Raw genomic sequence first — 57671 nt, forward strand, 5'->3', positions numbered from 1 at the left:
GCTCACGCCGGTGGCGCCGGAGCGGCCGAGGTCCACGATGACGTCGTAGCCCTGCGGTTCGAGGCCGTGCAGCAGGTCGACGAGCGGCTCCCAGGTGTAGGCGAGGCCCGGGGCCTGGGTAGGGTCGGTCAGCCCGGGCAGCAGCAGCCGCTCGGCGGTGCCCTCGGGCGAGAGGTCGATCAGCTGCTCCCAGATGGTCTCGGCGAGCAGTCCGCGCCGGTCCGCGACGGCCAGGTTGCGCAGCCCGTACACCGCGTCGACCCGGCCCTCCAGGGCGCCCGCGAGCACCGCGCCGCCGTCCGGGTCGGCCTCCACCAGCAGGACCCGCCGTCCGGACTCCAGCGGCCAGGCCAGCAGCAGGGCCAGGGCCGCCGTGGTCGCGCCGGGCGCGCCCGGGCCGCCGGCCACCGCGATCACCGCCATCAGGCGCCACCCGCCCCGGTCGGGGGCACGGGGGCCGTGGCAGCGCCGGGGGTGGTCCCGGTCGCCGGGGCCGTCGGCACGGTACTGCCGCCGGTGCCCGCACCGGCGGTCCCGGTCGCGCCGCCGGCCGCGGCGGCGCGCGGGGCCAGCAGGACCTGGATCCGGCCGCCGGCCACCCACTGCGCCAGCCGGGGGCCGTCCGCCGCGCCGACGGCCACGTCGATCACCTGGCTGCCGTCGGTGTCCACCCGGCCGACCGTGATGACCGTCGCGGGCATCGAGTCGGCCTTGGTGTTGTCCGGGGTGTAGACCACGACGATCTGCAGCCCCGGCTGGAGCCGGCTGGCGGGCAGCTGGCTGCGCTTGGCCGAGACGCCGACCACGATCTGGCCGGGCTGCACCGCCAGGGTCTGCGCGACGTCGCCCCTGGTGAGCATCGCGCCGCGCTTGAGGTCGGTGGCGGCCCGCATGCCGACAGCCTTGTCCCGTTCGGTGGCGGACAGCGGCCGCAGCGCCGGATCCCCGGCGATCCGGGCCACCACCAGGTCGTCGTCGGTGATCACCTGCCCCCACGGGATGTCCCGGGCCAGCGCCAGCACGGCGACCCGCTGGCCGGTGCTGTTGTAGAGCACCGCACCGCCCAGGCCGCCGGCGGCGATCAGCGCGACGGCCATCGCCAGCACCGCCGGGCGCCGTCGCCGGGCCCGCAGCGTCCGGCCGGGGACGTGCGGGGCGGCGCGCCCCTTGCCCTTGCCCGCGCCGCCGCCCGGGGCCTCGCCCGGCCCCTGCCCCTGGTCCGGGACCGCCACGGACACCGCGGCCCCTGCGGGTGTGCCGGATCCCGGCGTCGCGAATGTACGGTTCTCCACCGGGTTCCGCCCTTCCCTCGTGCTCGTTCCGGATCGTCAGTACTGGGTTCTCGGTGCTCGGGTCATCGCTGCTCAGGCTGCCGGTGCCGGGCTTCGGCACATGGGCTTCGGCGCCGTGGTCGCGTGCGGCCGGGCCGCCGGCGCCCCGCAGCCGGGCCGCGGGGCATCGGACGTCCGCCGCCGCCAGGTCAGTTGAGGACCTGCACCTCGGCGACCTTGAGCGTGAAGTTCGAGGACTGCGGCATCTTGACGTCGAAGGTCTTCGCGTTCGGCCCCGTGACCACGACCTCACCCACCCAGTTCGCCGTCACCGTGCCGTTGAAGACGCCGCTCTTCCTGGTGCCCGAGCCCACGGCGAACTCGTAGCCGCAGTCCGGCGACTTGGCGGCGCCGTACTTGGGGTCGTACGGCGTCCCGGCCTTGTCGCAGGTCACGGAGACGCCGCTGTCGAAGACCCAGGTCACGCCCCTCAGCACCGGTGTGACGGTGACGGAGGCCCCCGGGACGGACAGCGTCTTGGGCGCGGGCGCCGCCACGCCGTCCAGCCAGAGCCAGACCGGCGCCTTCACCACCGCCGTGCCCTTGGGCGCGACGCCCGCCGTCGGCTTCGGGAAGCGCATCTCGTGGGCGAAGCCGAAGCCGACGTCCACCAGGTTCAGCGCCGGCGGCCCGGCCGGCGAGGTGGCCTCGAACACGATCTCGGCGCCGTCCTGGCCGCCGCCCGTCTGCGGGCAGACCTTCGAGTAGAGCGCGCCCTCGGACGGCTTGTGGCCCTGCCACTCCGGGTCGCCCTCGGGGGGCGGGTTGTCCAGCGGGCGGAAGTAGCACCCGACGCCGCTGTTGAACCAGCCGCGCTCCGGGTCGTGGCAGGGCCACTGCTGGTCGTGGTAGCTGCACAGCAGCGGCCCGTCGCCCGTACTTCCGCCACCGCCACCGCCGGGCTGCGACGGTCCGGGCTTCGGTTTCGTGCCCCCGGAGTTGACCCCGGAGCAGATCACGTCCGGGTAGCACTGTTCGGCACCTCCGCCCGGCGGTTCGTCCGCCGCCGCCGACACCGCCGAGGCCAACAGCAACCCGGCGGACAACGGCGCGAGGATCGCGAATCGCCGGGCCGGTTTACGCGTGTTCAGCATGCCCGGTCCACCTCCCGCTTGAAGTCGTAGATCAGCCAACGTGCTTGGAACCAGCGCAGGGACGCGGTCGCGACGTAGCGGTTCAGTCGGTCGCCCGGATCCTTTGCCACCTGGGTGACGGCGTCGACGCGGTGCCATCCCGATACGTCGACGCAGTCCTCGATCACGGCGGTCTGCGGATCGGCTTTCAGGTCAATGGCCTTGACCACCGCCGAATTGCGCGGCGTTCCGGTCATCACCAGTTTGGCGTCGCGAAGTTGGCGGAGACTGACCAGGGTGTCGGTAAGGGCCCGCCCGGAAGAGTACGTCTCCAGAGCGAATCCGTCCGAATCCGACCGCCCGAATGCCTCGGCCTGGGCCTGCCACCAGTCCTGATACGTCTTCAGGGCGAGTCGCCCCATGGCACCTTCCGGCCCGTCCGTCGGCGCGATCGAGGTGTTTACCGAACCACCCGAAGGAGGTACCGGATCCACTCCCGCGACACTGGGCGCAGCCGTTCCGAGCCGATCGACGGAACCGTCGGCACCGCCGCTCGCACAGGCGCCGAGGAGCAACACCAGAACCACCCCACCGACCCCAACCGCCCCAGGGCGCAACACATTTCCGCGCTGCCGCATCGCCCCACCTCGTCGCGACCGACCGATTCATGATCCGTGGCCGCCGGAAGAATTCCGTCGTCCCGCAGGTGTTTCCGCTGGGGATCGATTCTTCGCCAACCCACCCCATCACGGCAACACCTCAGGCCACCTGACCTTACGCGGAAGGCGGTTCCGTCGGGGCACTTTCCCGCCACAGAACGGCCAACAGTTCTTCGGAAAGCGACAATCCGGCCAATGCGCCCCGAACCGCGGCCCGATTGCGCATCAACAGGCGCCCGCCCTGCGGCGGAACGAGCAGGCGCGCGCCCGGCGCACCCGAACTACCCGGCGCTTCGCCCCCGTCGAGCAGCGCGGCGACGGACGGCTGGAGGTCCAGCGGGGCGACGGCGGCCGGGGCACCCGGGACGCCCTGCCGCAGCACGGTGGTCAGGGCGTGGCTGAACGAGCCCTCACCACCCGGCAGTACGGCGTCCCGGCCGCGTCTGCCCGGGGTGTACCGGCCGACCCGGCCCCACAGCGGGACGCGCGGGTAGGCCAGCAGTTCGCCCGCGCCGTCCTCGCCGCCGCCGCGCTCCAGCGCCGCCCAGGTGTCCCGGTCGGCCACCGCGTCGACCAGCAGCAGGGCCTCCTCGTGGTCGCCGTGCACCATCGCGCTGACCACCCAGTCCCAGGCCAGGCCGCGCCGGTAGGCGTTGTCGGCGGTGCTGCCGCCGGTCACCAGGGCGAGCCGGCGCCCGCGCGGATCGACCGCCAACTGGCCGACCAGACAGACCACCAGCCACCGGCCCGGGTGCTGGGCGGCCTCCCGGACGGCGGTGAGCATCGCGTTGGCGTCCGCGTCCGGCGCCACTTCGGTGACCCGGCAGCCGGCCGCGCCGACGTCGAAGCACATCCCGGGCAGCACCCGCGCGAGCAGCCGGGCTCCGTCCGGCGCCAGCGCCGAGCCCCCGAAGCCCCGATCGGGCCCGCCGTTCGCCCCGATCACCACCAGGTCGACCCCGCCCGCCATCCGCACGCCCCCTCCCATGCCGGCCCCGGCGCACCCGGGGCCGCCCGCCGCGCCCGCCGCTGCCGTGGTGAGCAGGGGCGCGTACCGTACCGCCGCCGGGCAGGCTACCGCTCCGGGCGGCCACCTACGGGGCTCCCGGCCCGTCCGCTCAGGGACCATGGGCCCTATCGGCACGCGCGCCGACCGGAGGACGATCGGACGCATGGAGCGTGAGGACCGTGTGGAGACCCTGAGCGAGGCCGAGTGCCTGCGGCTGCTCAGCACCGTGCCCGTCGGGCGCGTGGTGTACACCGAGCACGCGCTGCCGGCCGTGCTACCGGTCTCCTTCGAGGTCCTGGACGGGCGGTTGGTGCTCGCCGTGCGCCGGGGAAGTGCCACCGCGCGCGGGCTTGACGGCACGGTGGTGGCCTTCCAGGCGGACCTGCTGGACCCGGTCACCCGGACGGGCTGGAGCGTGCTGGTCCACGGCCGGGCGGACGTGGTGCGCGAGCCCGAGCAGGTGCGGCGGGTGCTGCGGTCCGGCCTGCGGCCGTGGGTGGGGGACCCGGAGCCGCTGTTCGTCGCGCTGGTGCCGGAACTGGTCAGCGGCCGGCGGCTGTTCCCGACCGGGCAGGACGCGCTGGGGCGCGGGGCGCTGCGGTCCTGAAACACCCGCAGGCCGCCGCGCCCCCGGGTTCCCGCGTTCCTGTGTCCCCGGGTTCCCGCGTTCCGCACCGCTGACAGATACCGGCGGGTACGCATACGCTTCCGGCGTCCTGACCCCTCCCCCAGGAGCGCACCGTGACGAGCTTCGCCTCCCTCGCCGATCTGACCGCCGCCGTCGGCACCGAACTGGGCACCAGCGAGTGGCACACCATCGGACAGCGGCAGATCGACCTGTTCGCCGAGGCGACCGGCGACCACCAGTGGATCCACGTGGACCCGGAGCGGGCCAAGGAGAGCCAGTTCGGCTCGACCATCGCGCACGGCTACCTGACCCAGTCGATGATCCCGGTGCTGGCGAAGGAGTGCTACGGCGTCGAGGGCGTGCGCATGGCGCTGAACTACGGCTCGGAGAAGGTGCGCTTCCCGGCGCCGGTGCCGGTGGGCACCGCGATCCGGGCCACCGCCGAACTGCTCTCGGCCACCGAGGTGCCGGGCGGGGTCCAGGCGGTGGTGCGGTTCACGATCACCAGCGCGGAGAGCGCCAAGCCGCACTGCGTCGCGGAGACGATCACCCGCTTCTACGCGTAGCGGTACCGGACGGTTCTCCGCGTAGCGGCACCGGGCGGTGGCCCTGGGCGCGCGGCCGGGGCGGGGTACGCCGATTGGCCCGCGCGGGGCCGCTCACCAGGTCCGGACGGCCCATGACGAGTAATCTCCGACGAGATGGTTGTCGTATCGCAGCGGCCTCACCAGCCGCCCGGATACGCGCCCCGGCACGCCCGGTAGCCGTGACCGTCCTTGGAGGAGCCTTGCCCCGCCCCGCCCCCTGGTTCTCCCGCCTCGCCGGTCTGTCCTCGCAGTTCACCACCCCGCCGACCAGCAGCCCGACCACCAGCCCGGCCCTCGGCCCGACGGCGAACCGCACCGGGTCGGACCTGGCCCGACTGCCCCGCGCGGCCTGGCACCGGGTCCGGGCCGAGGCCTTCGGGGCCGAGCCCCGGGGCGAACGGCTGGCCCGGATCCACCGCTCCCCGCAGTTCGCCGACGGCGCCTTCCGCAACCCGCTGCCCACCCGCCGCCTGGTCTACGAGCGCAGCCCGCTGGAGATCACCCGCGCCCAGCTGACCGGGGACAAGACCCGCCGGGCGCCGACCGCCGCCGTACCCGTGCACCGGCTGCTCCCGGTCGACCTCGCCCTGCCGCCGGGTTCCGGACTGCGGCTCACCTGGCTCGGCCACGCCACCGTGCTCGCCGAGATCGGCGGGCGGCGGGTCCTGATCGACCCGGTGTGGGGCGAGCGCTGCTCCCCGTTCGCCTGGACGGGGCCCAAACGGCTGCACCCGATGCCGCTGCCGCTGTCCGAACTCGGGCCGGTGGACGTGGTGGTGATCTCCCACGACCACTACGACCACCTCGACATGGCCACCATCCGCGAGCTGATCGGAACGGACGCGGTGTTCGCCGTCCCGCTCGGCGTCGGCGCGCACCTGGAGCGCTGGGGAGTACCGGCCCGGCGGATCGCCGAACTCGACTGGTGGGAGTCGGTCGAGGTCGCCGGGCTCACCCTCACCGCCACCCCGGCCCGGCACTACTGCAGCCGCGGCCCGCGCACCAGCGCGCTGTTCCTCTGGGCGTCCTGGGTGGTGGCCGGCGGCGGGCACCGGATCTTCCACAGCGGGGACACCGGCTACTTCCCGGGCTTCGCCGAGATCGGCCGCCGGCTCGGGCCGTTCGACGCGACGCTGATGCAGGTCGGCGCGTACAGCGACTTCTGGCCCGAGGTGCACATGACGCCCGAGGAGGGCGTCCGGGCGCACCTGGACCTCGGCGGCGATCTGCTGCTGCCGATCCACTGGTGCACCTTCAACCTGGCGACGCACCCCTGGGAGGAGCCCGCCGAACGGGTGGTCACGGCTGCCCAGGCGCTCGGCGCCCGGCTGGCGGTGCCCCGGCCCGGCAAGCCCTTCGAACCGGTCGACCCGCCCGCGCTGCGGCTGTGGTGGCGCGCGGTCGCGGCCACGCCTCGCGGCATCGAGCCGCTGGTCCGGGACCGCAGCGCGGTGCCGGACCGGGAACGGGCGACAGATTTCAGCGAGCAGATCTCAAGATCTGCTCGCTGAAATCCGTCATCTGCTCGCTGTTACCTGCCCGCCGTCACTTGTCCGCCCCCGGCCGCCGGCGGCGGATCAGCGCCCAGGCCCGCTGCTGCACCAGCAGGGTCAGCACCCCGGCCAGCACGATCCCCAGCAGGTTCAGCAGCAACTGCACGCTGGAGCCCGAGAACTGGCGGAATTCCCCGTACCCGAGCGCGACGGTGGCGTTGGCGGCGGCGGGCACCGTGGTCACCGAGATCGCCACTCCGACCATCATCCCGGCCTTCGAGGAGGTCAGCGAGAGCACGCCCGCGATGCCCGCCAGGAAGGCGACCACGAAGGACGTCGCGTCGGGCTGCCAGATGAACGAGGTGTTCGGCCGCGCGGCGGCGAACTGGGCCTCGCTGAACAGCCCGAGCCCGTCCATCAGCAGAGAGAACCCGACGGTCAGCGCCATCGCCACCGCGAAGCCGGTGACCAGCGCGTTCAGCGACCGCAGCGCCGGGCGCAGCCGCCGCTGGACCAGCGCCACGCACAGCCCGGCCAGCGGCCCGAACTCCGGCCCGACCGCCATCGCCCCGACGACCAGGATCGCGCTGTCCAGCACCGCGCCGCACGCGGCCAGCATGGTCGCCACGGTGAGGAAGGCCAGGAACACCCAGGTGAGGGTGGACTCCTCGTGCGTGATCTCGGAGACCGACTCCCAGACCAGCGCGTCGGCCCCCTCCCCCGGGGCCAGCCGCTCGGCCTCGTCGGCGGCCGCCGAGAGGGTCAGCTCGATGCCGGAGACGTCGATCGCCCCGCGCTCGGGCAGGCCGGTCCCGCGCAGCACCCCCAGGATCTCGTCCGCCGACTCGCGGGCGACGTCGCAGAGCACCACGTCCCCGGCAGGCCGTACGGCCGCACCCGGCAGCACCACGACGTGCGTCACCCCGACCGCGGCGTCCAGGCTGCTGAGCACGGGCTCCCGCAGGTCGGGCGGGACGATCAGGCGCAGGTGCAACACGAGCACTCCGGTGGGACGGGGCGGGCGAAAGTCCCGCCCACCCTAGGCCGTGACCCGACGCCGCCAGCGATCCGCCGTCACCCGGTGGTGCTCCTCGCCCTGCTGGCGGCCGCGGTGTCACCCCGCCAGGACGTCCCGCAGGGCGCGGGCCTCCTTGACCAGGCGGCTCGATCCGCCCTGCTCCGCCGTCGCCGTCACCTCGGCCACCGGCCCCCGGGCGCGGGTGCGCCGGGCGCAGTCCGCCGCGAGGGCGAGCAGGTCGCCGAGGCCCCGGGCGGGCGTGCCCTCGCCGCCCAGCAGGGCCGGCAGCGCGGGCTCGAGCACCGACCAGACCGTGCCGTAGGCGCCCGTCCCGGCGGCCAGGGCGAGCGCCGCCGCGAGCCGGTTGAGCTTCACCGCGCCGCAGTCGACCAGCGCGCCGAGTTCGCGGCCGAGCTGCGCGCCGTCCAGGTCGCCGCGGGCGGCGAGCACCAGCAGGGCGTCGACGGCCGCCGTCCGGTCCTCGGTGTGCCGGGCGCCCAGGCCGTAGGCCAGCGCCAGGTGCAGGGCGAGCCCGGCCGGGCCGCCGGCCTCGGCGAGAGCGGGCAGCAGCCGGCCCGTGTCGCGCTCGTCCCGGTCGGCGCCCGCGGCGAAGTGGTCGAGCCACCGGGCCGCCAGTTCCTCCCGGTGCCAGGGGAGCATCGCGGCCCAGTGCGCCGTGGGCCGCCACGTCCAGCCGCCCACCTTGCGGGCCCGGGCCACGCTCGGCTCGGTGCCCTCCAGCAGCGCCCTGAACTCGGGGGCGAGCCGCTCGCCGTCCGGGCCCTTCGGGCCGGCCCCGATGCCGGGCTGGGCGACGGCCACCCGCCGGACGTCCTCCCACCAGCGGTCCGCGTACTGGTGGCCGTGCTTCGAGCCCCGGCCGGGGGCGAACAGCACCCGCTCGGACGGCTGGTCGGGCAGGCCGCCGGTGCGCAGCCACTGGGCGGCCCACCGCCCGGACGGCGAGGTGAGCGCCTCGGCGGCGCGCAGCACCCCGGCGTCGGCGCGGGGGCCGACCCGCAGCAGGGCCGCGCACAGGTCGGCCCGGCCGGGGGTGATGCCCGCCGCCTGGTACCCGGCGAGGCGTTCGACCAGCGTGCCGGGGTCGAGCGCCCCGGTGGTGTCGGTCGGGATGGCCAGCAGGTAGGGCGGCCGGTCGGCGGTCACCTGCCAGGCGGCCTCCTCCAGCCGGGCGGCGAGGGCGGTGCCCTGCGCGGTGTCGTTCTGGCCGCGCAGCGGGGAGTGCTTCTTCTTGCCGCCGAGGAAGTCCCAGATCCGGTGCGGCGGTGCCTCGCCGGCCACCGCGGCCGCGACGTAGAGGACGTCCCGGGGCGAGCAGTCGTGCCAGCGGCCGACGCCGCTCCACGGGTGGACCCGCCGGACCGGCTCCAGCGCCTCGGCGAGCGCCGCCCGGTTCTGGTGGGCCTGGCGGACCAGGCCGTCCAGCACGCGCTCGAAGACCGCCGGCTCCGGCTCGTCGGCGGCGAGCAGGGCGGACAGCTCCTGCGCGAGTTCGGCCGCCGAGGCGATCGGCGGGCCGATCGGGAGGGGCTGGGGGGCGGGCGGGAGGAGTTCGTTCCACCCGGTGTCCGGGTCGTCGTCGCCGTCGCCACCGACCGGTGCGCCGAACAGTTCGCCGGCGCGCCGGTGGTGGGCGGGGTTCAGCGCCTCGGCGGCGAGCCGCAGTTCGGGCAGGACGGCCTCCCCGGCCGCGCGCAGGTGGCGGGCCACCACGTTCAGCGCCCGCTCCTGGACGGCCTGGTCCGGGTGCCCGAACGCCTCGGCGGCCGCGAGCACCACCGGCCCGGACCGCCCGGGTGCGCGCCGGGCCGCGCGCTCCAGCCAGCCGAGTTGGGCGCGGACGAGCTTCTTCTCGGCCCGGAACAGCACCACCGCGGAGGACTCGACCAGTACCTCGGGTTCGATCAGCCCGGCCTCGTCCAGCCCGGCGAGCACGTCCTGGGCGTGCCCGGCGACCACCGACAGCCCGTCCAGCAGCGGCACCACGTCCCGGACCCGGGCGGCGTACTCCTGCGGTGTCAGGGCGAAGGCCCGCAGCACGTCGAGGAAGAACCGCTGGTCGGCCTGCTTGCCGCCGCGCAGCAGCCGGGCCAGGCAGCGGTCGATCAGGTCGGCCCGGTCGAGGTCGCCGGCGGCGGCGAGTTCGGCGATCGCCTCCGTAAAGGCGTCCCCGGGGCGGGGGCTGAACCGCAAGGACACCGCGCCACCGATGTCGGCGAGTTCGAACACCCGGGGCAGCAGCAGCGGGGTGAACGCGTCGGCCCGCAGCAGCTCGACCAGGGTGGGCCGTGCGCCGCTGCCCCGGCGCTGGCGTTCCATCCACTCGCGGACGAAGGGCTCGCTCTGCGGCACCGCGCAGCCGGTGCGGCGCACCACGGCCTCGATCACCGGGTACAGCGCCCAGCCCCAGCTCGGCGCCGGCCGGGCGGCGAGCCGGGTGGCCACCTCGATCTGCCACTCCACCGGCTGCGCCGCGACGAGTTGGCCCACCGCCGGGTGGCGGGCCCAGCCGAGCGAGGTGAAGTCGCGGGCGCCGAGCCAGGTGGCGGCCCCGGCCGGGCCGGGGTGGCAGCCGGCGCCGGCCAGCAGCAGGGCGCCCCTGGTGGCGAGCGCCTCCTTCGACCACTCGTCACGCAGTTCCTTGCGCAGCGCCTTCAATGCGAGCAGGCAGTCCCGGCGCTGCGCCTGGTCCAGCGCGGCGACCAGCGCCGGTATCTGCGGCATCCGTCCGCCCCGGACGGCGGCGAGCAGGTCCTCGACCGCCGCCTCGCCCCGCACCGCCTCCGGCATCGGCGCCACCGCCGTCGCGCCCCGCACCGCCTCCGACCCCCCTGCCGCCGCGCTCATGCCTGGACCCCCTTATCCGTCGTCGGAACCGCCGGGACCGCCGGGACCGCCGGAACCTGTTCCCCGGCCGCCCGTTGGGCCGCCTCCCGCACCATCGCGACCGCCAGCGCGTGCTTGCACGGACCGCGCCCGCCACGGTACTTGGCCCACCAGAGGCAGGTGCAGCCGAGGCGCCCCGCCTCGTCCGTACGCACCCGCTGGATGTGGTCGTCCACCATGACGACGGCCGTCGTGCCGCCCGGCTCCAGCCGCACCGCGCCCGCCGCGACCAAGGCCTGGGCGGCACGCAGCCGCGGGTTGGCGGCCTCGGCCCGCCCGGCGTCGTACGGGAGCTGGCGGTGGAAGTAGGCGGCCTCGGCGGTGTCGTAGCCGATCTGCCCGGCGGTGCCGAGCCGGGTGAGCGCGGCGCGGACCCGCTCGTGGCTGAGCCCGGACTGCTCGGCGAGGTCGGCGACCTCGATCCGCGGCTCCCAGGCGAGCAGTACCGCGACGAGGTCGGCGTCCTGCTCGGCGGTGCCGGTGGCGAGCGCGCCGAGCACTCCGCCCTCGCCGGAGAAGCCCCGGGAGGCGTCGGGCGAGAGGGTCAGGGTGAGCCGCATGCCGGGCAGGACCACTTCCCACGCCGAGGCGGCCGGGCCGGTGGCGGCGACCGGGCCGTACACCCGCAGGGCGAGCGCGTGCCGCAGCACCCGCTGGAGCGCCACCAGCCGGTCGGGCCCGGGCAGGCAGACGGCGCCGGGCACCGGCCGGGTGGTGGGCCGCAGCGTCCGCCCGGCCGGGACGACCCAGGCGGTGCTGGAGCGGCCGCCGCGCGGCAGCGAGCGCAGGAAGCGGACCGCCTCGGCGGCGGGCAGTTCGGCGCGCAGGTCGAAGCCGGCGGCGACGACCTGGGTCTCGGCGAAGCCGCGCAGCCAGCGCTGCGGCAGCGGCACCTTCTTCTCGACCAGCGGCCCGTCGAAGCTGGTGACCTCCAGCGCGTCCGGCCCGACCGCGAGGTGCAGCGGGTCGCTCGGGCCGATCCTGGTCAGGGCCTCCCGCAGCGGGTTGTTGACGTCCACGTTGGTGGTGCCGTGGCCGATCTCGTCGCCGTCGAGGCCGGCCTGGAGCACGTCGAGCCGGGCGTAGACGCCGCAGCAGCCGGAGAACGACTCGAAGCGCAGCCGGTCCCCGTTGGCGGTGACCACCGGGTCGAGCGAGGCGCGCAGCTGCGGCTGGTAGTACCGCGCGGCGGCGACGTCCGCGACGGCGAGCAGCGCGGCGGCGGCCGGCGCCGGGTCGGCCAGGAAGCCCGCGAAGAAGCGCGGGTTGGCCGTTTCCCCGAGCGGGGTGGCGCCGCCGGAGGTGGCCAGGTCGAGGCGCCGGCCGTCGGCGCCGTCGAGGACGGCGGACGGGCGCAGATAGGCGTACGCGTGTGCGGATTGCGTCATGTCGAACACGCTAGGTGAGGGCACTGACAATCCGTCGGGCCGCGACCGCACTGGAACAGGTTCTACCGGATGCCGGAGCCCCCGAGCGTTACCCAGGTCACATCGCGGCGCGGCGGAATTCTGCCACTATGGGCCCGTGACCGACCTGACCGAACAGGAAATCCGGGCCGACCGCCCGGCCGGCTCGTTCGCCGGACTGCTGGAGCTGGAACGACTGGACGAGAACACGTTCCGGGGCCGCTGCCACGCCGGGGCGCCGATGCGCGCCTTCGGCGGACAGGTCGCCGCGCAGGCGCTCACCGCCGCCGGCCGCACCTGCGGGGGCCCGCGCGCGGTGCACTCGCTGCACGGCTACTTCCTGCTGCCCGGCGACCCGTCCCAGCCGATCCGCTACGAGGTCGAACGGGTCCGCGAGGGCGTCTCCTACACCACCCGCCGGGTGACGGCGGTGCAGAACCAGAACGCGATCTTCACCCTCTCCGCCTCCTTCAAGCGCCCCGAGACCGCGACCGACCGCCACCGCACGATGCCGCCGCTGCCCGGGCCGGAGACCCTGCCGGACGCCTTCTCGCTCTGGGACCCGGCCCTGCGCGCGGCGATCACCGGCACCGGCGGCTTCCGCGACCTCGAACTGCGCTTCGTCCCGCCGGACGCGCCGGGCGTGCCGGCGTCCGTGCCGGGGATGCCGCAGCAGTTCGTCTGGCTGCGCATCGCATCCCCGCTGCCCGAGGGCGACCCGCTCCTGCACGTCTGCGCGCTCACCTACCTCTCCGACCTCACGCTGGCCTCCACCGCCGGGCTGCACGAGCAGCCGAACTTCTTCCAGCGCACCGAGCCGCCCCGGCTGCTGATCGCCTCGCTCGACCACGCGATGTGGTTCCACCGCCCGTTCCGGGCCGACGAGTGGCTGCTGTTCGCCCAGCGCAGCCCGTCCTCCTCGGACGGCCGGGGGCTGTCGCTCGGCGAGTTCTACGACCGGGACGGGCGGCTGGTCGCCTCCGCCGTGCAGGAGTCGCTGATCCGCCGGCTGCGCTGACCCGGCGCGGGACGGGACGGCGCGGGGCGACGCGGGACGGGACGGCGCGGGGCGACGCGGGACGGGGCGGAACGGGCCGGGGCGGAACGGGCCGGGGCGGAACGGGCCGGCGGCCCGGACCCCGGCGACGGTGACCGCACGGCGAACGCAAGGGGGCCGGTCGGCGTCATACTCCTGAGCGGCCCCGGCCCGTATCATGGTGCGGGTGACCAAGGTTGACCTGTCACCACGGCCGGTGGAGGCGATGTCTCCGCGCCAGCTCGAACGCCGCGGAAGCCTGATCGCGGCCGCGCTCGCCCTGGTGAACGAGATCGGCGTCGAACGGCTGCAGATGAAACAGGTCTGCGAGCGGTCCGGAGTCGCCCTGGGGACGGCGTACCGCTACTTCTCCTCCAAGGACCACCTCCTGGCCGCGGCGATCGCCGAGTGGCACCGCCTGCTGCTGGCCGACCTGGTGGCGGAGCTGCGCGGCCCGCGCGCCGGGCGGGGGGCCACCGACCGGGCGGTCCGCTTCGTCCGCGGCGGGATGCGGGCCTACCAGCGCCAGCCCGAGCTGGCCCGGCTGCGGGTGGCCGTCGCCGCCTCCACCGATCCGTTCGCCAGCGAGACCTTGCAGGGCATGGCCCGGGCCGACAGCACCGCCCTCCAGGCGGTGACGACCGAGGTGCCGGCCGCCGCCAGCGACCTGGTGCGGCACATCGTCGCCCACGCCTGGCAGGGCGAGCTGACCGCCTGGGTGACCGGGCGCACCACCCTCGGCGACGCCCGGCGGCGGCTGGAGGACGTGGTGCGGCTGGTGCTGAACCCGTACGAGACGCCGTACCCGGCGCCGTACGAGGTCCCGTCCGGCGCCCACCGGCCCTGACCCGTCCGACGCGACAGCCGGCTCAACTCCCCGGTGCCGGACGGCTTCCGCCCGTGGTTCCGGCTCGCCGCGCGCGCCCCGGCCCATGAGCACCCGGCCTGACAGGACGTAAGTCCCCACCCTCCGCCTCCCCGGCGCGCCCTCCCGCCCCTCGCGGCACGAACTGGACATAGTGCGACATGCAGCTTTAATCCGCCGATGTCGCCGAAGCCCACGTCCGCCCCGAGGCAGGAGAGTCCACCCGATGAGCAGCCAGCCGCCGCAGCCCGACCAACGCGCGGAGGAACCCGACGAACCCGCCGCGACCCTGCCCGCCGACCGGGCGGTGTTCGGGATCAGCGCCGCCCTGGTGCTGGCCGTGGTCGCCTGGGGAGTCTTCGCCGAGGACTCGCTCGGCCGGACCTCCAGCAGCGCGCTCGGCTGGGTCCTGCACAACTTCGGCTGGCTGTTCGTGGTGGCCGCCGACGTCTTCCTCGTCCTCACCGTGCTGCTCGCCTTCAGCCGCTTCGGCCGCATCCGGCTCGGCCGCGACGACGACGAACCCGAGTTCTCCACCCTCGCCTGGGTCGCCATGATGTTCAGCGCCGGCATGGGCATCGGCCTGATGTTCTACGGCGTCGGCGAGCCGCTCCAGCTGTTCGCCACCCCGCAGCCCGGCTCCGGCCTGGAACCGCAGAGCGCGGCCGCCGCCCAGCAGGCCCTGGAGTTCTCGCTGTTCCACTGGACGCTGCACCCGTGGGCGATCTACGCCGTCGGCGGCCTCGCCCTCGCCTACACCACCTTCCGCAAGGGCCGCGGCAACCGCATCTCCGCCGCCTTCGTCCCGCTCATCGGCCAGCGCGGCGCCGACGGCTGGGCCGGGCGCGCGATCGACCTGCTGGCCGTCTTCGCCACCGTCTTCGGCTCCGCCACCAGCCTCGGCCTCGGCGCGCTCCAGGTCGCCGACGGCCTCGGCTACATCACCTCCGTGCGCAACACCCAGAACGCCCAGCTGATCATCATCGGCTCGCTGACCGCCGCCTTCGTGCTCTCCGCCTTCTCCGGCGTCCACAAGGGCGTCAAGTGGCTCTCCACCGCGAACGTCGTCCTGGCCTCGCTGATCATGCTCTTCGTCTTCGTGTTCGGCCCGACGGTGTTCACGCTGGACGCGATCCCCTCCACCGTCGGCGGCTACCTCTCCGACCTGCTCGGCATGTCCACCCAGACCGGGGCCTTCACCGACGAGAGCTGGCTCGGCTCCTGGACGATCTTCTACTGGGCCTGGTGGCTCTCCTGGGCCCCCTTCGTCGGCACCTTCATCGCCCGCATCTCCCGCGGCCGCACCATCCGGCAGTTCCTGCTCGGCGTCCTGCTGGTGCCCAGCGGGGCCACCGTGATCTGGTTCTGCGTGATGGGCGGCACCGCGATCCGGCTGGTCACCACAGGCACGGCCGACCTGGTCGCGACCATCCCGAAGGGCGCGGAGGCCTCGCTGTTCGAGATGCTGCGCTCGCTGCCGCTCGGCTCCGCCACCAGCGTCGTCGCCGTGCTGCTGGTGATGACCTTCTTCATCACCAGCGCCGACTCCGCCTCCCTCGTCCTCGGCTCGCTCTCCAGCCGCGGCTCGCTGCACCCGCGCACCTGGCTCGTGGTCGTCTGGGGCGTGCTGATGGGCGGGGTCGCCGCCGCCCTGCTACTGGCCGGCGGGCTCACCGCGCTGCAGAACGCGACGATCCTGGTCGCGCTGCCGTTCGTGGTCGTGATGCTGCTGCTCTGCGTGTCCCTGGTGAAGGAGCTCCGCGAGGACCCGGCCGCCGGCCCGTCCCGCCTGCACCCCGTGCACGGCCTGCGCGACGCCGTCCGGGTCGCCGTCGGCGAGGCCCTCGCCGAACGCACACCACGCCGCTGACCAGCGCGTACGCCTCACCCGCGCGGGTGGGGCGTACGCGGCCAACCGACGCCCAACCCCCGCCCGGACTTCACCCGCGCGTACCGACCGTTCACACCACCCTGGAACCCTCCCTGTCATGAACGCCAGCCCTCAGGCGCCCTACCAGGAACCGCGCTTCCCGCTCCCCCGGCGCCACCGCCGACTCCTCGCCGCCACCGCCGTCCTCGCCTCCATCGCCCTCGGCACCTTCGGCGTCGGCGCCACCGTCGAGACCGTCCAGCACGGCACCCTCGCCGCCACCACGGCCACCGCGAGAAAGTGACCCGCGAGAAAGCGAGCGGAGAGAAAGAGACCGACTGACCGTCCGATCCACCCCTTCAGCACCGCCGTCCGCCCCCGGACGCGGTGCTTCCGCCTTTCCGGCGACGGCGGAGCGGCGAGGCGCGACAGCGAGGCGCGACAGCGGAGCTGGGCGGCGAACCGGCCTCAGGCGCGCCGCTGCTCCCGGGCCCCGGCCGGCGCGGGGCGGGAGTGGCGGCCGGTGCCGGGGACGGGGTGGAAGTCCGGGGCGGGGGCGTAGCGGGCGGCGGGCGGGCGCAGGAGCCAGCCCGGGGGGCGGCTGCCGCGGGGGGTGGGGGTGATCAGGCCGAGGTTGTGGAGCAGGTCGAGGGCGTCGCGGCGCAGCGCGGTCCGGTCGGCGAGGTAGTCGCGGCGCCAGCGGGCCGGGAGGCCGTACTCGTCGGCGATGTCGCCGAGGAGGCCGTCTATCAGCGCGTCGGGGATCGGGACGTCGCCGCCGGTGGTGCTCTCTCCGGGCAGCGGGCGGACTTCCTCCACCAGGCGTTCGAGCAGCAGCAGGGCGGCCTGCGGCAGGTGGCCGGCGCCGGGGAAGACGAGGTCGGTGAGCTCGTCGGCCGGGTCGAGCAGGGCGACGCCCTCGGTCCGCAGCTCGGTCTCCAGGCCGAGGAAGTCGGCGAGCGCGGCCGGGCCGCTCAGCCGGTGCTCGTGCAGCCAGGCGCTCCGGTCCTCGGGGAGGTCGGCGTCGAGGACGGCGGGGGTCTCGGCGAGCAGACGGCGCACGGCGGTGGCGGGTTCGGCGTCGGCGGCGCGGCGGATCAGGTCGGCGGCGTCGGCGGCGAGGGCGGGCGGGCCGGCCGGGACGGCGCGGGCGAGTTCGCGGTCGACGGTCAGTACGGCGGCCCGGACGGCAGGGTCGGCCGGCAGGTCGCCGAGGACCTGCCAGTCGGCGAGCGCCGCGAGGGCCATCGCGCGGTCGGCCGGGCCGGCGGCGAGGCCCGGCGCCGCGGCGCGCATGGCGTCGAGCAGCCGCCCGTACGGCAGTTGCTCGGGGGCGTCGACCAACAGGGCGAGGGCGAGAGCGAGTTGGGCGTAACCGGCGGGGGTGAACGGGGCGCCGGTCGCGGGGTGTTCGAGGCGGCGGGCGGCGCCGGGGCCGAGGCCGGCCTTGCAGAGCCGGGCGTGCCAGGGGCCGACGACGAGCCGGTAGCCGAGCAGGGCGTCGAAGCGTTCGACGAGCCAGTCGCGGTGACGGCGGATCAGCGGGAAGCCGTCGGCGTGCGGGCCGGAGGCGGTGACCAGCGGGTGGGCGAGCAGCAGCCGGGCGGCGATCCGGCGTTCGGCGGCGGGCAGGTCGACGGCGGGAAGGGCCGGGGCGCAAACGTCCGCGACGGGCAGGGCCGGGGCCGGTATCGGAAGGTCCTGGCCGGAACGATCCTGCGCGCCCGGCACCGGGCGGGTGCGCTCGGGCTTGCGGTGCCTGCCGGGCCTGCCCGGCTTGGCACCTGACCGGACGACGGGCAGCGCGGAGGCGTCCCGCCGGGCGCGGCGCAGACCGCCGACGGGGCGGGGCCCCCGGGAGCGCAGGGCGGCGGTGGCGTGCGCGGTGGGGCCGTGCCACCAGCTGACGTCGGCGTCGGGCGCCGCTACGGCGGGGGCGCCGAGATGGCGGGCCGGGTAGAGGCCGAAGGAGGCGGCGCACAGGTCGTCGGCGGTGCCGGGGGTGGCGGCGGCGAACCAGTGGGCGAGCCGGAGCAGGCCCGGGTCGGGCGAGAGCGCGGAGGCGGCGCCCGGCTCCGGCGCGGGCCTGGTCGGCGCGGCGTCAGCACGGGGGCCGGACACGGCTTCGGGCGCCGGCCCGGCCGCGGGTTCGCGTACGGCGAGGAGGGCGTCGGTGGTCCTCCGCCCCGTCCCGCCCGTGCGCCCGTCCGGCCTGCCGGTGGCCACCCGGGTGGCGCCGACCGCGTACTCCTGCTGCTCCATGTCGGGGACCAGACTAGACGGTGGCCGGGTCACCCGGCGGCAGCAACCGGCCGTGCGCCGAAGTGACCGGCCGCCCTCCGCTACGCCACCCGCCGGCCCGCACCCGCCGCCGCGCTGTCACCCGCCCCGCACCACCCGGGTTACGCGCCGGTAACCCGCTCTTCCGCCGCACCGGCGGGTCGCCTAGGGTTCGTCCCACTCCCCCCCACCGCCCGACCCCGGAGGTCAGCAGCCGCATGAGCATCCGTACGACCACCCGTGCCGTCCTCGGCGGCCGCCTGCGCTCGGCCGCCGGCCTGCTCGGCGGCTTCGCGGCCGCCTCGGCGACGCACCTGGGCGCGATCGCCTCCGGCGCGTCCGTGCTGCAGAACGCCACCAAGCCGGCCCTGATGCCGCTGCTGGCCGCGCACAGCGTCGCCGCGGCCGCCACCGCCGGGCGGCGGGCGCCGAAGCCGCTGGCCCCGGCACTGCTGCTGAGCGCGGGCGGGGACGTGCTGCTCCAGCTGAAGAACGACACCGCGTTCCTGGCCGGGATGGGCTCGTTCGCGGCGGCGCACGTCTGCTACGTGACGATGTTCGTCCGGCGCGGGGCGCTGACCGACCGTCGGCGGGCCCTGGTGGTGGCGGCCGCGTACGCGACCGCCTGGGTGGCCATGGTCGGGCAGCTCTGGCCGGACCTCGGGGACCTGCGGATCCCGGTGGCCGGCTACAGCCTGCTGCTCGCCTCCACGGCCGTCACCTCGGCCGGGCTGGGCTGGCGGACCGGGCTGGGCGGGGCGCTGTTCCTGCTGTCCGACACACTGATCGCCACCCAGCTGGCGAAGTGGCGGGAGCTGCCGGGGCACCAGTTCTGGATCATGGCGACGTACGTCCTGGCCCAGTACCTGCTGGCCAGCGGCACCCTCCGGCACGAGCACGAGCACGGGCACGGGCACCGTGAGCTCGAACTCGGGCACGAGAACAAGCACGGGCAGGAAACCGGGCACGGGCCTCAGCAGCAGCGGAAGCCCGCGCCGCAGGCCGGCTGACACGCCTGTGCGCCGTCGGCCCGGTCAGGGTCCGACGGCGCGCGGGGAAAACAAAACGGCGGCGGTGCCCATCAGGCACCGCGCCGCCGCAGCAGCCAGAAGCCTCCGACGCCGCCCGCCACCAGGGCCAGGCCCCCGGCCAGCTCCGCCGGATCGGCCGCGACCGAACCGCCGAGGCCGGTGTTCACGGCGCCGTGCGGGGCGACCTGCTGGCCGCCGGCGCCGGACTGGCCGAGCGAGCCCGCCCACTCGCCGGCCGCCTTGCCCCAGTCGCCGAGGCCTTTCTCGGGACCCTTCTCGGGACCCTTCTCGGCGCCTTTCTCAGGCCCTTTCTCGGAGCCCTTGTCGGAGCCCTTGTCGGAGCCCCTGTCGGAGCCGGCGACCGGGACGCCGGCGACCGCGACCTTGGTGGAGAACGCCCCGCCGTCCGGGCAGGTGCCGTCGATCCTGTTGTCCCCGGAGTGCTGGCCGGCCAGCCGGGCCGAGCCGCTGTGCTTGCCGTCGGAGCCCAGGGTGAGAGTGGCCGGACCGCCCTCGAACGCGGCGGAGTGGGCGGTGATGGTCTTGGCGTCGGGCTTGTCCGACTTCTCACAGGAGACCGTGAGCTTCACGGTCTGGCCCGGTGCGGCCTGGGGCGGGCTGACCGAGGCCGAGCCGTCCCTGGCGGATGCGAGGGGGGCCGTCAGGCCGGTCAGCACCGTCGCGCCGATCAGGGCGGCGGCGGCCGTACGCATGGGGCGCATGCCGGAACCTCCGGGATTCTCGGGCGCAGCCGGGGGGACTCCGATGTCCACGTGGTCGAACAACTGCACCCGGTTATGCCCGACAGTAGGCAGCCCGCCCGGCCCCGGCCACCGGTCGGGACCGTTCGGGTTACCACCCCTCACCCAGGGTGATTCACAGGTCGAGGTCCACCACGACCGGCGCGTGGTCCGAGGTGCCCTTGCCCTTGCGGGCCTCGCGGTCCACGTAGCTGTCGGTGACGGCGTCCACGAACGGCTTGTTGGCGTAGGTGAGGTCGATCCGCATGCCCCGGTTCTTGGGGAAGGCCAGCTGGCGGTAGTCCCAGTAGGTGTAGGGGCGGTCGTACTTGAGCGGGCGCGGCACCACGTCGTGCAGGCCCACCTCGCCGAGGGCCTCCAGCGCGGCCCGCTCGGCGGGGGTGACGTGGGTGAGGCCCTCGAAGGCGGCGACGTCGTAGACGTCCTCGTCGGCGGGAGCGATGTTGAAGTCCCCGAGGACGGCGAACGGGCGGGGCCCGGCGGCGTCCTCGGTGGCGGCCGTGCGCAGCGCCTGGAGCCACTCCAGCTTGTAGCGGTAGTGGGCGTGGTCGACCTCGCGGCCGTTGGGCACGTAGACCGACCAGACCCGGACCGGGCCGCAGGTGGCGGCGACGGCGCGCGGCTCGACGTCGGGCAGCAGGGCGCCGTCGGCGAGATAGCCGGGCTGGCCGGGCAGGTCGCGCACGACGTCGTCCAGGCCGATCCGGGAGACGATCGCGACGCCGTTCCACCGGCCGGTGCCGTGGGCCGCGGTCTCGTACCCGAGGGCGCGCACCTCCTCGTACGGGAAGGCGTCGGCCGCGCACTTGAGCTCCTGGAGGCAGAGCACGTCGGGCTTGGCGCTCTCCAGCCACTCCAGGAGCTTGGGCAGCCGCGCGGTGACGGAGTTGATGTTCCAGGTGGCGATGCGGACGGTCACGGCGGGCGGCCTTCCCGGTGGTTCGGTACGGACGGGTGCTTCGGTCAAGACGAGGGGTGGGCACCCCCCGAGGGGACGCCCACCCCGAACATACCGCCCGGCACCGACAGTACGGCCCGGCCGGCCTGCGGCCCGGTCAGCCCGTGGGCCGGACCACCGCCGCGGAGCCGCCCCCGCGCCGGACCGGTTCGGCCGCGGCCACCCACCGCCCGTCCGGCAGCCGTTCGACGCCGGTGGCGGCGCCGATCTCGGCGACGGACGTGAAGCTGTGCCCGAGCGCCTCCAGGGCGGCCCGTTCGGGCAGCGCCAGGAAGCCGGGCTCGGCCTGGGTGGCGACGGTGTTGCGCTGGCTGGCGCGCGGTGCGGCGATGGCCTGTTCCAGGCTCAGGCCCCGGTCGAGCCGCCCGAGCAGCACCTGGAGGGTGGTGGTGATGATGGTCGCGCCGCCGGGGCTGCCGGTGGCCAGCAGCGGTTCGCCGTCGCGCAGCACGATGGTCGGGGAGATCGAGGAGCGCGGCCGCTTGCCCGGGCCGGGCAGGTTGGGGTCGGGGACGCCCGGGGTGAGCGGGGTGAAGTCGAAGTCGGTGAGCTCGTTGTTGAGCAGGAAGCCGCGGCCGGGGACGGTGATGCCGCTGCCGCCGGTCTGCTCGATGGTGAGGGTGTAGGAGACGACGTTGCCCCAGCGGTCGGCCACGCTGAGGTGGGTGGTGTTGGGGCCCTCGTAGGGCTCGGCGACGGCGGGGCCGGCCTCGGCGCAGTCGGCGGGGTGGCGCGGGTCGCCTGGGGCGAGCGGGCTGGTGAGGGCGCGGTCGGGGCTGATCAGGCAGGCCCGGGAGGCGGCGTAGCGCGCGGAGAGCAGTTCCCTGGTGGGGACGTCGCCGAAGGCCGGGTCGCCGACCCAGCGGTTGCGGTCGGCGAAGGCGATCCGGGAGGCGTCCAGGAAGTGGTGGTAGTACTGCGTGTCGCTGTACGCGCCGAGGTCGCCGTCCTCCAGGATGCCGAGCGCCTCGCCGACGGTGGTGCCGCCGGAGCTGGAGGGGGCGATGGAGTAGACGTCGTAGTCGCGGTACGGGACGTGGGTGGGCGCCTGGCGGCGGACCTGGTAGGCGGCGAGGTCGGCGGTGTCGATCTTGCCGGGACGGGCCTTGCGGCCGGAGGCCGGGTCGACCGGCGGGTGCTGGACGGTGTTGGCCACGTCCTTGCCGAGGTCGCCCTGGTAGAAGGCCTTGACGCCGTCCTCGGCGAGCAGCCGGTAGGTGGCGGCGAGGTCGGGGTTGCGCAGGACGGTGCCGACCTCGGGGGGCTTGCCGCCTGGCAGGTAGAGCTTGGCGGTGTCCGGGAAGTCCTTGAACCGGTCGTAGTTGTCGGCGGTCTGGCCGCGGAAGGTCTGGTCGACGACGAAACCGTTGTCGGCGATCCGCTCGGCGGGTTCGAGGGCGTCGGCGAGCGTGCGGGTGCCCCACTGGCGCAGGGCGGTGTCCCAGGTGGCGGCGGTGCCGGGGACGCCGACGGACAGGCCGCTGGTGACGGCGTCGGCGAAGGCCAGCGGCTTGCCGTCCTCCAGGAACAGCCCGCTGTCGGCGGTGCGGCCGGCCACCTCGCGGCCGTCGATGGTGTGCACCCGGCCGCTGGCGTGGTCGTAGTAGACGAAGTACCCGCCGCCGCCGATGCCGGAGGAGTAGGGCTCGGTGACGCCGAGGGCGGCCGCGGTCGCGACCGCCGCGTCGACCGCGTTGCCGCCCTTGCGCAGCACCTCGATGCCGGCCGCGGTGGCGTCGGCGTCGACGCTGGCCACCGCTCCGCCCCGGCCCACCGCCTCGGGGGCCTTCGGCGGCGGGGCCGCCCCCGCCGCCCCGGCCGGCCCGGCGCAGGACCAGACCAGGGCGGTGGCGAGCAGCAACGGTGGTGCGATCCGGGCCAGAGCCCTCATCCGAGTCCTCCTGAGTCGACGTCAACTCCGTTGTCTCACAGGAGGCATGATCCCGACAATCACACCGCACCGCTACCAACCGGTAGTTGACGGAACCGAATCAGGCGAAAGGGCTCAGACGCCGCTGCGCTCGACCCGGCGCCGCTTGATGGTGCGGAACCGGCGGGCGACCTGCCGGGCGAGGTCGGCGGCGCCGACCAGGCCGGCCTCGTTGCCGAGTGCGGCGTGCACGATGCTGGCCTCGGGCCGGAAGCCGCGCCCGGTGAGGGTACGGCGGAAGGTGTCCCGGGCCGGGCCGAGCAGCAGGTCGCCGGCCTCGGAGACGCCGCCGCCGATGACGAAGCGGCCCGGGTCGAGCGCGGCGGCCAGGTTGGCGATGCCGACGCCGAGCCAGGTGCCGACCTCGTAGAGCAGTTCGGTGGCGGTCGGGTCGCCGGCCCGGGCGGCCTCGGTGACCAGCGGTCCGGTGATGCCCTCGACGGTGCCGCCGGCCCGGGCGAGCAGCGTCTGCACCACCGGGGACTCCTCGGCGACGAGTTCGCGGGCGTCGCGCACCAGCGCGTTGCCGGAGGAGTACTGCTCCCAGCAGCCGCGGTTGCCGCACGGGCAGCGGTGGCCGCCGGGCAGCACCTGCATGTGGCCGAACTCGCCCGCCAGGCCGTACTTGCCGCGGTCGACGTAGCCGTCGCGGACGACGGCGCCGCCGATGCCGGTGCCCAGGGTGAGCATCACCATGTGGTCCTCGCCGCGCCCGGCGCCGAAGCGCCATTCGGCCCAGGCGGCGGCGTTGGCGTCGTTCTCGACGATCACCGGGAAGCGCAGCCGCTCGCTGAGCGCCTGCTGGAGCGGCTCGCCGCGCCAGTTCAGGTGCGGGGCGAACAGCACCGTGGAGCGGTCGGCGTCGACCCAGCCGGCCGCGCCGATGCCGACGGCGTGGACGTCGTGCCGGTCGGCGAGCTCCAGCACCAGGTCGACGATGACGTTCTCGACGACCTTGGCGCTCTTGCTCTTGTCGGGGGTGTCGGTGCGCAGCTTCTCCAGCACCTTGCCCTCGCCGTCCACCACTCCGGCGACCACCTTGGTGCCGCCGATGTCGACGCCGATGGTGGGCAGTCGCAGTATCCCGGCGGGCAGGGCACGGCGGCGGCGCTCGGCGCGGGGGCCGAGGCCGAGCAGGGTGGGCAGGACGGCCGGCCGGGTGCTGCCTTGGGGGCTGGTCACGGCTGCGGACGCTCCTCACGGGGCTCGGGGTCAGGACGGGGCTGGGGGTCGGTGCGGGGCTGGGGTTCGGTGCGGGGCTGGGGTTCGGTGGGCCGGGCCAGCTCGTGCGAGAGCTCGGCGAGGTCGGAGCCACCGGCCATCTCGGTGGTGAGCTGTTCGAGGCCGATCTCGGCGCGCGGGTGGCTGCCGGCCATCCGGCCCCGCTTGAGCAGGGTGAAGTGGTCGCCGACCAGGTACGCGTGGTGCGGGTTGTGGGTGATCAGGACGACCCCGAGCCCGGCGTCGCGGGCGGCGGTGACGTACTTGAGCACCACTCCGGACTGCTTGACGCCGAGCGCCGCGGTCGGCTCGTCCAGGATGAGCACCTTGGCGCCGAAGTGCACGGCCCGGGCGATCGCCACGCACTGGCGCTGGCCGCCGGAGAGGGTGCCGATCGGGCGGTCCACGTCGTGCAGGTCGATGCCCATCCGGGCGAGCGCCTCGCGGGTGGTGGCGCGCATCGCCTCGGCGTCCAGGCGCAGGCCGCCCCAGCGGCGGTGGCCCTGCTCGGAGCCGAGGAAGAAGTTGCGCCAGACCGGCATCAGCGGGACGACGGCGAGGTCCTGGTAGACGGTGGCGATGCCGCGGTCCAGGGCCTGGCGCGGGGAGTCGAGCCGGACCTCCTCGCCGCCGACGGTGTAGGTGCCCTCGTCGTGCTGGTGCAGCCCGGAGATGATCTTGATCAGGGTGGACTTGCCGGCGCCGTTGTCGCCGAGCACGCAGCTGATCTCGCCGGCGTGCAGGGTGAGCGAGACGTCCTGGAGGGCGCGGACGGTGCCGTAGCTCTTGCCGACGCGCTCCAGGGCGAGCAGTTCGGTCTTCATCGGGGCCCCCGTTCGGCCTGGCGCTTGACGTACGCGTTCAGCAGGGCGGCGAGCAGCAGCATCGCGCCGAGGAAGAACTTGAACCAGTCCGGGTTCCACTGGGCGTAGATGATCCCCTTGCTGGCCATGCCGAAGATCAGCGCGCCGAGCGCGGAGCCGACCACCGAGCCGTAGCCGCCGGTGATCAGGCAGCCGCCGATGACGGCCGCGACGATGTAGATCAGCTCGTTGCCGACGCCCTCGCCGGACTGCACGGTGTCGAAGGAGAACAGCAGGTGCTGGCCGAGCACCCAGGCGCCGAAGCCGACACCGAGGTAGAGCAGGGTCTTGGTGCGGGCGACCGGCACGCCGACCGCGCGGGCGGCGTCCGCGTCGCCGCCGACGGCGAAGATCCAGTTGCCGAAGCGGGTGCGCAGCAGCACCCAGCTGCCGACCGCGAGCAGGCCGAGCCACCACCAGACGGTGGCCTTGATCGTCAGTCCGCCGACGGTGACCTCGGAGGCGAACAGCCAGCGGCAGGAGGCGAAGCCCTCCATGTCGGAGATCGGCCTGGTGGAGACGGTGCCGGAGACCAGCTTGGTGACGCCGAGGTTGGCACCGGTCAGCATCAGGAAGGTGCCGAGGGTGACGATGAAGCTGGGCAGCCGGGTGCGGCCGAGCATCCAGCCGTTGAAGGCGCCGACGGCCAGGGTGACGGCGAGCGAGACCAGCACGCCGACCCAGGTCACCGCGGTGAACTGGTAGGAGACCATCGAGGAGGTCAGCGCGGCGGTGGTGACCAGCACGCCCGCCGACAGGTCGAACTCGCCGCCGATCATCAGCAGCGAGACCGGAACGGCCATGATCCCGATGGTGGACGCCGCGTAGAGCACGGTGCCCAGCGAGGAGACCCGCAGGAAGGGTTCGGCGGCCACCGCGAAGACGGTGAACACCGCGACGGCGGCGATCAGCGAGCCGAGCTCGGGGCGGGCGAGGAGGCGGCGCAGCGCGGCCGGGCGGTCCTGGGCGAGGACGTCGGTGGTGCTCACCTGGTCCCCCTCGCGACGTACTCGGCGAGCGCGTCGGCGTCGTCCTTGGTCAGGATCTGCGGGCCGGTCGCGACGGGCTTGCCGCCGCCGAGCATGTCCAGGTTGGACTTGTACAGCCAGAGCAGGTCGACGCCCTCGTAGCCCTGGAGGTAGGGCTGCTGGTCGACGGCGAAGCCGACGGAGCCGGACTTGAGTCCGGCCACCACCTGCGGCCCCAGGTCGAAGGTGTCGAGCTCGACGGCGCGGTGGACGTCCTGGACGGCCTGGAGGCCGGTGGCGGCCATCGGGCCGGAGAGGGTGAGCACGGTGTCGATGGCCGGGTCGGCCTGGAGCTTGGCGGAGATCGCGGCGCGGGCGTCGGGCATGTTGACGCCGTCCACGTACAGCACCTGGAAGGCGCCGCCGGCCTTGGACTGGGCGCCGGAGCAGCGCTGCTCCTGGCCGATGTTGCCCTGCTCGTGGATGACGCAGAGCACGTTCTTGCGGCCGCGGCCGGCCAGCTCGGTGCCGGCCGCCTGGCCGGCGGTGGACTCGTCCTGGCCGATGTGGGTGAGCGCGCCGAACTTGGCGGAGTACTCCTGGCCGGAGTTGACGGTGATCACGGGGATGCCGGCGGCCTTGGCCTTGCCGAGGACGTCGGCCATGGCGTCGCCCTTGGCGAGGGTGACCAGCAGGCCGTCGACCTTCTGGTCGATGGCGGCCTGGACGAGCTGGACCTGGTTCTGGGTCTGCGCGTCGTTGGAGTACAGGAAGGTGATGTTGTCCTTGGCGGCGGCCTGCTCGGCACCCTTGCGCACGCTGTCCCAGAAGGCGTCGCCGGCCCCGGCGTGGGTCACCATGGCGACCTTCCAGCGCGGGGTGGTGACGGCGCTGCCGCCGGCGGCCGACGCCTTGGCGCGGGCCTCCTCGGCGCGGCGGCCTCCGGTACTGCTGCAACCGGCCGCGGTGACCGCGAGTGCCAGGAGGGCGCAGACGGGCCAGAAACGGCGGGACGGGCGAAAGCGGGTTGTGCTCATCCCCATAGTCTCTCTGGCCGGGCGGCACGTGGATGACACCGCCTCGCCCGGCGGCGCCCGCGACGCGGGAGGTAAGGTGCCCCGGGGGACCTTCCTGGAAGTTCGCTGGACATCTCGTCCGGACGACGGCCGTCCGGGTGGCAGACTTAGCGCCGACCCGAAACAGGAACATCACAGGAAACGTGATGTTCCTCTCAGGTTCCGCACAGATTCGGATGGCAACCGATCATCGGTTCCGCGCCGTCCAATGCCATTGGAGTGCGTTCGGGCGAGTGGGGCCCGGGCGGCCAGCAACCCGGATACGAGAACTCGATGCAACTGACAGGTACGCCATTCTTCATCCTCACCGTCATCCTGGTGCCGGTGTCCATCGCGGTGGCGCTCCTGTACTGGAGCAAGGTCCGCGGGCCGAACCCGGTGCGGATCCTGTCCAGGCTCGTCATGATCATGTTCTGCCAGATCACGGCCGTGCTGATGGTCTTCGTGATGGTCAACAACGCCAACCTGATCTACGGCAACTGGGACGACCTGCTCGGCACCGGTGACCACGTCCGGGCCGTGCCGCAGGTGGCGCCGGCCGACCAGGGCGCTTCGGGCAAGGAGGGCGCCGGCCAGGGCGGCGGCGACGCGGCCAAGCAGCCGCCGAAGGCGCTCCAGAAGTTCGCCGGCGTGGGCGACCCGGCGGTGCCCGGCGACGTCCAGAAGACCGAGCTCAAGGGCCAGGTGTCCGGGGTCGACGGCGAGGTGCTGGTCTGGCTGCCGCCGCAGTACAACGACCCGGCGTTCAAGGACAAGAAGTTCCCGGTGGTCGAGCTGATCCCGGGCTACCCGGGCTCCTCCTCCACCTGGTACGGCACCCTCAAGGTCTCCGAGCAGCTCAAGCCGCTGATGCAGCAGGGCAAGGTCTCCCCGTTCATCCTGGTCTCGCCGCGCACCCTGCTCCTCGGCAACCACCAGGACGCCGGCTGCACCGACATCCCCGGCAAGATCAACGCCGACGCCTGGCTCACCCGGGACGTCCCGCAGATGATCATGGACAACTTCCGCGCCGACCCGTCCCCGGACCGCTGGGGCATCGCCGGCTACTCGGCCGGCGCCCACTGCGCGGCCAAGCTGTCCCTGGCGCACCCCAACCGGTACCGGGCCGCGATCTCGATGTCCGGCTACAACGACCCGGCGTCCGAGAGCGACTCCCTGGTCGGCAAGGACCCGAAGCTGCGCGAGGCCAACAACCCGGTCAACATCCTCAAGAGCGCCCAGCAGCCGCCGAAGGTCAGCCTCTACATCAGCGGCAAGAAGGGCGACGGCCTGGAGGACGGCCAGGCGATCGCGGCGGCAGCCAAGGAGCCGACCAAGGTCCAGGTCCAGGAGAGCAACGGCCCGCACACCACCGAGCTGTGGAAGACCATGGTGCCGAGCATCTTCGAGTGGATGACCTCGGTCATCCCGCCGCAGTAGTCCCACGCAGTAGTCCCAAGCAGTAACGATCATGCAGGAGGGGCCCGCCGCGAGTGCTCGCGGCGGGCCCCTCCTGCATGGGGCACGGCTCTCAGGCCCGGCCGTCAGGCCAGTTCGAGCGCCAGGTAGAAGTCCACCCGGTCCTCCAGCCGGGAGAGGTCACGGCCGGTCAGCTCCTCGATCCGGCCGATCCGGTAGCGCAGGGTGTTGACGTGGACATGCAGCTGCGCGGCGCAGCGCGTCCAGGAGCCGTCCGAGCGCAGGAACGCCTCCAGGGTGCGGACCAGGTCCGCCTGGTGCTCGATGTCGTACGCGATCACCTTGTCCAGCAGCCGGCCGCGGAAGGCGCGGCGGACCTCGTCCGGGACGGCCGCCAGCAGCAGCACGTGCGAGGCCAGCTCCTCGGGGCCCGCCACGCAGACCCGGCCGACCCGGGCCGCGGCGATCCGGCGGGCGTGCCGGGCCTCCTCCAGGGCGCCGCGCAGGCCGCCGGCCTCGGAGGCGGGGGCGGAGACGCCGAGGGTGATCCGGCCCTCCGAGCCGAGGCCCGCCTCCAGCGGGGCGAGCAGGTCGCGCAGGGTCTCGGCGGGCACCGGGCCGTCCAGGGCGGGCAGCACCACGACGGCGCCGGCGCCGGCCCCGGCGACCAGCGCGCGGTCGGTGGTGCCGCCCAGCGCCTCCTCCAGGACGGCGCGCACCACACCCTCGGGCAGGCCGGTGCCCTCGGCGCTGAGCACCAGCCAGGACCCGTCCTGGGCCTGGGGTTTGGGCTCGACGCTCTCGTAGCGGGCGGCCATCGCCGAGGAGGCGTACAGGGTGCGGCTGATCTCGGCCGGATCGGCGTCGCGCTGGAGCAGGGCCAGCACCTCGTCAGCGAGGCGACGGCGCAGCTGGCGGCCCTCGTCGCGGCGGTGGCGCTCGGCGGCGACCAGCCGGGCCAGGTTCTCGGCGAGCTGCTGGCGCTTGGTGGTCCACTCGGTGACGTCGCCGGCCACCGCGAGCACCCAGTCGGCCAGCGGCGCCTGGTGGTCGGCCGAGGCCGGGGCGGGCAGCAGCGAGTAGGAGCCGCCGGCCAGGCGGGCCCGGTGCGGGGGGCGGCGGCGCTGGCGCTGGGCGCCGAGGTGGGCGCGGACCAGCTGGTCGCGGTCCTCGGCCGGGAGGCGGTCGGCGGGGCCGGCGATCACCGCGCCGGTGGGGGTGAGCACCCAGCAGTCGAGGTCGAGGTCGCCGCCGAGCAGGTCCAGCACCGCGTCCAGGCCGCCGCCGCCGGCCGCCGAGACCAGCAGGCGGTGCCGGTCGACGAGGGCGGCGAGGTCGGCGGCGCGGTCGGCGGAGACCTGGCGGCCGATGAACTCGGTGACGGTGCCGAAGGCGATGTCGTCGGGGACGGCCAGCAGCGGCATCCGGTGCCGTCGGCAGGCCTCCACCAGGTCCTCGGGCACCGGACCGACCTCGGCCTCGCCGGCCGCCAGGGCGACCGCGCCGCCGGCCACGATGGTCCGCACGAACCGCTCGGAGTCGGCCGGGGCGGTGCGCCACAGCATGCCGGTGAGCACCAGCTCGCCGCCGTGCAGGTAGCGGCCGGGGTCGTGCAGGTCCGTGGTCATGACGCCGCTGACCTGCCGGTCCAGCTCGTCCTCGGCCGCGAGCAGGCGCAGTCGCGGGGCGCCGGGGGCGAGCAGGTCACGGACACGCATCCGCGGACTCCTAACGGGGGCTGAGGGTGGGATGGGGCTGGGGGTGGGCCGAACGGGGGAGCCCGGGCGTTCGGTCGGGGGTCACAGTGTGCCCGAACATCCGTACTTGTCGTCACGTCCGGGCGGGCGACCGGATCACGGGCCCGTCGCTTGCGAATCACGGCCGGATTACGGTCGTAGGTAGCACCTGGTGAACACCTGGGCTGCGCATTCCTCTCCTTAGAGGAACGTACAGGATGCCGGGCGGGAGCACAGCCGGGGCTTCATGCCATCGGTGACTGCCAGTGGGCCCCGTCCCGGCGGTTCACTGGGCGACACGCCGCCGGACGCAGCCCGGTGACCGGGGCCCGACGCGGAGGCGACGAAGCGGTCGGTTGAGAGGTCCGAACACCGAGTTCCGGGCACTGTGCCCACCCGTCCGGCAGGCGACGACTTGAGGAGACACCCGCATGGAGTTCCTTCGGCCCGCTACCTGGGACGAGGCACTCGCGGCGAAGGCCGAGTACCCGACCGCGCTGCCCATCGCGGGCGGTACGGACGTCATGGTCGAGCTGAACTTCGACGTGCACCGGCCATCCGCGATTCTCGATCTGAACCGCATCACCGAGCTCACCCAGTGGTCGAACGACGGCGGCGTCGTCAGGCTCGGCGCCTCCGTCCCCTACTCCCGGATCATCGACGAGCTGTCCGGGCCGCTACCCGGGCTCGCGCTGGCGGCCCACACCGTCGGCTCCCCGCAGATCCGCAACCGCGGCGGCGTCGGCGGCAACCTCGGCGCGGCCTCCCCGGCCGGCGACTCCCACCCGGCGCTGCTGGCGGCCGGCCGGGACGTCCTGGTCGAGACCGCCTCCGTGCGCGGCACCCGGCTGATCCCGATCGACGACTTCTACGTCGGCGTGAAGCGCAACAGCCTGGAGGCCGACGAGCTGATCCGGGCCGTGCACATCCCGGTGGCGGACGGCCCGCAGCAGTTCTCGAAGATCGGCACCCGCAACGCCATGGTGATCGCGGTCTGCGCCTTCGGTTTCGCCCTCCACCCGAAGAACGGCACCGTCGGCACCGGCATCGGCTCGGCCGCCCCCACGCCGCGCCGCGCCGTCGAGGCCGAGGAGTACCTGGCGGGCGTGCTCGCCGAGCGCGGCCTCTGGGCGTCCGGCGACCTGCTGGGCGCCGAGGTGGTCCAGCGCTTCGGCGAGCTGGCCAAGGCCGCCGCCTCGCCGATCGACGACGTCCGGGGCACCGCCGACTACCGCCGGCACGCGCTGGCCGTGATGGCCCGCCGCACCCTCACCTGGACCTGGAACGACTACAGCAAGCAGATCAGGAGCGCGGCATGAGGGTGACTTTCACCGCCAACGGCAAGCCGGTCGAGGCGGACGACGTCTGGGAGGGCGAGAGCCTCCTGTACGTGCTGCGCGAGCGGGTCGGCCTGCCGGGCTCGAAGAACGCCTGCGAGCAGGGCGAGTGCGGCTCCTGCACGGTCTACCTGGACGGCGTGCCGGTCTGCAGCTGTCTGGTCGCGGCCGGCCAGGTGCAGGACCGCGAGGTGCGCACGGTCGAGGGCCTGACCGGGGAGAACGGCGAACTGGGCCTCGTCCAGCAGGCGTTCATCGATGCCGGCGCCGTCCAGTGCGGCTTCTGCACCCCCGGCCTGCTGGTGCAGACCGACGCGCTGCTGGAGCGGGACGCCCAGCCGAGCGACAACGACATCCGCGAGGCGCTGTCGGGCAACCTCTGCCGCTGCACCGGCTACGAGAAGATCATGGACGCGGTGCGGCTGGCGTCCGCCCGCACGTGCGCCGGAAAGGCCGTTTCGCAATGACCACCCGCACCATCCAGGGTCAGAAGAACCTCCAGGACATCCGGCAGGCCAGCAAGGACGGCATCGGCGGCTCGCCGCTGCGCCCGGACGGCCACCTCAAGGTCAAGGGCGAGTTCGCGTACTCCTCCGACATGTGGCACGAGGACATGCTCTGGGGCATGGCGCTGCGCTCGCCGCACCCGCGCGCCACCATCCTGTCGGTGGACATCTCCGAGGCGCTCAAGGTGCCCGGCGTCTACGCCGTCCTCACCCACCAGGACATCCCCGGCGCGAAGTACTACGGGCTGGAGATCCAGGACCAGCCGGCCCTGGCCATCGACAAGGTCCGCTACCACGGCGAGGCGATCGCCCTGGTCGCGGCCGACCACCCGGAGACCGCCCGCCGCGCGGTGAAGAGGATCAAGGTCGAGTACGAGGTGCTCACCCCGATCGTCACCGAGGAGCAGTGCCTCGACCCCGCCACCCACGGCTACGTGCACGAGCCGCACGAGTACAAGTCGCACGGGTACGGCAACATCTGCCACGAGCAGCGGCTGGTCTCCGGCCTCGGCGTCACCGACGAGGTCCGCGCGCTCGCGGACGTCATCGTCAGCGGCGACTACGAGGTCGGCATGCAGGACCAGGCCTTCCTCGGCCCCGAGTCCGGCCTCGCGGTGCCCGCCGAGGACGGCGGCATCGACCTCTACATCGCCACCCAGTGGCTGCACGTCGACCGCCAGCAGATGGCCCCGGTCCTCGACCTGCCCGAGGAGAAGGTCCGGCTCACCCTGGCCGGCGTCGGCGGCGCCTTCGGCGGCCGCGAGGACCTGTCGATGCAGATCCACGCCTGCCTGCTGGCCCAGCACACCGGCAAGCCGGTCAAGATCGTCTACGCCCGCGACGAGTCCTTCTTCGGCCACGTGCACCGCCACCCCGCCAGGATGCACTACGAGCACGGCGCCACCCGCGACGGCAAACTGGTCTTCGCCGACTGCCGGATCGTGCTCGACGGCGGCGCGTACGCCTCCGCCTCGCCCGCCGTGGTCGGCAACGCGGCCTCGCTCGGGCACGGCCCGTACGTGATCCCCAACGTGCGGATGCACGCCATCGCGCTCTACAGCAACAACCCCTCCTGCGGCGCCATGCGCGGCTTCGGCGCCGTCCAGGCCGCGTTCGGCTACGAGTCGCAGATGGACAAGCTGGCCGCCGAACTCGGCATGGACCCGGTCGAGTTGAGGCAGCTCAACGCCATGTCGGAGGGCGACCGCATGCCCACCGGCCAGCAGATCGACTCGCCCGCCCCGGTCGCCGAACTGCTGCGGCGCGCCAAGGAGATGCCGCTGCCGCCGCCGCTGGACACCGAGCACCCGGACGTGCGCCAGCTCCCCGGGGCGCTGTCCAACACCTCGCACGGCGAGGGCATCGTGCGCGGCGTCGGCTACTCGGTCGGCATCAAGAACGTCGGCTTCTCCGAGGGCTTCGACGACTACTCCACCGCCCGGGTGCGCCTGGAGGTGATCGGCGGCGAGCCCGTCGCCATGGTCCACACCGCGATGGCGGAGGTCGGCCAGGGCGGCGTCACCGTGCACGCCCAGATCGCCCGCACCGAGCTGGGCGTCGAGCTGGTCACCATCCACCCGGCCAACACCGAGGTCGGATCGGCCGGTTCGACCTCCGCCTCGCGCCAGACGTACATGACCGGCGGCGCCGTGAAGCTGGCCGCCGAGGCGGTCAGGCGGGCGCTGATCGAGAAGGGCCGCCGCCGCTACGGCTGGACCCACGGCGACATCACGCTGATCGCCGGGAAGGTCGTCTCGGAGAGCGCCGGCGTGCTGGTCCCCATGGTCGACCTGCTCGGCGACGAGGCCATCGACCTCACCCGCGAACACCACCACCGCCCGACCGTCCCCTTCGACAAGGAGACCGGGCAGGGCTTCGGCCACGTCCAGTACACCTTCTGCGCCAACCGCGCGGTGGTCGACGTGGACGTCGAACTGGGCCTGGTCAAGGTCGTCGAGCTCACCGCCGTCCAGGACGTCGGCAAGGCGCTCAACCCGCTCTCCGTCGTCGGCCAGATCCAGGGCGGCTGCACCCAGGCGCTCGGCCTCGCCGTGATGGAGGAGATCATCGTGCGGGACGGGAAGGTGCGCAACGCCTCCTTCACCGACTACCTGATCCCCACCATCCTCGACACCCCGCCGATCCCGGTGGAGATCCTCGAACTGCCCGACCCGCACGCCCCGTACGGGCTGCGCGGCGTCGGCGAAGCCCCGACCGTCTCGGCGACGCCGTCGATCGTGGCCGCCATCCGCAACGCCACCGGCCTGGCCCTCAACCGGATCCCGGTCCGGCCCGAGCACCTCACCACGGAGGCCCCCGGGGCCTGACGCCCCCGGAGCCCGCGAGCTCCCCCGGGCTTCAGGCCCCGGGGAGCAGGAGAACCTCCCCGGGGCGGCGACCGTCTTCCCCGCCGCCCCGGGGCCGCTCCGCCGCGCCATCCCCACTCGCGTGCACCACCACCGGCACGCGACCGCACCATCCCGCTGCCTCTCCCACGCCGGGGTTCTGCAGCGGTGCGCACCACCCACGCACCGCAGGCACCGCCACAGTGCGCCCAGTGAGTCGAGCAGTCCCCCTGCGCCAACCTCGTTGACTGGCAGTCAGGTCGGCTCGCCCACCCCAACCCCCTTTGACACTTGGGAGTGGACATGACCCGGATCCCCACGGAACACAGCCCCACGGAACCCGGCCCCACGGAAGAAAGACCCGCCGAGGACGACACCGCCACGCCGGCCCCGGCCCCGGCCCCCGCACCGAAGAACGCACTGGACGCGTACTTCAAGATCACGGCCCGGGGATCGACCTTCGGCAATGAGATCCGCGGCGGCCTCACCACCTTCATGGCGATGGCCTACATCGTGCTGCTCAACCCGATCATCCTGAGCGGCGCCGACGTCAACGGCCTCAAGCTGGACCACGCGCAGCTCACCACCGCGACCGCGCTCGCCGCCGCCGTCACCACGATCCTGATGGGCGTGGTCGGCAACGTCCCCCTGGCGGTCGCCGCCGGGCTCTCCGTCTCCGGCGTGATCTCCGCACTGGTGGTGCCGCACACCACCTGGCCCCAGGCCATGGGGCTGTGCGTGATCTACGGCCTGCTGATCGTCCTGCTGGTCGTGTCCGGGCTCCGCGAGAAGATCATGAACGGCATCCCGCTGCCGCTCAAGCACGCCATCACCATCGGCATCGGCCTCTTCGTCTCGCTGATCGGCCTGGTCAAGGCCGGCTTCGTGCACACCGGCGGCCCCACGCCGCTCTCACTCGGCCCCTTCGGCGAGCTGGCCGGCTGGCCCGTCCTGGTCTTCTGCCTCACCGTGCTGACGATCTTCGTCCTGCTGGCCCGCAACGTCCGCGGCGCGATCCTGATCGGCATCGCCGGCGGCACCGTGGTGGCCTTCGTCATCAACGCGGTCGCCGACCTCCCCGCGAAGACCTGGGTCAGCTCCGCCCCGGTGTGGCCGGGCAGCCCGGTCTCCGCGCCCGACTTCGGCCTCTTCGGCCACGTCGACCTCTTCGGTGCCTTCGGCAGCCACGGCCTGGGCGCCATCAGCGCCTCGGTCGCCGTCTTCACCCTGGTGCTGGCCGGCTTCTTCGACGCGATGGCCACCATCATCGGCGTCGGCACCGAGGCCGGGCTGGCCGACAAGCAGGGCCGGATGCCCGGCCTCTCCAAGGCCCTGTTCATCGACGGGGCCGGCGGCGCCGTCGGCGGCCTGTCCGGCGCCTCCGGCCAGACCGTGTTCGTCGAGTCCGCCACCGGTGTCGGCGACGGCGCCCGCACCGGCCTCGCCTCGACCGTCACCGGCGGCGTGTTCGCGCTGATGCTGTTCTTCTCGCCGCTCGCCGCGATCGTCCCGACCGAGGTGGCCTCCGCCGCCCTCGTCGTGATCGGCTCGATGATGATGAGCCAGGCCCGGCACATCGACTGGTCCGACCGCGAGGTCGCCATCCCGGCCTTCCTCACCTGCACCCTGATGCCGTTCACCTACAGCATCACCGCCGGTGTCGCCGCGGGCGTCATCTCGTACACGGTCATCAAGGCGGGCACCGGCAAGTGGCGCGAGCCCGGCCCGCTGATGTGGATCCTCACCGGGGTCTTCGTGGTCTACTTCGCGCTCACCCCGATCAAGTCCTGGCTGGGCGTGCACTAGGACGTGTCTGACCCTCTCGGCCGGAGAGGACCTGGCCGCACCGCCGCCGTGCGGGAATCGTTTCCCGTACGGCGGCACCTCCCGTCTACCCTCGCTTGTGTAAGGAGCTCCCCGACATGCAGGACATCGCCGAGCAGTTGCAGGCCTGGCACGCGGCCGGGCGCTCCTTCGCCGTGGCCACCGTCGTCGGCGTCTCCGGCAGCGCGCCCCGCGACCCGGGGGCGGCCCTGGCCGTCGACGCGGCCGGCGAGGCGATCGGCAGCGTCTCCGGGGGCTGCGTCGAGGGCGCGGTCTACGAGCTGTGCCAGGCTGCCATCGAGTCCGGCGAACCCGTGCTGGAACGGTTCGGCTACAGCGACGAGGACGCCTTCGCCGTCGGCCTGACCTGCGGCGGCGCCCTCGACGTGTTCGTCCAGCCGATCCGGCCCGGGGCCGACGACGGACTCGACGCCGGCATCGCCTACATCTCCTCCGGCACCCCGGTCGCGCTCGCCCGGGTGATCGCCGGGCCCGGCGGGCTCGTCGGCGCCACCGTCGCCGTCACCGCCGACACCCACCACGGCGCCCTCTCCCCCGTCCTCCCCCCCGCGACGGCCCAGCCGTCGCCCGCCACCACCCTTCCGGCGACGCGCCCCGCGCGACACCTCCTGACCGCGCTGGAACGGGCGGTCGTCACCGAGGCCCGGGCCATGCTCGACGCCGGACGCACCGGCCGGATCGTGCTCGGCCTCGACGGACGCCCCTGCGACGACCGCGACCAGGGCACTGTCACCTGCTTCGTCGAGTCCTACGTGCCCGCACCGCGGATGCTCGTCTTCGGCGCCATCGACTTCGCCGCCGCCGTCGTCCGGATCGGCCGCTTCCTCGGCTACCGCGTCACCGTCTGCGACGCCCGGCCCGTCTTCGCCACGAAGCGGCGCTTCCCCGAGGCCGACGAGGTCGTCGTCGACTGGCCGCACCGCTACCTCGACTCCCAGCTCGACCGGATCGACGGGCGCACCGTGCTCTGCGTGCTCACCCACGACGCCAAGTTCGACATCCCGCTGCTGGAACGCGCACTGCGGCTGCCGGTCGGCTACGTCGGCGCGATGGGCTCGCGCCGCACCCACCGCGACCGCGAGGCGCGGCTGCGCGAGGTCGGGCTCACCGAGGCCGAGATCGGCCGGCTGCGCTCCCCCATCGGCCTCGACCTCGGCGCCCGCACCCCCGAGGAGACGGCGGTCTCCGTCGCCGCCGAGATCATCGCCCACCGGCGCGGCGGCAGCTGCCTGCCGCTCAACGCCGGGGACGGCCCGATCCACCACGAGGCACCGGCCACCCCCGAGGAGCCCCGGGCACGACGCACGCGACGGACGCACGCCGCCTGAGGCCGGCGGTCAGTCGCTCAGCGCCAGCTTCACGCCGAAGCCCACCACCACCGCGCCGGTCACCCGGTCCATCAGCCTCCGGGCAGCCGGGCGGCGCAGCCAGCCGCGCAGCGCCCGGGCGAAGCCGACCAGAACGGTCGACCACAGCACGCCCTCCACCACGTGGACGCAGGTGAGCGCCACCCCGGCGGCGAAGTGCGGGGCCCCGGCGGGGATGAACTGCGGCAGCACGGCCACGTAGAACACCCCGACCTTGGGGTTCAGCAGATTGGTCAGCGTGCCGCGCCGCCAGCCGTACCCGAAGCCGCCCTCGGCCGGCTCCTCCTCGACCGCCGCCTCCCCGCCCCGGCTGCGCAGCATGCCGACGCCCATCCACACCAGGTACGCGGCCCCGCCCCAGCGCAGCACCTCGTACGCCACCTGCGAGGCGGTCAGCAGCGCCGTCACCCCGGCCGAGGTCAGCGTCCCCCAGACCAGCGTCCCGGTCTGGATCCCCAGCACCACCCCCCACGCCTGGCGCCGCCGCCCGAGCGCGGACGTGCGCAGCACCAGCGCGGTGTCGAGCCCGGGTGTGAGCGTGAGCAGCCCCACGACGAGGGCGAAGGACCACAGAGCCGTTGTCATCTCCATGGGCCTCGATGCTCTCACAGGCCCGATGGGGCCCTCAGTCCGCCGTCCCGGGCGGGACGACCCACTCGGTCGGCTGGCCGGTGACGGCGGCGATCATGTCGTAGTCCCCGTCGTAGTGCAGGACGGTGACGCTGTGGCGCTCGGCGGTGGCGGCGATGACGAGGTCCGCCACGGACAGCACCCGCCAGTTTCCGGCGGCGGTGAGGAGTGCCTGCACTTCGATGGCGCGGTCCCACACCTCATCGGGCGTAGTCAGCCAGTCGAAGCCACGCAAGCCCTCCCGGATGCGATCGGCGTCGGCCTTGGACCGGGCGCTGTGCATGATCTCCAGCTCGACGGCTCCACAGAGCGCGAGCCGCCCCTCGTTGAACAACCGGTCGATCTCGGCCTGAACCGCCGACTTGGAGTATCAAAGGCTGTCCGATATCGCAGACCCGCAGGGGCCGCTCAGGTGACGTTGAGGCGGGCGGCCAGGCGCAGGAGGCCGGGGCTGAGGCGGGAGAGGAAGCGGGCGGCCTTGGCCTCGGGGGTGACGGGGACGACCGGCTTGCCGGTGCGGACGGCGGTGAGGATGGCGGTGGCGACCTTCTCCGGGGGGAAGCCGCGGCGGGCGTAGAGCCTGGCGGCGCGGGCCCGCTTGGCGGCCTGCTGGTCGGCGGTGGTCGCGGAGAAGGTGGAGGTGCGGGTGATGTTGGTGTTGACGATGCCCGGGCAGATGGTGGAGACGCCGATGCCGTGCCCGGCGAGTTCGGCGCGCAGGCAGTCCGAGAGCATGAACACCGCGGCCTTGCTGGTCGCGTACGCGGTGAGCGCCTTGGACGGCAGGTAGGCGGCGGCCGAGGAGACGTTGACCAGGTGACCGCCCTGGCCGCGGTCGGCCATCAGCGTGCCGAAGGCGCGGCAGCCGTGGATGACGCCCCAGAGGTTGACGTCCAGGACGCGCTGCCACTCCTTCTCGGTGGTCTGCAGGAACGTCCCGGAGTGGCCGATGCCGGCGTTGTTGACCACCACGTCGGGCACCCCGTGCTCCTCCGCGACCGCCTGCGCGAAGGCGTCCACCGCCGCGCCGTCGGCGACGTCCACCCGGTAGGCGTGCGCCTGCGGGCCGATCAGCGAGGCGAGTTCGGCGGTGCGCTCGGCGGCGGCGAGGTCGAGGTCGCAGACCACGACGCGGGCGCCGTCCTCGGCGAAGGCGAGCGCGGTGGCCCGGCCGATGCCGCTGCCGCCGCCGGTGACGACGACCAGCCGGCCGTCGCCCTGCTCCCTGGTCTGCTCGGCGCTTCCGCGTTCGATGCGGGTGGTGAACTCGCGGACCATCTCGGCCACGGTGGCTCCCTTCTCCAGCAGCGCCGACCAGTGGCCGGCGTGCAGCGTCCGTCGGGTCAGCTCGGGCACCCAGCGTTCCAGCCCCTCGGAGAGGAACGGGGCGACGTAGCGGTCCCGGGTGAGGGTGATCAGCTGGACCGGCACCTGCGTCGGCCGCTCGCGCGGACTGCGCAGCGTGGGGCGGAAGTTGGCCCGGTACAGCTCGATGCCGCGGACGGCATCGCGGCGCAGGCCGGGCTGCGGGTGGTCGGGCCGCGGGGTGACCTGCTCCAGGTCTCGCAGCACCCGCGGCCAGGCCCGGGCCAGGCCCAGGCGCCACACGCCGGGGGCGAGGAAGGGCAGGTGGAAGGCGGTGATGTACCAGGAGTGCAGGCCCTGGTGGAGGAGTTGGCGCAGGTGGCGCGGGGTGGGCCGGCGCATCCGGTGACGCAGCCAGTACCCCATGTGGTCCAGGCAGGGGCCGGACATGGTGGTGTACGAGGCGATCCGCCGCTCGGAGCCGGGCGCGGTGACGGCCTCCCAGGACTGCAGCGAGCCCCAGTCGTGGGCGACCACGTGCACCGGGCGGTCGGGGCTGACGGCGTCGGCGACCGCGAACAGGTCGGCGGCCAGGCGCTCCAGCCGGTAGCCGTCCCGGGTGGCGGGCACTCCGGACCGGCCGGCGCCGCGCACGTCGTAGCGGACCACGTGGTGATCGCGGGCGAGGTCGGCGGCGACGTCGTCCCAGACCGCGTGGGTGTCCGGGTAGCCGTGCACCAGGAGCACGGTGGGTGCGGCCGGGTCGCCCTGTTCGAAGACGGCGAGCGGGAGGCCGTCGGAGTGCACGGTGCGGCGGCGCACGGGCGGGGCGGCCAGCACCTTCGGGGCAGCTGCGGCGTCCGGGGCCTGCGAGGCAGCCGAGGCGTCCGGGGCGTCTGCGGCGGGGGTGGTCATCGGGCGGCCTCCAGGGCAACGTCGTGGGCGGCGCCCGCCGTCCAGCGGCGGACGTGCGGCAGGTCGTCGTCGAGCCAGTGGGCGTCGTCCTCGGTGACCACCAGCAGTTCCTCGAACTTGATGCCCACGCCGCGGAAGCCGATGTGCGGCTCGACCGCCCACAGGCCCGGGGTGGGCGCGTGCCGGGAGGACCGGCCGTCCGCCCAGAGCGGTGAACGGCCGTGCAGGCGCTCGGAGATCAGTTCGCGTCCGAGGGTCTGCAGGGTGCGCACGCCGAAGCCGAAGACGTTGACCCCGGCCGGGCCGCGCACGGTGGTGCGGGTGACCTGATGGCCGATCACCCGTCCCGGGTAGACCTGGTGGCGGTTGTCGTAGCCGTGCGCGGCGATCTGCGCGTCCACGGCCGCGTACACCTCGTTGAGCGGACGGCGGGCGCGCACCTCGGCGAGGATCAGCTCGCGGTACACCTGGAGGTCGGCGGCCAGGCGGTCCCAGACCCGGTTCTCGCCGACCTTGCCGCCGTAGCCGATGTCGGCGGTGTAGCCGTCGACGATGGGCGCGCAGTCCAGGACGTACGGCATGCCCTCCTCCAGGCGGCGGTTGCCGGCGAAGAACTGGAGCGGGGTGTGGAAGTGCCGGAAGGCCGTGCGGTCGCCGAACCAGGCGAACGGGACGTGGAAGAAGTCCTGCACCCCGGCGGCGACCAGGCGGCGGCGCAGCTCGGCCGTGGCCTGGCGCTCGGTGACGCCCGGTTCGATCCAGGCGGCGACCTGTTCGGCGCAGTGGTAGGCGAGTTGCTGGGTCTCGCGGAAGCGGGCGAGGTCGCGCTCGTCGTAGGGGAAGGTCGGGGGGTTCGCCATCGGGGCTCCTTCTACAGGTCGAGCACGCTACAGGTCGAGCACCAGGGTCTCGCCCTCGGCGGCCCGGGAGACGCAGGGCAGCACGGCGCCGGCGGCACGCTGCTCGGGGGTGAGCCGGCGGTCCCGGTGCTCGGGCGTGCCGGCCAGCAGGCGGACCTCGCAGGTGCCGCAGAAACCCTGGTGGCAGGAGTACGGGAGGTCGGGACGGGCTTCGCGCAACACGTCCAGGGCGGAGCGGTCGGCGGGGACGTCCAGCGCCGGGCCGTCGGCGCCCAGGCGCAGGGCGAAGGGCGCGCCACCGATGATCGGGGCGGCGCCGAAGCGCTCGAAGTGCAGCGCGGTGGAGGGGGATTCGCCCAGGGAGCGCTGCACGGCGGTGAGCATCGGGGCCGGGCCGCAGCAGTAGACGGCGGCGCCGCGCGGGGCGTGCGCGAGCAGGTCGGCGCCGGTCGGCACGCCGTGCTCGTCGTCGGTGCGCAGCACCACCCGGCTCGGGTCCAGGGCGCGCAGCTCGTCCGCGTACGGGAGGGTGTCGGCGCTGCGGCCGACGTGCACCAGGCGCCAGTCCAGGCCGTGCCGCTGCGCCTCGCGGGCCATCGGGAGCAGTGGGGTGATGCCGATGCCGCCGGCGAGCAGCAGGACGGCGGGCTCGGCGCAGAAGGCGAAGCCGTTGCGCGGGCGGCGGGCGGCGAGGCGGCTGCCGGGGTGCAGGGTGTCGTGGATCTCGACGGAGCCGCCGCCGCCCTCGGGCAGTCGCCGTATGGCGATCCGGTAGGCGGCGCGGTCGGCGGGGTCGCCGCAGAGCGAGTAGTGGCGTTCGCGGCCGGAGGGCAGGGCGAGGCGCAGGTGGGCGCCGGGCTGCCAGCCGGGGAGCGGGCCGCCGGAGGGGTCGGCGAGCCGCAATTCGACGACGTCGGGGGTGAGTTGGCGGCGGGCGGCGACGACCAGCTGGAGCGGCGGGGTGGGGCGGCTGAGCGGGCGGCGGGGGTTGCGGCGCAGCAGGGGGCTGCCGAGGGCCGGGGTGTAGCGGTCGCCGAAGGCGGTGAGCCGGCGCATGAACGCGTCGGCGCGGGGGCGGCCGTAGAGGTCGGGGGGCGGGTTGAGCAGGTCCATCCGGCGGTCCTTGGCGTCTGGGAGGGGCGCGAGCGACAGGTGACAAGTTTCGGATTTCAAAGTTCAGAGTTCAGATAACAGATAACGCCTTCTGTTATCTGTTATCTGAACTCCGTTACTTGACCCCTTGCCAGTGGCCCACTGCTGCCGCACGGGCGGCCGGGGAGGCGGCGAGGTAGCCGAGGGCCTGGCTGGAGGAGCCCTCCTGGGTGGGGTGGTAGCCGGGCCGCAGGTAGCGCAGGCCGGAGCGGATCGACCGGACCGGGTCGGGCAGCAGTCCGCGCCTGGCGATCCTGCCGGCCTCGCGCCAGGTGGGCTTGAGCCGTCCGTCGAGGGTGGGGTCGGCGGCGAGCAGGAAGCGGGCGCCGCGCACCCAGAGGTGGACCAGCAGCGGCCCGGAGACCGCCATGCCGCGGACCCGGCGCAGGTAGCCGGGGTCGAGGTGGACCATCAGGTCGAAGGCGACGCTGCGGTGTTCGACCTCCTCGGCGCCGTGCCAGCGCAGCAGGTCGAGCATCGTCGGGTCGGCCTTGGCGCGGTCCAGGCCCGGGGAGTTGAGCGCCCAGTTGCCGAGGAAGGCGGTGAAGTGCTCGATCGCCGCCACGAAGGCGACCCGCTCGATGATGTTCTCGCGTCGCCGCGCGGGGCTGAGCCCGGGCCTGTCACCGAGGACGCGCTGGAACAGCCAGGCGATCTGCCGGACGTACGGACGCGGGTCGAGCCCCTGGCCGAGCAGGTGGTCGAGGACCTCCTGGTGCGCCTCGGCGTGGATGGCCTCCTGGCCGATGAACCCGAGGACCTCCTCGCGCAGTTGCTCGTCGCGGATGAGCGGCAGCGCCTCCTTGAAGACCTTGACGAACCAGCGCTCGCCCTCGGGCAGCAGCAGGTGCAGCACGTTGATGACGTGGGTGGCCATCGGCTCGTCGGGGATCCAGTGCAGCGGCAGCCGGTCCCAGTCGAAGCGGACGTCCCGGGGTTCGAGGACGAGGCTGTCGTGGACGCGCGCGGCGGGGACGGCAAGGGCGGGTACGGGGGTGGAGCGGGGCACGGCAGGCCCTCCTGACCTCGGGGCGGCGGCTCGACTCAGGGAAACGTACTCGCGGGTAGCGGCTGGGACAAGGGGTTCGGCGACTCTTATCGACATCGAGTCTAATAAGTGACACCCTCCGGGACCGTCACCGGAAACGCTTGCGAACGGACGCGCCCGTGAACGAACACGCCTGCGAGCCGATGCGAGCCGACACGCCCAGGAACAAACAGGCGGGCCCCGCCGGATCACTCGGATCCGGCGGGGCCCACGGGAACGACCGGCCGTCAGACCGCCATCGCCAGCATCAGCGGCGCCGCCCGGGCCGCCAGCAGCTCGGCGGCGGCCTTCAGCTTGTGCACGTTGTCCACCGGCATCGACGTGGCCAGGCAGCCGACCGTGCTGCCCGCGGTGATCGGGACGGCCGCGCACACCGTGCCGAGCGCGTACTCCTGGATGTCCAGCACCGGCACGGTGGCCGGCTGCCGCTCCAGCCGGTGCATCAGCTGGTCGGCGTCGGTGACGGTCCGGGAGGTGAGCCGGGCCACCGGGTGGCGGGAGAGGTGGTCCCAGCGGGCGTCCGCGTCGAGCTGGCCGAGCAGGCACTTGCCGATCGCGCTGGCGTGCGCGGTGGCCCGGAAGTCCACCCACTCCTGCACGGCCGGCGCATACTCGGCCGCGGACACCGCCTCCACCGACAACTCGCCGTCGTGGTAGCGGGTGAAGTACACTGCCGCGCCCAACTCGTCCCGCAGCTCGGCGAGTTTGCGGTTCAGCCGGGCCTTCACCAGCTGCTCCCGGTTGTGCTGGCCGAGCAGGGCGAAGGTACCGCCGAGCACCCAACCGCCGTCCTGGCACTGGAGGTAGCCCTCGATCTCAAGGATCTCGGCGAGCTGCCGGACGGTCGGCAGGCCGAGCGAGGTCTCCCGCGCGAGGGCGACCAGGGTGGCACCGTCAGGGTGCCGGTCGACGGCCTCCAGCAGTCTGAGGGCGTGCTGCAGGGAGGTGAACGGGCCGGTGAGGCCCTGGTCCAGCGCGGCGTGGCGACCCGGGGCTGGTGTCGACATGTCGTCCCCTTCCGATGTCCCCCCACGGAGCGACCGCGGGCGCCCTCCAGCCTATCCACCCGGCGGGCCCGGCGACTGCCGTCCGTGAATATCCGTGAACATTCCGTGGAGCACCCACCGATCGCCTGGAGGAACGGTAGTGGAGGACAGCGCGACGGCCCCCTCCCCCACTGCCCCGGGGGGAGGGAACCGTCCCGCGGCCGCCGGGTTGCGGGGCCCCGGCGGCCGGTGAGGGCGGGTCAGTCGGTCAGCGGGGCGTCACGCGCGGCGCGCCACGGCGGGGTGGCTCGGCCCTCGTTGCGCGTGGCGCGTCATGGCGGAGCGACTCAGCCCTCGTCGCCCGCCCGCAGCTTGGCGACGGCCGCCTCCAGGCGGGCGCCGTACTCCTCGTCCGCGGCGTGGAAGTGGGCGAGGTTCTTCTCGACCACGTCGTCGCGGCTCACCTGGGCGAGGAAGCCCGCGATGTTGTCGATCAGCCGGGTCTTCTCGCCCGCGGACATCAGCCGGTACAGCTCGCCGGCCTGGAAGAAGTCGTCGTCCTTGGTGTGGGCCGGCATGGTGTAGGTGCCGGTGTAGCCGTCCAGCCGGACCGGCGCGGCGAGCGCGGTGTCGGTCTGGGCGGGGCCGTCGTACGAGTTGGGCTCGTAGTTCTTGCCGCGGCCGGACTTGTTGACGGCGTGGAGGCCGTCGCGGCCGTAGTTGTCCGCCTCGGTGGCGCGCGGGGCGTTCACCGGCAGCTGGGTGTGGTTGACGCCGAGGCGGTAGCGCTGGGCGTCGGCGTAGGCGAACAGGCGGCCCTGGAGCATCCTGTCCGGGGAGGGGCCGATGCCGGGCACGAAGTTGTTCGGCGAGAACGCGGACTGCTCGACGTCGGCGAAGACGTTCTCCGGGTTCCTGTTGAGCACCAGGCGGCCGACCTTGACCAGCGGGTAGTCGGCGTGCGGCCACACCTTGGTGAGGTCGAACGGGTTGAAGCGGTAGTCCACGGCCTCGGCCACCGGCATCAGCTGGACGTAGAGGGTCCAGGACGGGAACACGCCGCGCTCGATGGCCTGGTGCAGGTCGCGCTGGTGCGAGTCGGCGTCGGCGCCGAGCACCTCGGCGGACTGGTCACCGTCCAGCGAGCGGATGCCCTGGTTGGTCTTGAAGTGGTACTTGACCCAGTAGGCGTCGCCGTCGGCGCTGACCCACTGGTAGGTGTGCGAGCCGTAGCCGTTCATGTGGCGGTAGGAGGCCGGGATGCCGCGGTCGCCGAACAGCCAGGTGATCTGGTGGGTCGAGGCGGGCGAGTGGGCCCAGAAGTCCCAAACGTTGTCCGCCTCCTGCACGCCGGTGTACGGGTCGCGCTTCTGCGAGTGGATGAAGTCGGGGAACTTGAGCGGGTCCTTGATGAAGAACACCGGGGTGTTGTTGCCGACCAGGTCGTAATTGCCCTGCGCGGTGTAGAACTTCAGCGCGAAGCCGCGCGGGTCGCGCACCGCGTCGCTGGAGCCCAGGTTGCCGGCCACGGTGGAGAACCGCAGGAAGACCTCGGTGCGCTTGCCGACCTCGGCGAGGAAGTCCGCGCGGGTGTACTGCGACACCTCGTCGGTGACCTCGAAGTAGCCGTACGCGCCGGAGCCGCGGGCGTGCACGACGCGCTCCGGGATGCGCTCGCGGTTGAAGCGGGCCAGCTTCTCCAGCAGCTGCTGGTCCTGGATCAGCAGCGGGCCGTACTCGCCGGCCGAGGCCGAGTTCTGGTTGTCGGCGACCGGGGCGCCGGACTCCGTGGTCAGGATCTTGGACATGGAGGGTCCTTCAGGTGTCGATAAAAGCGTTGCGTGGAGAGTGATGTGACGTGGCATCAGTTCTCGGCGGGCGCGGGCTCCGCCGAATCACCGAACGGGCGTCAGACGCCCAGCAGGCGCCGGACCGCCGAGCGGCGGCGGGAGGAGTGCTCGCCGTCGGGGCCGTCGGCGGGCCGGAGCGCGGCGACGGCGCCGGCGGCCGCGGCCTGGTCCGCCAGCGGGCGGGCGGCGGTCAGCGCGGCGGCCTCGTCGGCGGTCAGGCCGGCCTCGGTGAGGGCCGCGGCGGCCTCGGCGGCCGGGACGGCGTTGAACCAACGCAGCGCGAGGGCCGCGCGGCCCGCCTCGGTGAGGCGGCCGGTGAGCCGGAGGCGGGCGAGGCCGCCGTCCGGGTGGACGTTGATGCGCACGTGGGTCACCGGGCGGCCCGCGTCGAGCCGGAAGCGGTGCCGGGTGTCGGGCTGCAGGCGGGTGCGGGGCAGGATCTCGAACCACTCGCCGTCGGCCGGGTCCGCCCCGGTCGAGGCGTCGAAGCCGACGAGGTCGGCCCAGCCGGGGGCATTGGCGACGAAGTGGGTGGTGTCCACCTCGGCGGCCAGGGCCTCACCGCCCCCGGCCAGGGCGATCTGCACCCAGTCGTTGGCCTTGTCGCGCCGACGCCGGGTCTCCCAGCCCTCACCCATGACGGAGGCGCGACCGGGAGCGTTCAGGTTGTGCGGGGAGGAGAAATAGCGGTCGGACGCCGCCTCGGCCACGCCGCCGTACTCCTGGGCGGCCAGGTCGAAGGTGAGGCCGTCCAGTTCGCGCGGGTCGGGCAGCACCTCGCCGTGGACGCGCAGCCGGGCGACGCCGCCGTCCGGGAAGATGTTGAGGCGGATGTGGGTGTAGCGGTTGGCGTCGTCGACGGCGAACTCGTGGGCGGTGTCGCCCTGGAGCGGGGTGCGCGGCACCAGCGTGGTCCACTCGGCGTCCGCCACTTCCTCGGGCGAGGGGTGGCCGGGCACGGAGGCGGCCTCGACGGAGGCGCTCTCCGGGTAGTTGCCGGTGAAGTGGGCGGTGTCCACCACCAGGCCGCGGACCACACCGGCGGCACCGAGCCGGACGATCGCCCAGTCGTGGTCCTGGTCGGTGGGGTGGGGCTGGTCGGCGGAGACGCCGCGGCGGCGCTTGGACTCCCAGCCGTCCATGATCTGGCCCTTGTGGCCGAAGGTGTGCGGGCGGAACTCGGCGGGCTTGGCGACCAGGAGGTTCTCGGCGTCGGCGAAGGTGTCCTCGTTGGTGGCGACGACGCCCGCGCCGAGCAGCCGCGAGGCCAGGTTGACCAGCTCGGTGAAGGGAGCGCTCGGGGTGTCGGCAGTGGTCACGAAGTCTCCTCAGGACGGGCGATCGGACGGGGTGGTGGGGGCGGCGGCGGGCCGGGTAAGCCGGCGGCCGAAGGGCTCGGCCGAGACGTCCACCGCGCGGCCGCGCAGCCAGGTGGTGCGGACCGCGCCGGTCAGCGTCCGGCCCGCGTACGGGGTCACGGGGTTGCGGTGGTGCAACTCGCGGGGGTGGACGGCGAATTCGCCGTCGGGGTCGAAGGCGACCAGGTCGGCGTCGCAGCCCGCCGCGATGGCGCCCTTGACCCCGGTGAGGCCGACGAGTTCGGCCGGTCCGGCGGACATCCAGCGGACCACGTCGGCGAGGCCGTGGCCGCGGCGGCGGGCTTCGGTCCAGATCGCCGGCAGGCCCAGCTGCAGGGAGGCGATGCCGCCCCAGGCGGCCGCGAAGTCACCGCTGCCGCCGTACTCGGGCAGCAGCTTGAGGTCGGGGGTGGAGGGCGAGTGGTCGGAGACCACGGCGATGAACTCGCCGTCCGCCAGGGCCTGCCAGAGCAGGTCGCGGTTGGTCTCGTCGCGGATCGGCGGGCAGCACTTGAAGGCGGTGCCGCCGTCCGGCACCTGCTCGGCCGCCAGGGTCAGGTAGTGCGGGCAGGTCTCGGCGGTGACCTGGACGCCGTCCTCGCGGGCCTGGCGCAGCAGCGGCAGCACGGCGGCGGAGGAGACGTGCAGGATGTGGACGCGGGCGCCGGTGCGCCGGGCGGTGTCGAGCAGGACGGCGACGGCGACGGTCTCCGCGTCGGCGGGGCGGGAGGCGAGGAAGTCGCGGTAGTGGACGCCGGGTTGCTGCGGGGCGGCGGCCAGCACGGCCGGGTCCTCGGCGTGGATGATCGCCAGCGCCCCGAGCCGGGCCTGCTCGGCCAGCGCGGCCTCCAGGTCCGCGGCCTCGACGTGCGGGAACTCGTCGACGCCGGAGGGGGCGAGGAAGCTCTTGAAGCCGAACACGCCGGCCTCGTGCAGCGGCGCGAGGTCCGGGACGTTGCCGGGGACGGCGCCGCCCCAGAAACCGAGGTCGACCCAGGCCTGGCCGTCCGCGGTCTTCCGCTTGGCGGCCAGGCCCTCCAGCGTGGTGGTGGGCGGGACGGAGTTGAGCGGCATGTCGATGATCGTGGTGACGCCGCCGGCCGCGGCGGCCCGGGTGGCGGTGGCGAAGCCCTCCCACTCGGTGCGGCCGGGCTCGTTGACGTGCACGTGGGTGTCGACCAGGCCGGGCAGCAGGGCGGTTTCGCCGAGGTCGGCGAGGCCGCCGTCGCCGTCGGGCCGGTCGCCCGCGAGGAGCGAGCCGTACGCGGCGACCTGCTCGATCTTCCCGTCCCGGATCAGCACGTCGGCGGGGCGCTCACCGTCGGGCAGGACCACCCGTCGGGAGCGGATCACCGCTGGCTGGCTGAAAGGCATGGGAGACCTCCGAAACCTGGAAGTTGGGGGTGGGCGCCGGGCAGGGACCGGGAGGGGAACCGGGCGGGAACCGGGCGGGGAAGCGGGCGGGAACCGGGCGGGGAAGCGAAGGATTGCCGGGAGCCTAGGCCCGCCTTCAACAAAACGTCAATGGAGGAACGTACGAGGGAAACGCACGGGGGATCCGCGCGCCCCGTCGGCACGGGGGATCGGCCCGAAGATCAGCCGGACAGCAGCTCGCCCGCCAGCCGCTCCCCCGCGACCTCGGCCAGCTCGCCGGCCTTGGTCATGCTGTCCCCCGGCTGCTCCGCGAGGTCGGTGAGGGCGATCGCGGCGGCGAACCCGGCGGCCCGCCACTCGGGCTCGGACAGCTCCAGCCGCCCCGCCACGGCAGCCACCCGAACCCCCGCCCGGGTGGCCGCCGAGGCAACGCCGGCGGGGGCCTTGCCGTGGAGCGTCTGCGCGTCCAGACAGCCCTCGCCGGTCACGACGAGGCGTGCCCCACGCACGGCCTCGTCGAAACCCAGCAGTTCGAGCAGCAGCTCGATACCGGGTCGCATGGTGGCGCCGAGCAACGCGAGGGCGGCGAAGCCCACCCCGCCGGCGGCCCCGGCACCGGGGGCGTCGCGCACGTCCCGTCCGGTGGCCAGGGCGACCTGGTCGGCGAAGCGGGTCAGGCCCTCCTCCAGGATCACCAGGTCGGCGCCGTCGGCGCCCTTCTGCGGGCCGTAGACGGCGGTGGCGCCGCGCGGGCCGAGCAGCGGATTGTCCACGTCGCAGGCCACGACGATCTCGACGCCGGCCAGTACGTCGGCCAGCGGGCCGGGCTCGATCCGGTCGAGCCTGCGCAACGCGGCTCCGCCGGGGGGCAGTTCGGCGCCATCCGCGTCGAGCAGGCGGGCCCCGAGAGCCTGGACCATGCCCGCGCCGCCGTCGGTGCAGGCGCTGCCGCCGAGGCCGAGCACGATCCGCTTGGCGCCGAGCGCCACGGCCCGGCCGATCAGCTGGCCGACGCCGTAGGAGCCGGCCGCGAGCGGGGCGGTGCGTCCGCCGGGGAGCCGGGCGAGACCGGAGGACTGCGCCAGCTCGACCACGGCGGTGTCGCCCCGCACGGCCAGCGCGGCGTCCACCGGCAGGCCGGTCGGGCCGGCCACCTTGGCCGGGACGCGGGTGAAGCCGGCCGCGAGCGCGGCGGCCAGGGTGCCCTCGCCGCCGTCGGCGACGGGCAGTTCGCGCACCTCGACGCCGGGCGCGGCGCGCCGGACGCCGGCGGCGATCCGGGCGGCGACCTCGGCACCCTCCAGGGTGCCCTTGAACTTGTCGGGAGCTACGACCACATGGCCCTGGTGGGGGGTGACGGGCATGGTGCGGTCCTCACTTCCGTACGGGGTCTGGCGATGTTTCGACAGCCTGTGCCAAGCATGGGCCCGGGTGCACCTGGGGTGCGACCCCCCGTCAGGAGAAACGCCCCCGGCCGGGAGATGCGCCTCCCGCCGGGAGGGTGCGACTCCCGCCGGGAGGTGCGACCCCCTCCCCGCCGTTCCCCTCGTCCCGCTTCCGACGTACGAGAGGCTCCCCTCGGCGGGGAGGGGGCCAGGCGAGGCGTACCGGCACGACCGAAGTGCCCCCGACAGGGGAGTACGCATCACCGGCTGGATCGACCGGCGGGCGGGCGGATGAGCCCCGGCCCGCCCGCCGGTCGGGTCTGGCCTCCTGGTGGCGCGGGCACGACCGGATGAGGTACACGCCACCAGGAGGAGTTCACGGGGGCCCGAGGAGCCCCGGGGCCTACTTGACCTCGCGGCCCGAGAGGCGCTCGACGCCGCGCAGCAGCGCCGAGTGGTCGAGCGAGCCGTCGCCGTTGGCGCGGGCGGAGGCGACCAGCTGGGCCACCACGGCGCCGACCGGCAGCGCGGCGCCCACGGCGCGGGCGGCATCGGTGACGATGCCCATGTCCTTGTGGTGCAGGTCGATCCGGAAGCCGGGGGCGAACTCGCGGTCGACCATGTTCGCCTTCTTGCGGTTCAGCACGGTCGAACCGGCCAGGCCGCCGCCGAGCACGTCCAGCGCGGCGGGCAGGTCGACGCCGGCGTTCTCCAGGAACACCACGGCCTCGGCGAGCACCTGGATGTTGACGGCGACGATCAGCTGGTTGGCGGCCTTGACGGTCTGGCCGGCGCCGGACGGCCCGACGTGGATGACCGTGGTGCCCAGGACGTCGAACAGCGGCTTGGCCTCGGCGAAGTCCTCGGCGGCACCACCGACCATGATCGACAGCACCGCCTCGACGGCGCCGGCCTCGCCACCGGAGACCGGGGCGTCCAGGGTGCGCACGCCCTTCTCCTTGGCGGCCGCCTCGACCTTCTGGGAGGTCTGCGGGGTGATCGAGGACATGTCGATCACGAGGGTGCCGGGCCTGGCGTTCTCCAGCACGCCGCCCTCGCCCAGGATGGCCTGCTCGACGTGCGGGTCGGCCGGGACCATGGTGATGACGACCTCGGCGTCCTTCACCGCGTCCGCGATGCTGGTGGCGCCGTGACCGCCGACCGCGACCAGGGCGTCGATCGGCGGCTGGGTGAGGTTGTAGCCGGTGACGTGGTGGCCGGCCTTGACCAGGTTGGCGGCCATCGGGCTGCCCATGATGCCGAGGCCGATGAAGGCGATCTTGCGGCTCATCGCGTCGTTCCTTACGTCGTTCGTGGGGTGGGGAGGGTGGTGGGCCGGGCTTGCTCGGCGGCGTGCGGCCCGCCTGCTCGGCGGCAGCGCAGGGCCCGCCTGCTCGGCGCCTGCTCGGCGCCTACTCGGCGGCGCGGTGCTCGCGCGGCAGCCACCCGAAGCTGTCGGCGCTGACGCCGGTGGAGGGGCGGTACTCCAGGCCGATCGGGCCGGTGTAGCCGGCGGCGGTGAGCCGGGCGAAGAGGTCCTCGAAGTCCAGTCCACCGGTGCCGGGCTCGTTGCGGCCCGGGTTGTCGGCGATCTGCACGTGGCCGAACCGGTCGGCGTAGGCGTCGATGACGGCCGGCAGGTCCTCGCCGTTCCTGGCCAGGTGGTACAGGTCGCAGAGGAACTTCGCGTTGCCCAGGCCGGTGGCCGCGTTGACCTTGCCGACCACCTCGACCGCGGCGGCCGCGGAGACCAGCGGGTAGTCCGGGGACTCCGCCGCGTTGAGGGCCTCGATCAGCAGGATCGCGCCGATCTCGTGCGCGGCCCCGGCGGCGAGCACCAGGTTCTCCAGCGCGAGGGCGTCCTGCTCGGCGGCCTCGACGCCTTCGATCCGGTTGCCGTACAGCGCGTTGAGCGCCTTGGCACCAAGCGAGGCGGCGAGCCCCGCGGCGACCGGGACGTTGGCCCGGAAGCGGTCCTGCTCGGAGGGCACCGAGACGGTGCCGCGGGCCCCGAGGGTGAGGTCGTCCAGGAAGTTGAGGCCGGTGAGCCGTACGCCCGCGTCGCCGAAGGCCTTGCGGAGGGTGTCCAGCTCGGCCTCGGACGGGGTGGGCTCGGCGCCGAAGGGCCACCACAGCTCGGCGGCGGTGAAACCAGCGGCCGCGGCCGCGGCGGGACGCTCCAGCAGCGGCAGTTCGCCGAACAGGATCGACAGGTTGACCGTGAAGCTGTGCCGGGAAGCGGCCGTCACGTCACTCACCTCTCACTCTCTTCCGAGATCCGCTACTTCCACGATCCGGAAGAGGGATTCTGCTTGGTGGAAGCATCTCCGGCTCGGCGAGCAGGTGTCAAGACCGCCGCAACGTTTTGTTGAAGAAGTCCGGGCGTGAACCCGGAACCCCCTCCCGCCGGCACCGCGGGCGCCGGATCGACCGACCCCCGCCCGCCCGCACCGGCGCTCGCTACAGTGAGCACGTGCGATTGATGGTGGAGTTCACGACAGAACCGTTCGAACTGGACACGTTCCCCGAGCACGCCGCGGCGGCCCGCCAGGTCGTCGACGAGGCCGGCCTGGCCGTCTCGGTCGGCCCCTTCGGGACCGGCGCCGAGGGCGAGGCCGACCAGGTGCTCGCCGCGGTGACCAAGCTGCTCCGGGAAACCCTGACCGCGGGTGCGACCCGGATCTCGGTCCAGGTCAGCGTGCTCGGCGAGGAGGGCGGCACGCCGTGACCGAGCACGCGGAACACCCGCTCGCCCTGGCGATCAAGCCGCTGCTGGACGCCGTCGGCGCGACGCCCGTCCGACTGGACGAGGCAAAGTCCGAGGACGTCGTCCTGGAGTGGGAGGGCACCCCGGCGCTCGCCGTCCGGCTGCCGCACCTGAGCAGCGCCCTGGACCGCCTGCTGGCCGAGATGGCCCGCCAGTTCGACGGCCGCCCGCTGGCCGAGCTGGACCGCGGGGAGAAGCAGCGGGTCGTCGCCCTCCTGGAGGAGCGCGGCGCCTTCACCGTCCGCCACGGGGTCGAGACGGTCGCCTCGGCGCTCGGCGTCAGCCGGTTCACGGTGTACAACTACCTCAACCGCCAGGACGGCTCGAAGCCCTCCTGACCCCGGTCGATCCCCCGGTCGACTCCTCCAGGACCTCCTCCCGGCGGAAACCTTCCGGACAGGCGAACCCCGCCGGCGCGGCCAGTCCGAACCAGCCCCCGGCGGGGCGCACTTGGCGAATCGCACACGAATCGCGCCGGCAACGGCGGCCGGTTCAAAACGTAACCACCAACCGTTCAACAAAGTGTTGACGGCCGGGTGGGGTGGATCTAGCTTGTGCGGGTGGCACCACTCTTCAGGAGGTCCACCCGTGACCAACCACCCCCACACCCTTGACGCCCTGGCCGCGGCCGACACCGCGGACCTGGAAGCCGTTCTGCTGGAGGTCTGCTCCAGCCCCCACTGGGCCGCCGACGTCGCGCGGGCCAGGCCCTGGCCCGACCGGGAGTCCCTGCTCGCCGCCAACGCGGCGGCCGTGGCCGGGCTGACGGTCGCCGACCTGCACGACGCGATGGCCGGCCACGCCCGGATCGGCAAGCCCAGGACCGGCGACGCCACCTCGCAGCGGGAGCAGGCCGGCATCCAGGGCGTGGACCAAGCCCTCCTCGACGAACTGCACGAGGCCAACGCCGCCTACGAGGCCAAGTTCGGCCACGTGTTCCTGATCTGCGCGACCGGCCGCACCGCGGCCACCATGCTCGCCGCCCTGCGCGAGCGCCACCCCAACGACGCCGCCACCGAGGCGGAGATCGTCCGGGGCGAACTGCGCAAGATCAACGACATTCGGCTCAATCGCCTGCTCGACGCGTCCTGACAGGCCCTGACAGGCCCTGGCGGGTCCTGGCGGGCCCCGACGGGAAGATCCTGACGGATCGTTAGCATGCGTTGACGAATGATCACTTCTGCCATCAGTAAGGTCACTTCACCCATGACTGGCATCTCCACCCACGTGCTCGACACCAGCCTCGGCCGCCCGGCCGAGGGCGTCCCGGTCGAGCTCGCACTGCACACCGAGGGTGGCTGGCAGGTGCTCGGCACCTCCGCCACGGACTCCGACGGCCGGGTCAAGGACCTGCCGGCCGTGGAGGCGGGCTCGGTCGTCCGGCTGCTCTTCGACACCCGCGCCTACCACGCGCTCAAGTCCGCGGAGCCGCCGTTCTTCCCCGAGGTCTCGATCGTCTTCACGGTCGCGCCCGCGCAGCACCACTACCACGTGCCGCTGCTGCTCAACCCGTTCGGATACTCGGTCTACCGCGGAAGCTAGTAGACCGACCTGGAAGCCCTAGGAGCCACGTCATGGCCCACGTGCTCGGTCAGAACCAGTACGGCAAGGCGGAGAACCGCATCGTGCGGGTCTACCGCGACTCCACCCGGCACGAGATCAAGGACCTGAACGTCTCGGTCTCCCTCCGGGGCGAGTTCGAGGACGTCCACCTCACCGGGTCGAACGCCAACTGCCTCCCCACCGACACCACCAAGAACACCGTGTACGCCTTCGCCAAGGAGCACGGGATCGAGTCGGCCGAGGCCTTCGGCATCATCCTGGCCCGCCACTTCGTCGACGACACCGAGCGCGGCGTCGTGCACAGCGCCCGGATCCGGATCGAGGAGTACGCCTGGGACCGGATCAAGACGCCGGACAACTCGGCCCGCTTCATCGGCTCGGAGGAGGTCGGCCACTCCTTCGTCCGCAACGGCCAGGAGACCCGCACCACCGAGATCGTCTACGACGGCGAGACCGTCCAGGTCATCTCCGGCCTCAAGGACCTCGTCGTCATGAACTCCACCAACTCGGAGTTCTGGGGCTACATCAAGGACAAGTACACCACCCTGCAAGAGGCGTACGACCGCATCCTCGCCACCCAGGTCACCGCCCGCTGGAAGTACGGCTACGACGGCCGGGACGGCGAGGCCCAGCCCAACTGGAACCGCTCCTACACCCACGTGCGGCGGCACCTGCTGGAGGCCTTCGCCGAGACCTACTCCTACTCGCTGCAGCAGACCCTGCACTCAATGGGCACCCGGGTCCTCAACAACCGCGCCGAGGTGGACGAAGTCCGCCTGGAGCTACCCAACAAGCACCACTTCCTCGTCGACCTGGAGCCCTTCGGCCTCAAGAACGACAACGAGGTCTACTACGCCGCCGACCGGATGTACGGCCTCATCGAGGGCACCGTGCACCGCGAGGGCGTCGTCCCGGTCATCCCCGTCGCCTGACCGCCCCACCCCAATGGGCACCGCCCGGAGTCGCCGCACCCGCCGGCCCCCGAACGCCGGCCGCGTCCGGGCGGACAGCAGTACCCGCACCACCAGAACCACCCGTTCCACCAGTTTCTCCACCCCCACCCACCGGAGTTCGTGTCTGCCTCGCGGCGGCCGGCCCGGGGCACTGGAGAAGCGCCCCGAGGGACTCCTGCACCGCCGTCCCGCCCTCGGGGCACCTCCAGCGCCGCGGGCGCGCCGGGAGTCACGGGCACAAGAGGGGCTCGACATGGCACCCAGCGACACCAGCAGTAAAGACGGCGGTTCCACCCCGGAAAGAACCTCTGGCCCGGACGGCACGTCGGCGCACCTCCCCGGTGAGCCGTCCGGGCCCGGAACCCACCCCGTGGACGAGTTGCTGCCCCCGGTGAAGCTCTTCTCCACCGGACTCCAGCACGTCGCCGCGATGTACGCGGGGGTCGTCGCACCCCCGCTCATCGTCGGCGCCGGCGTCGGGCTCTCCCCCGCCGAACTCGCCCTGCTCATCTCGGCCAGCCTGTTCACCGCCGGACTGGCCACCCTGCTCCAGACCCTCGGCATCTGGAAGATCGGCGCGCGACTGCCGTTCGTCAACGGCGTCTCCTTCGCGGGAGTCGCGCCCATGATCGCCATAGCCAAGGAGCACAGCCCGAAGGACGCCCTCCCGGTGATCTTCGGAGCGGTGATCGTCGCGGGGATCCTGTGCTTCCTCGCGGCACCGTACTTCTGCAAGCTCATCCGGTTCTTCCCCCCGGTCGTCCAGGGCACCGTGATCACCCTCATCGGGGTGTCCCTGCTTCCGGTGGCGGTCAACTGGGCGCGCGGCGGCTCGCCGGGCGCCCCCGGATACGGCTCCATGCGGGCCGTCGGGCTCGCCGCGATCACCCTCGTCGCGGTGGTGCTCTGCAACCGGCTGCTGCGCGGCTTCTGGCAGCAGCTCTCGTTGCTCATCGGCCTGGCGCTCGGCACCCTGATCGCCTTCCCGCTGGGCCTGGCCGACTTCGGCGCGGTCAAGGACGCGAAGGTCTTCGCGCTCCCCTCCCCGTTCCACTTCGGCGCGCCCGTCTTCGACGCCGCCGCGATCGTCTCGATGTGCATCGTCATGGTGGTCGCCATGACCGAGTCCACCGCCGACATGCTCGCCCTGGGCAAGATCGTCGAGCGCGAGGCCGACGAACCCACGCTCGCCGCCGGCCTGCGGGCCGACGGACTGGCCACCGCGCTCAGCCCCGTCTTCAACGGCTTCGCCGCCAGCGCCTTCGCCCAGAACATCGGGCTGGTGGCGCTGACCAAGATCCGCAGCCGCTTCGTGGTCGCGGCCGGCGGCGGCATCCTGATCCTGCTCGGGCTCTTCCCCGTGCTCGGGTCGCTCGTCTCCCTGGTACCGCAGCCCGTCCTGGGCGGCGCCGGGATCGTGCTCTTCGGCACCGTCGCGGCGAGTGGCATCCGCACCCTCGCGGAGGCTGGGATGGAGTCCAGCTCGAACACCATCCTGGTGTCCGTGTCGCTCGGCGTCGGCATCATCCCCATCGCGGTACCGACCTTCTACGACTCCTTCCCGGAGGCCGTCCGGACCCTGATGCACTCCGGGATCTCGGTCGGCTGCGTGATGGCCGTCCTGCTCAACCTGCTCTTCCACCACGCCGGAGCCGCCCGCCGGACCAGATCCGGCAAGACCTCCGGCGCGACGGTGCCGACGGCGACACCGTCCTGACCGGCCCGGGAGGGGCGCACCCCGCGCGGCGAACGCCCCTCCCGGCCCTCCCCCATAGGAGTGACACCATGGCAGTCCAGCCCCCACCCGCCGACCAGCGGATCGTCATCGAGAACGTCGCGATCGCCACCGTCGACGCCGACGACACCGAGTACGCCCGCGGCCACGTGGTCATCCTCGGCAACACGATCGAGTCGGTCGGCGACGGACCCGCCCCGCAGTGGCTGGACAACGTGGTGCGCCGGATCAACGGCGAGGGCCACCTGATCACCCCCGGCCTGGTCAACACCCACCACCACTTCTA

The 57671-nt window shown here is 73.7% G+C and carries 51 protein-coding genes (2 of these 51 cut by a window edge); 21 read left to right on the top strand and 30 right to left on the bottom strand.

The window, feature by feature from the left end; genetic code table 11:
* The 5 genes from AB0P03_RS23815 to AB0P03_RS23835 form a co-directional block, all read right to left on the bottom strand.
* Positions 1-423, bottom strand: the 5' portion of a protein-coding gene (locus AB0P03_RS23815) for a hypothetical protein (RefSeq protein ID WP_363630648.1). The gene continues 870 nt to the left of window position 1, outside the view; only the first 423 of its 1293 coding nucleotides appear in the window; the start codon lies at positions 421-423; the stop codon falls past the left edge of the window.
* Positions 423-1238, bottom strand: a complete 816-nt coding sequence (locus tag AB0P03_RS23820) for an SAF domain-containing protein (RefSeq protein WP_363616810.1) — start codon at positions 1236-1238, stop codon at positions 423-425. The genes AB0P03_RS23815 and AB0P03_RS23820 overlap by 1 nt, the downstream gene beginning before the upstream one ends.
* Positions 1239-1480: 242 nt before the next feature.
* Entirely contained in the window at positions 1481-2425 is a 945-nt protein-coding gene (locus tag AB0P03_RS23825; protein WP_363616808.1) for a hypothetical protein, read from the bottom strand.
* Positions 2419-2982, bottom strand: a complete 564-nt coding sequence (locus AB0P03_RS23830) for a hypothetical protein (protein WP_363616806.1) — start codon at positions 2980-2982, stop codon at positions 2419-2421. The genes AB0P03_RS23825 and AB0P03_RS23830 overlap by 7 nt, the downstream gene beginning before the upstream one ends.
* Before the next feature lie 196 nt (positions 2983-3178).
* Positions 3179-4033, bottom strand: a complete 855-nt coding sequence (locus AB0P03_RS23835) for a hypothetical protein (protein WP_363579189.1) — start codon at positions 4031-4033, stop codon at positions 3179-3181.
* 202 nt (positions 4034-4235) lie between these two features.
* Here AB0P03_RS23835 and AB0P03_RS23840 point away from each other — a divergent pair, with 202 nt between their 5' ends.
* The 3 genes from AB0P03_RS23840 to AB0P03_RS23850 all read left to right on the top strand — a co-directional run bounded on the left by AB0P03_RS23840 (position 4236) and on the right by AB0P03_RS23850 (position 6798).
* Positions 4236-4679 carry a pyridoxamine 5'-phosphate oxidase family protein gene (locus AB0P03_RS23840; RefSeq protein WP_063350036.1) on the top strand — a complete coding sequence of 148 codons (444 nt, stop codon included), beginning with the start codon at positions 4236-4238 and terminating at the stop codon, positions 4677-4679.
* Between the two features lie 134 nt (positions 4680-4813).
* Positions 4814-5266, top strand: coding sequence for a MaoC family dehydratase (locus AB0P03_RS23845; RefSeq protein WP_363579191.1), 453 nt, complete (start codon positions 4814-4816; stop codon positions 5264-5266).
* A gap of 347 nt (positions 5267-5613) precedes the next feature.
* Entirely contained in the window at positions 5614-6798 is a 1185-nt protein-coding gene (locus AB0P03_RS23850; protein ID WP_363630699.1) for an MBL fold metallo-hydrolase, read from the top strand.
* Positions 6799-6832: 34 nt separating this feature from the next.
* On the opposite strand, the gene AB0P03_RS23855 is transcribed toward AB0P03_RS23850, so the two are convergent.
* The 3 genes from AB0P03_RS23855 to AB0P03_RS23865 all read right to left on the bottom strand — a co-directional run bounded on the left by AB0P03_RS23855 (position 6833) and on the right by AB0P03_RS23865 (position 12093).
* Positions 6833-7777, bottom strand: a complete 945-nt coding sequence (locus tag AB0P03_RS23855) for a DUF389 domain-containing protein (RefSeq protein ID WP_363630650.1) — start codon at positions 7775-7777, stop codon at positions 6833-6835.
* 117 nt (positions 7778-7894) lie between these two features.
* On the bottom strand, positions 7895-10666 hold the full coding sequence (locus AB0P03_RS23860) for a DUF6493 family protein (RefSeq protein ID WP_363630652.1): 2772 nt from the start codon (positions 10664-10666) through the stop codon (positions 7895-7897).
* Positions 10663-12093, bottom strand: coding sequence for an SWIM zinc finger family protein (locus tag AB0P03_RS23865; RefSeq protein WP_363630654.1), 1431 nt, complete (start codon positions 12091-12093; stop codon positions 10663-10665). Before AB0P03_RS23865 ends, AB0P03_RS23860 begins: the two co-directional genes overlap by 4 nt.
* Before the next feature lie 136 nt (positions 12094-12229).
* Here AB0P03_RS23865 and AB0P03_RS23870 point away from each other — a divergent pair, with 136 nt between their 5' ends.
* From AB0P03_RS23870 to AB0P03_RS23885, 4 genes are all read left to right on the top strand, one after another.
* Positions 12230-13129 carry an acyl-CoA thioesterase II gene (locus tag AB0P03_RS23870; RefSeq protein WP_363630656.1) on the top strand — a complete coding sequence of 300 codons (900 nt, stop codon included), beginning with the start codon at positions 12230-12232 and terminating at the stop codon, positions 13127-13129.
* Between the two features lie 205 nt (positions 13130-13334).
* A complete protein-coding gene (locus tag AB0P03_RS23875; RefSeq protein WP_363630658.1) occupies positions 13335-13994 on the top strand; it encodes a TetR/AcrR family transcriptional regulator in 660 nt (219 codons plus the stop codon).
* 244 nt (positions 13995-14238) lie between these two features.
* Positions 14239-15882, top strand: a complete 1644-nt coding sequence (locus AB0P03_RS23880; RefSeq protein WP_363579201.1) for a BCCT family transporter — start codon at positions 14239-14241, stop codon at positions 15880-15882.
* Between the two features lie 118 nt (positions 15883-16000).
* Positions 16001-16186 carry a hypothetical protein gene (locus tag AB0P03_RS23885; RefSeq protein ID WP_350875387.1) on the top strand — a complete coding sequence of 62 codons (186 nt, stop codon included), beginning with the start codon at positions 16001-16003 and terminating at the stop codon, positions 16184-16186.
* A 164-nt stretch (positions 16187-16350) separates the two neighbouring features.
* Here the strand turns inward: AB0P03_RS23885 and AB0P03_RS23890 are convergent, their stop codons facing one another.
* Positions 16351-18144 (bottom strand): DUF2398 family protein, encoded by a 1794-nt coding sequence (locus AB0P03_RS23890; protein ID WP_363630660.1) that lies wholly within the window; start codon positions 18142-18144, stop codon positions 16351-16353.
* Between the two features lie 236 nt (positions 18145-18380).
* On the opposite strand from AB0P03_RS23890, the gene AB0P03_RS23895 reads away from it, so the two are divergent.
* Complete coding sequence (locus AB0P03_RS23895) at positions 18381-19172, top strand: lysoplasmalogenase (RefSeq protein WP_363630662.1); 792 nt, start codon at positions 18381-18383, stop codon at positions 19170-19172.
* 71 nt (positions 19173-19243) lie between these two features.
* Here the strand turns inward: AB0P03_RS23895 and AB0P03_RS23900 are convergent, their stop codons facing one another.
* From AB0P03_RS23900 to AB0P03_RS23930, 7 genes are all read right to left on the bottom strand, one after another.
* A complete protein-coding gene (locus AB0P03_RS23900) occupies positions 19244-19915 on the bottom strand; it encodes a hypothetical protein (RefSeq protein WP_363630664.1) in 672 nt (223 codons plus the stop codon).
* A 154-nt stretch (positions 19916-20069) separates the two neighbouring features.
* Positions 20070-20873, bottom strand: coding sequence for an exodeoxyribonuclease III (locus AB0P03_RS23905; protein ID WP_363616790.1), 804 nt, complete (start codon positions 20871-20873; stop codon positions 20070-20072).
* Positions 20874-21009: 136 nt separating this feature from the next.
* The gene (gene ggt / locus AB0P03_RS23910; protein ID WP_363630666.1) at positions 21010-22803 is read right to left on the bottom strand and encodes a gamma-glutamyltransferase; all 1794 of its coding nucleotides are present in this window, start codon (positions 22801-22803) and stop codon (positions 21010-21012) included.
* A gap of 114 nt (positions 22804-22917) precedes the next feature.
* The gene (locus AB0P03_RS23915) at positions 22918-23979 is read right to left on the bottom strand and encodes an ROK family glucokinase (protein WP_363579652.1); all 1062 of its coding nucleotides are present in this window, start codon (positions 23977-23979) and stop codon (positions 22918-22920) included.
* A gap of 41 nt (positions 23980-24020) precedes the next feature.
* Positions 24021-24887, bottom strand: a complete 867-nt coding sequence (locus tag AB0P03_RS23920; RefSeq protein ID WP_363630668.1) for an ATP-binding cassette domain-containing protein — start codon at positions 24885-24887, stop codon at positions 24021-24023.
* Positions 24884-25915, bottom strand: a complete 1032-nt coding sequence (locus tag AB0P03_RS23925; RefSeq protein ID WP_363579215.1) for an ABC transporter permease — start codon at positions 25913-25915, stop codon at positions 24884-24886. The genes AB0P03_RS23920 and AB0P03_RS23925 overlap by 4 nt, the downstream gene beginning before the upstream one ends.
* On the bottom strand, positions 25912-26931 hold the full coding sequence (locus tag AB0P03_RS23930; protein ID WP_063350024.1) for a sugar ABC transporter substrate-binding protein: 1020 nt from the start codon (positions 26929-26931) through the stop codon (positions 25912-25914). Before AB0P03_RS23930 ends, AB0P03_RS23925 begins: the two co-directional genes overlap by 4 nt.
* A gap of 312 nt (positions 26932-27243) precedes the next feature.
* Here AB0P03_RS23930 and AB0P03_RS23935 point away from each other — a divergent pair, with 312 nt between their 5' ends.
* Positions 27244-28389, top strand: a complete 1146-nt coding sequence (locus tag AB0P03_RS23935) for an alpha/beta hydrolase-fold protein (protein WP_363579219.1) — start codon at positions 27244-27246, stop codon at positions 28387-28389.
* Between the two features lie 104 nt (positions 28390-28493).
* On the opposite strand, the gene AB0P03_RS23940 is transcribed toward AB0P03_RS23935, so the two are convergent.
* Entirely contained in the window at positions 28494-30086 is a 1593-nt protein-coding gene (locus AB0P03_RS23940) for a PucR family transcriptional regulator (RefSeq protein ID WP_363630670.1), read from the bottom strand.
* 449 nt (positions 30087-30535) lie between these two features.
* Between AB0P03_RS23940 and AB0P03_RS23945 the strand changes: the two genes are divergently transcribed.
* The 5 genes from AB0P03_RS23945 to AB0P03_RS23965 all read left to right on the top strand — a co-directional run bounded on the left by AB0P03_RS23945 (position 30536) and on the right by AB0P03_RS23965 (position 37465).
* Complete coding sequence (locus AB0P03_RS23945; protein ID WP_363630672.1) at positions 30536-31423, top strand: FAD binding domain-containing protein; 888 nt, start codon at positions 30536-30538, stop codon at positions 31421-31423.
* Positions 31420-31908, top strand: coding sequence for a (2Fe-2S)-binding protein (locus tag AB0P03_RS23950; RefSeq protein ID WP_350875362.1), 489 nt, complete (start codon positions 31420-31422; stop codon positions 31906-31908). The genes AB0P03_RS23945 and AB0P03_RS23950 overlap by 4 nt, the downstream gene beginning before the upstream one ends.
* Positions 31905-34274 carry a xanthine dehydrogenase subunit D gene (gene pucD / locus AB0P03_RS23955; RefSeq protein ID WP_363579225.1) on the top strand — a complete coding sequence of 790 codons (2370 nt, stop codon included), beginning with the start codon at positions 31905-31907 and terminating at the stop codon, positions 34272-34274. Before AB0P03_RS23950 ends, pucD begins: the two co-directional genes overlap by 4 nt.
* Positions 34275-34595: 321 nt before the next feature.
* Entirely contained in the window at positions 34596-36098 is a 1503-nt protein-coding gene (locus AB0P03_RS23960) for an NCS2 family permease (RefSeq protein WP_363630674.1), read from the top strand.
* A gap of 116 nt (positions 36099-36214) precedes the next feature.
* Entirely contained in the window at positions 36215-37465 is a 1251-nt protein-coding gene (locus AB0P03_RS23965) for an XdhC/CoxI family protein (protein ID WP_363630676.1), read from the top strand.
* 9 nt (positions 37466-37474) lie between these two features.
* Here the strand turns inward: AB0P03_RS23965 and AB0P03_RS23970 are convergent, their stop codons facing one another.
* The 13 genes from AB0P03_RS23970 to AB0P03_RS24030 all read right to left on the bottom strand — a co-directional run bounded on the left by AB0P03_RS23970 (position 37475) and on the right by AB0P03_RS24030 (position 52625).
* Positions 37475-38095 carry a LysE family translocator gene (locus AB0P03_RS23970; RefSeq protein ID WP_350875353.1) on the bottom strand — a complete coding sequence of 207 codons (621 nt, stop codon included), beginning with the start codon at positions 38093-38095 and terminating at the stop codon, positions 37475-37477.
* 34 nt (positions 38096-38129) lie between these two features.
* On the bottom strand, positions 38130-38468 hold the full coding sequence (locus AB0P03_RS23975) for a PIN domain nuclease (RefSeq protein WP_363579235.1): 339 nt from the start codon (positions 38466-38468) through the stop codon (positions 38130-38132).
* A gap of 74 nt (positions 38469-38542) precedes the next feature.
* Complete coding sequence (locus tag AB0P03_RS23980; RefSeq protein WP_363630678.1) at positions 38543-40354, bottom strand: SDR family oxidoreductase; 1812 nt, start codon at positions 40352-40354, stop codon at positions 38543-38545.
* Positions 40351-41214 (bottom strand): M24 family metallopeptidase, encoded by an 864-nt coding sequence (locus AB0P03_RS23985; protein ID WP_363630680.1) that lies wholly within the window; start codon positions 41212-41214, stop codon positions 40351-40353. The genes AB0P03_RS23980 and AB0P03_RS23985 overlap by 4 nt, the downstream gene beginning before the upstream one ends.
* 27 nt (positions 41215-41241) lie before the next feature.
* A complete protein-coding gene (locus tag AB0P03_RS23990) occupies positions 41242-42327 on the bottom strand; it encodes a PDR/VanB family oxidoreductase (protein WP_363630681.1) in 1086 nt (361 codons plus the stop codon).
* Positions 42328-42442: 115 nt separating this feature from the next.
* Entirely contained in the window at positions 42443-43375 is a 933-nt protein-coding gene (locus tag AB0P03_RS23995; RefSeq protein ID WP_363630682.1) for a metal-dependent hydrolase, read from the bottom strand.
* Positions 43376-43641: 266 nt separating this feature from the next.
* Positions 43642-44421, bottom strand: coding sequence for an IclR family transcriptional regulator C-terminal domain-containing protein (locus tag AB0P03_RS24000; protein ID WP_363630684.1), 780 nt, complete (start codon positions 44419-44421; stop codon positions 43642-43644).
* A gap of 326 nt (positions 44422-44747) precedes the next feature.
* Positions 44748-46208 carry a catalase gene (locus AB0P03_RS24005; RefSeq protein ID WP_363630686.1) on the bottom strand — a complete coding sequence of 487 codons (1461 nt, stop codon included), beginning with the start codon at positions 46206-46208 and terminating at the stop codon, positions 44748-44750.
* A gap of 101 nt (positions 46209-46309) precedes the next feature.
* Entirely contained in the window at positions 46310-47569 is a 1260-nt protein-coding gene (gene alc, locus AB0P03_RS24010; RefSeq protein ID WP_363579246.1) for an allantoicase, read from the bottom strand.
* A 9-nt stretch (positions 47570-47578) separates the two neighbouring features.
* Positions 47579-48982, bottom strand: a complete 1404-nt coding sequence (gene allB / locus AB0P03_RS24015) for an allantoinase AllB (protein WP_363579247.1) — start codon at positions 48980-48982, stop codon at positions 47579-47581.
* 221 nt (positions 48983-49203) lie between these two features.
* Positions 49204-50346, bottom strand: coding sequence for a glycerate kinase (locus AB0P03_RS24020; RefSeq protein ID WP_363630688.1), 1143 nt, complete (start codon positions 50344-50346; stop codon positions 49204-49206).
* Between the two features lie 424 nt (positions 50347-50770).
* On the bottom strand, positions 50771-51658 hold the full coding sequence (locus AB0P03_RS24025; protein WP_363579251.1) for a 2-hydroxy-3-oxopropionate reductase: 888 nt from the start codon (positions 51656-51658) through the stop codon (positions 50771-50773).
* A 121-nt stretch (positions 51659-51779) separates the two neighbouring features.
* Positions 51780-52625, bottom strand: coding sequence for a TIM barrel protein (locus tag AB0P03_RS24030; protein WP_363630690.1), 846 nt, complete (start codon positions 52623-52625; stop codon positions 51780-51782).
* Between the two features lie 224 nt (positions 52626-52849).
* Here AB0P03_RS24030 and AB0P03_RS24035 point away from each other — a divergent pair, with 224 nt between their 5' ends.
* The 7 genes from AB0P03_RS24035 to AB0P03_RS24065 all read left to right on the top strand — a co-directional run.
* Positions 52850-53095, top strand: a complete 246-nt coding sequence (locus tag AB0P03_RS24035) for a thiamine-binding protein (protein WP_079136014.1) — start codon at positions 52850-52852, stop codon at positions 53093-53095.
* The gene (locus AB0P03_RS24040) at positions 53092-53472 is read left to right on the top strand and encodes a helix-turn-helix domain-containing protein (RefSeq protein ID WP_363630691.1); all 381 of its coding nucleotides are present in this window, start codon (positions 53092-53094) and stop codon (positions 53470-53472) included. The genes AB0P03_RS24035 and AB0P03_RS24040 overlap by 4 nt, the downstream gene beginning before the upstream one ends.
* A 250-nt stretch (positions 53473-53722) precedes the next feature.
* Positions 53723-54226 (top strand): 2-oxo-4-hydroxy-4-carboxy-5-ureidoimidazoline decarboxylase, encoded by a 504-nt coding sequence (gene uraD, locus AB0P03_RS24045; protein WP_363630693.1) that lies wholly within the window; start codon positions 53723-53725, stop codon positions 54224-54226.
* Positions 54227-54340: 114 nt separating this feature from the next.
* On the top strand, positions 54341-54676 hold the full coding sequence (gene uraH / locus AB0P03_RS24050) for a hydroxyisourate hydrolase (RefSeq protein WP_363579258.1): 336 nt from the start codon (positions 54341-54343) through the stop codon (positions 54674-54676).
* A 32-nt stretch (positions 54677-54708) separates the two neighbouring features.
* On the top strand, positions 54709-55629 hold the full coding sequence (pucL, locus tag AB0P03_RS24055; protein WP_350875324.1) for a factor-independent urate hydroxylase: 921 nt from the start codon (positions 54709-54711) through the stop codon (positions 55627-55629).
* 274 nt (positions 55630-55903) lie between these two features.
* Positions 55904-57367, top strand: a complete 1464-nt coding sequence (locus AB0P03_RS24060) for a nucleobase:cation symporter-2 family protein (protein ID WP_363630695.1) — start codon at positions 55904-55906, stop codon at positions 57365-57367.
* 68 nt (positions 57368-57435) lie between these two features.
* Positions 57436-57671: the start of an 8-oxoguanine deaminase gene (locus AB0P03_RS24065; protein WP_363630696.1), read on the top strand. It continues 1150 nt past the right edge of the window; 236 of the gene's 1386 nt are visible here — the first part of the coding sequence; it begins with the start codon at positions 57436-57438; the stop codon falls past the right edge of the window.

The organism is Kitasatospora sp. NPDC088779 (genome assembly GCF_040685395.1).
GTDB lineage: Bacteria > Actinomycetota > Actinomycetes > Streptomycetales > Streptomycetaceae > Kitasatospora.

Coding starts and splice junctions, on each gene's coding strand:
- AB0P03_RS23825 (WP_363616808.1), bottom strand. CDS start 2,425: ATGCTGAACACGCGTAAACCGGCCCGGCGATTCGCGATCCTCGCGCCG.
- AB0P03_RS23835 (WP_363579189.1), bottom strand. CDS start 4,033: ATGGCGGGCGGGGTCGACCTGGTGGTGATCGGGGCGAACGGCGGGCCC.
- AB0P03_RS23840 (WP_063350036.1), top strand. CDS start 4,236: ATGGAGCGTGAGGACCGTGTGGAGACCCTGAGCGAGGCCGAGTGCCTG.
- AB0P03_RS23860 (WP_363630652.1), bottom strand. CDS start 10,666: ATGAGCGCGGCGGCAGGGGGGTCGGAGGCGGTGCGGGGCGCGACGGCG.
- AB0P03_RS23865 (WP_363630654.1), bottom strand. CDS start 12,093: ATGACGCAATCCGCACACGCGTACGCCTATCTGCGCCCGTCCGCCGTC.
- AB0P03_RS23880 (WP_363579201.1), top strand. CDS start 14,239: ATGAGCAGCCAGCCGCCGCAGCCCGACCAACGCGCGGAGGAACCCGAC.
- AB0P03_RS23885 (WP_350875387.1), top strand. CDS start 16,001: ATGAACGCCAGCCCTCAGGCGCCCTACCAGGAACCGCGCTTCCCGCTC.
- AB0P03_RS23890 (WP_363630660.1), bottom strand. CDS start 18,144: ATGGAGCAGCAGGAGTACGCGGTCGGCGCCACCCGGGTGGCCACCGGC.
- AB0P03_RS23895 (WP_363630662.1), top strand. CDS start 18,381: ATGAGCATCCGTACGACCACCCGTGCCGTCCTCGGCGGCCGCCTGCGC.
- AB0P03_RS23900 (WP_363630664.1), bottom strand. CDS start 19,915: ATGCGCCCCATGCGTACGGCCGCCGCCGCCCTGATCGGCGCGACGGTG.
- ggt (WP_363630666.1), bottom strand. CDS start 22,803: ATGAGGGCTCTGGCCCGGATCGCACCACCGTTGCTGCTCGCCACCGCC.
- AB0P03_RS23920 (WP_363630668.1), bottom strand. CDS start 24,887: ATGAAGACCGAACTGCTCGCCCTGGAGCGCGTCGGCAAGAGCTACGGC.
- AB0P03_RS23930 (WP_063350024.1), bottom strand. CDS start 26,931: ATGAGCACAACCCGCTTTCGCCCGTCCCGCCGTTTCTGGCCCGTCTGC.
- AB0P03_RS23935 (WP_363579219.1), top strand. CDS start 27,244: ATGCAACTGACAGGTACGCCATTCTTCATCCTCACCGTCATCCTGGTG.
- AB0P03_RS23940 (WP_363630670.1), bottom strand. CDS start 30,086: ATGCGTGTCCGTGACCTGCTCGCCCCCGGCGCCCCGCGACTGCGCCTG.
- AB0P03_RS23945 (WP_363630672.1), top strand. CDS start 30,536: ATGGAGTTCCTTCGGCCCGCTACCTGGGACGAGGCACTCGCGGCGAAG.
- AB0P03_RS23950 (WP_350875362.1), top strand. CDS start 31,420: ATGAGGGTGACTTTCACCGCCAACGGCAAGCCGGTCGAGGCGGACGAC.
- pucD (WP_363579225.1), top strand. CDS start 31,905: ATGACCACCCGCACCATCCAGGGTCAGAAGAACCTCCAGGACATCCGG.
- AB0P03_RS23960 (WP_363630674.1), top strand. CDS start 34,596: ATGACCCGGATCCCCACGGAACACAGCCCCACGGAACCCGGCCCCACG.
- AB0P03_RS23965 (WP_363630676.1), top strand. CDS start 36,215: ATGCAGGACATCGCCGAGCAGTTGCAGGCCTGGCACGCGGCCGGGCGC.
- AB0P03_RS23970 (WP_350875353.1), bottom strand. CDS start 38,095: ATGGAGATGACAACGGCTCTGTGGTCCTTCGCCCTCGTCGTGGGGCTG.
- AB0P03_RS23980 (WP_363630678.1), bottom strand. CDS start 40,354: ATGACCACCCCCGCCGCAGACGCCCCGGACGCCTCGGCTGCCTCGCAG.
- AB0P03_RS23985 (WP_363630680.1), bottom strand. CDS start 41,214: ATGGCGAACCCCCCGACCTTCCCCTACGACGAGCGCGACCTCGCCCGC.
- AB0P03_RS23990 (WP_363630681.1), bottom strand. CDS start 42,327: ATGGACCTGCTCAACCCGCCCCCCGACCTCTACGGCCGCCCCCGCGCC.
- AB0P03_RS24000 (WP_363630684.1), bottom strand. CDS start 44,421: ATGTCGACACCAGCCCCGGGTCGCCACGCCGCGCTGGACCAGGGCCTC.
- AB0P03_RS24005 (WP_363630686.1), bottom strand. CDS start 46,208: ATGTCCAAGATCCTGACCACGGAGTCCGGCGCCCCGGTCGCCGACAAC.
- allB (WP_363579247.1), bottom strand. CDS start 48,982: ATGCCTTTCAGCCAGCCAGCGGTGATCCGCTCCCGACGGGTGGTCCTG.
- AB0P03_RS24020 (WP_363630688.1), bottom strand. CDS start 50,346: ATGCCCGTCACCCCCCACCAGGGCCATGTGGTCGTAGCTCCCGACAAG.
- AB0P03_RS24025 (WP_363579251.1), bottom strand. CDS start 51,658: ATGAGCCGCAAGATCGCCTTCATCGGCCTCGGCATCATGGGCAGCCCG.
- AB0P03_RS24035 (WP_079136014.1), top strand. CDS start 52,850: ATGGTGGAGTTCACGACAGAACCGTTCGAACTGGACACGTTCCCCGAG.
- uraH (WP_363579258.1), top strand. CDS start 54,341: ATGACTGGCATCTCCACCCACGTGCTCGACACCAGCCTCGGCCGCCCG.
- pucL (WP_350875324.1), top strand. CDS start 54,709: ATGGCCCACGTGCTCGGTCAGAACCAGTACGGCAAGGCGGAGAACCGC.
- AB0P03_RS24060 (WP_363630695.1), top strand. CDS start 55,904: ATGGCACCCAGCGACACCAGCAGTAAAGACGGCGGTTCCACCCCGGAA.